Annotated in this window: 62 protein-coding genes and 1 riboswitch (1 of these 63 cut by a window edge); of the genes, 7 read left to right on the top strand and 55 right to left on the bottom strand. The window is 37.0% G+C overall.

Annotated elements, in window-relative coordinates; genetic code table 11:
* From ACF3N8_RS05485 to ACF3N8_RS05470, 4 genes are all read right to left on the bottom strand, one after another.
* Positions 1 to 159 carry the start of a PH domain-containing protein gene (locus tag ACF3N8_RS05485; RefSeq protein ID WP_392450390.1) on the bottom strand. Its footprint begins 309 nt before the window's first position, so 159 of the gene's 468 nt are visible here — the first part of the coding sequence; the start codon lies at positions 157 to 159; its stop codon lies off the left edge, out of view.
* A gap of 187 nt (positions 160 to 346) precedes the next feature.
* The gene (gene cshA / locus ACF3N8_RS05480; RefSeq protein WP_238102158.1) at positions 347 to 1,834 is read right to left on the bottom strand and encodes a degradosome RNA helicase CshA; all 1,488 of its coding nucleotides are present in this window, start codon (positions 1,832 to 1,834) and stop codon (positions 347 to 349) included.
* A gap of 266 nt (positions 1,835 to 2,100) precedes the next feature.
* The gene (gene murF, locus ACF3N8_RS05475; RefSeq protein WP_392450387.1) at positions 2,101 to 3,456 is read right to left on the bottom strand and encodes a UDP-N-acetylmuramoyl-tripeptide--D-alanyl-D-alanine ligase; all 1,356 of its coding nucleotides are present in this window, start codon (positions 3,454 to 3,456) and stop codon (positions 2,101 to 2,103) included.
* A gap of 9 nt (positions 3,457 to 3,465) precedes the next feature.
* A complete protein-coding gene (locus ACF3N8_RS05470) occupies positions 3,466 to 4,536 on the bottom strand; it encodes a D-alanine--D-alanine ligase (protein WP_238101091.1) in 1,071 nt (356 codons plus the stop codon).
* 171 nt (positions 4,537 to 4,707) lie between these two features.
* Between ACF3N8_RS05470 and ACF3N8_RS05465 the strand changes: the two genes are divergently transcribed.
* On the top strand, positions 4,708 to 5,913 hold the full coding sequence (locus ACF3N8_RS05465) for an FtsW/RodA/SpoVE family cell cycle protein (RefSeq protein WP_238102156.1): 1,206 nt from the start codon (positions 4,708 to 4,710) through the stop codon (positions 5,911 to 5,913).
* 116 nt (positions 5,914 to 6,029) lie between these two features.
* Here ACF3N8_RS05465 and ACF3N8_RS05460 read toward each other — a convergent pair whose 3' ends face one another.
* The 4 genes from ACF3N8_RS05460 to csoR all read right to left on the bottom strand — a co-directional run bounded on the left by ACF3N8_RS05460 (position 6,030) and on the right by csoR (position 7,086).
* Positions 6,030 to 6,164, bottom strand: a complete 135-nt coding sequence (locus tag ACF3N8_RS05460) for an Lmo0850 family protein (protein ID WP_009383904.1) — start codon at positions 6,162 to 6,164, stop codon at positions 6,030 to 6,032.
* A gap of 202 nt (positions 6,165 to 6,366) precedes the next feature.
* The gene (locus ACF3N8_RS05455; protein WP_009383905.1) at positions 6,367 to 6,570 is read right to left on the bottom strand and encodes a copper ion binding protein; all 204 of its coding nucleotides are present in this window, start codon (positions 6,568 to 6,570) and stop codon (positions 6,367 to 6,369) included.
* Between the two features lie 11 nt (positions 6,571 to 6,581).
* Positions 6,582 to 6,782, bottom strand: a complete 201-nt coding sequence (gene csoZ / locus ACF3N8_RS05450) for a putative copper chaperone CsoZ (protein ID WP_009383906.1) — start codon at positions 6,780 to 6,782, stop codon at positions 6,582 to 6,584.
* 10 nt (positions 6,783 to 6,792) lie between these two features.
* Positions 6,793 to 7,086, bottom strand: coding sequence for a copper-sensing transcriptional repressor CsoR (gene csoR / locus ACF3N8_RS05445; protein ID WP_009383907.1), 294 nt, complete (start codon positions 7,084 to 7,086; stop codon positions 6,793 to 6,795).
* Positions 7,087 to 7,290: 204 nt separating this feature from the next.
* Between csoR and cls the strand changes: the two genes are divergently transcribed.
* Complete coding sequence (gene cls / locus ACF3N8_RS05440) at positions 7,291 to 8,775, top strand: cardiolipin synthase (RefSeq protein WP_238101093.1); 1,485 nt, start codon at positions 7,291 to 7,293, stop codon at positions 8,773 to 8,775.
* Positions 8,776 to 8,818: 43 nt separating this feature from the next.
* On the opposite strand, the gene yidC is transcribed toward cls, so the two are convergent.
* From yidC to ACF3N8_RS05400, 8 genes are all read right to left on the bottom strand, one after another.
* Positions 8,819 to 9,694 carry a membrane protein insertase YidC gene (gene yidC, locus ACF3N8_RS05435; RefSeq protein ID WP_009383909.1) on the bottom strand — a complete coding sequence of 292 codons (876 nt, stop codon included), beginning with the start codon at positions 9,692 to 9,694 and terminating at the stop codon, positions 8,819 to 8,821.
* Positions 9,695 to 9,779: 85 nt separating this feature from the next.
* A complete protein-coding gene (gene thiE / locus ACF3N8_RS05430) occupies positions 9,780 to 10,418 on the bottom strand; it encodes a thiamine phosphate synthase (protein ID WP_238094261.1) in 639 nt (212 codons plus the stop codon).
* A 3-nt stretch (positions 10,419 to 10,421) separates the two neighbouring features.
* Positions 10,422 to 11,210, bottom strand: a complete 789-nt coding sequence (gene thiM / locus ACF3N8_RS05425) for a hydroxyethylthiazole kinase (RefSeq protein ID WP_392450382.1) — start codon at positions 11,208 to 11,210, stop codon at positions 10,422 to 10,424.
* Positions 11,203 to 12,015 carry a bifunctional hydroxymethylpyrimidine kinase/phosphomethylpyrimidine kinase gene (gene thiD, locus ACF3N8_RS05420; protein WP_009383912.1) on the bottom strand — a complete coding sequence of 271 codons (813 nt, stop codon included), beginning with the start codon at positions 12,013 to 12,015 and terminating at the stop codon, positions 11,203 to 11,205. The genes thiM and thiD overlap by 8 nt, the downstream gene beginning before the upstream one ends.
* Before the next feature lie 3 nt (positions 12,016 to 12,018).
* Positions 12,019 to 12,696 carry a thiaminase II gene (tenA, locus tag ACF3N8_RS05415; protein ID WP_238101094.1) on the bottom strand — a complete coding sequence of 226 codons (678 nt, stop codon included), beginning with the start codon at positions 12,694 to 12,696 and terminating at the stop codon, positions 12,019 to 12,021.
* Between the two features lie 89 nt (positions 12,697 to 12,785).
* Positions 12,786 to 12,885, bottom strand: a riboswitch (TPP riboswitch).
* A gap of 149 nt (positions 12,886 to 13,034) precedes the next feature.
* The gene (locus ACF3N8_RS05410; protein WP_238094263.1) at positions 13,035 to 13,757 is read right to left on the bottom strand and encodes a SceA protein; all 723 of its coding nucleotides are present in this window, start codon (positions 13,755 to 13,757) and stop codon (positions 13,035 to 13,037) included.
* Between the two features lie 329 nt (positions 13,758 to 14,086).
* On the bottom strand, positions 14,087 to 14,920 hold the full coding sequence (locus tag ACF3N8_RS05405; RefSeq protein ID WP_017176879.1) for a transglycosylase family protein: 834 nt from the start codon (positions 14,918 to 14,920) through the stop codon (positions 14,087 to 14,089).
* A gap of 252 nt (positions 14,921 to 15,172) precedes the next feature.
* Positions 15,173 to 15,562, bottom strand: a complete 390-nt coding sequence (locus ACF3N8_RS05400) for a single-stranded DNA-binding protein (protein WP_009383916.1) — start codon at positions 15,560 to 15,562, stop codon at positions 15,173 to 15,175.
* Between the two features lie 189 nt (positions 15,563 to 15,751).
* Here ACF3N8_RS05400 and ACF3N8_RS05395 point away from each other — a divergent pair, with 189 nt between their 5' ends.
* Positions 15,752 to 16,186: a YwpF-like family protein gene (locus tag ACF3N8_RS05395; RefSeq protein ID WP_009383917.1), complete on the top strand. Its 435-nt coding sequence runs from the start codon at positions 15,752 to 15,754 to the stop codon at positions 16,184 to 16,186.
* A 37-nt stretch (positions 16,187 to 16,223) separates the two neighbouring features.
* On the opposite strand, the gene fabZ is transcribed toward ACF3N8_RS05395, so the two are convergent.
* The 29 genes from fabZ to fdaB form a co-directional block, all read right to left on the bottom strand.
* Positions 16,224 to 16,661, bottom strand: coding sequence for a 3-hydroxyacyl-ACP dehydratase FabZ (gene fabZ / locus ACF3N8_RS05390; protein ID WP_009383918.1), 438 nt, complete (start codon positions 16,659 to 16,661; stop codon positions 16,224 to 16,226).
* A gap of 17 nt (positions 16,662 to 16,678) precedes the next feature.
* On the bottom strand, positions 16,679 to 16,858 hold the full coding sequence (locus tag ACF3N8_RS05385) for a DNA-directed RNA polymerase subunit beta (RefSeq protein WP_009383919.1): 180 nt from the start codon (positions 16,856 to 16,858) through the stop codon (positions 16,679 to 16,681).
* 18 nt (positions 16,859 to 16,876) lie between these two features.
* Complete coding sequence (murA, locus tag ACF3N8_RS05380; protein ID WP_009383920.1) at positions 16,877 to 18,142, bottom strand: UDP-N-acetylglucosamine 1-carboxyvinyltransferase; 1,266 nt, start codon at positions 18,140 to 18,142, stop codon at positions 16,877 to 16,879.
* Positions 18,143 to 18,250: 108 nt separating this feature from the next.
* On the bottom strand, positions 18,251 to 18,481 hold the full coding sequence (locus ACF3N8_RS05375; RefSeq protein ID WP_009383921.1) for a DUF1146 family protein: 231 nt from the start codon (positions 18,479 to 18,481) through the stop codon (positions 18,251 to 18,253).
* Positions 18,482 to 18,671: 190 nt separating this feature from the next.
* On the bottom strand, positions 18,672 to 19,076 hold the full coding sequence (locus ACF3N8_RS05370; protein ID WP_009383922.1) for a F0F1 ATP synthase subunit epsilon: 405 nt from the start codon (positions 19,074 to 19,076) through the stop codon (positions 18,672 to 18,674).
* A 20-nt stretch (positions 19,077 to 19,096) separates the two neighbouring features.
* On the bottom strand, positions 19,097 to 20,512 hold the full coding sequence (atpD, locus tag ACF3N8_RS05365) for a F0F1 ATP synthase subunit beta (protein WP_009383923.1): 1,416 nt from the start codon (positions 20,510 to 20,512) through the stop codon (positions 19,097 to 19,099).
* A 22-nt stretch (positions 20,513 to 20,534) separates the two neighbouring features.
* Positions 20,535 to 21,401 (bottom strand): ATP synthase F1 subunit gamma, encoded by an 867-nt coding sequence (atpG, locus tag ACF3N8_RS05360; RefSeq protein ID WP_009383924.1) that lies wholly within the window; start codon positions 21,399 to 21,401, stop codon positions 20,535 to 20,537.
* Between the two features lie 30 nt (positions 21,402 to 21,431).
* Positions 21,432 to 22,940, bottom strand: a complete 1,509-nt coding sequence (gene atpA / locus ACF3N8_RS05355) for a F0F1 ATP synthase subunit alpha (protein ID WP_009383925.1) — start codon at positions 22,938 to 22,940, stop codon at positions 21,432 to 21,434.
* 21 nt (positions 22,941 to 22,961) lie between these two features.
* Positions 22,962 to 23,501, bottom strand: coding sequence for a F0F1 ATP synthase subunit delta (locus tag ACF3N8_RS05350; RefSeq protein WP_009383926.1), 540 nt, complete (start codon positions 23,499 to 23,501; stop codon positions 22,962 to 22,964).
* On the bottom strand, positions 23,501 to 24,019 hold the full coding sequence (locus ACF3N8_RS05345; protein WP_009383927.1) for a F0F1 ATP synthase subunit B: 519 nt from the start codon (positions 24,017 to 24,019) through the stop codon (positions 23,501 to 23,503). The genes ACF3N8_RS05350 and ACF3N8_RS05345 overlap by 1 nt, the downstream gene beginning before the upstream one ends.
* Before the next feature lie 96 nt (positions 24,020 to 24,115).
* The gene (atpE, locus tag ACF3N8_RS05340) at positions 24,116 to 24,331 is read right to left on the bottom strand and encodes a F0F1 ATP synthase subunit C (protein WP_009383928.1); all 216 of its coding nucleotides are present in this window, start codon (positions 24,329 to 24,331) and stop codon (positions 24,116 to 24,118) included.
* Positions 24,332 to 24,381: 50 nt separating this feature from the next.
* Positions 24,382 to 25,107, bottom strand: a complete 726-nt coding sequence (gene atpB / locus ACF3N8_RS05335) for a F0F1 ATP synthase subunit A (protein ID WP_009383929.1) — start codon at positions 25,105 to 25,107, stop codon at positions 24,382 to 24,384.
* Between the two features lie 22 nt (positions 25,108 to 25,129).
* On the bottom strand, positions 25,130 to 25,360 hold the full coding sequence (locus ACF3N8_RS05330) for a hypothetical protein (protein ID WP_235044508.1): 231 nt from the start codon (positions 25,358 to 25,360) through the stop codon (positions 25,130 to 25,132).
* A 290-nt stretch (positions 25,361 to 25,650) separates the two neighbouring features.
* The gene (gene wecB, locus ACF3N8_RS05325) at positions 25,651 to 26,787 is read right to left on the bottom strand and encodes a non-hydrolyzing UDP-N-acetylglucosamine 2-epimerase (RefSeq protein ID WP_009383931.1); all 1,137 of its coding nucleotides are present in this window, start codon (positions 26,785 to 26,787) and stop codon (positions 25,651 to 25,653) included.
* Positions 26,788 to 26,809: 22 nt separating this feature from the next.
* Positions 26,810 to 27,439, bottom strand: coding sequence for a uracil phosphoribosyltransferase (gene upp / locus ACF3N8_RS05320; RefSeq protein ID WP_009383932.1), 630 nt, complete (start codon positions 27,437 to 27,439; stop codon positions 26,810 to 26,812).
* 15 nt (positions 27,440 to 27,454) lie between these two features.
* On the bottom strand, positions 27,455 to 28,696 hold the full coding sequence (gene glyA, locus ACF3N8_RS05315) for a serine hydroxymethyltransferase (RefSeq protein WP_009383933.1): 1,242 nt from the start codon (positions 28,694 to 28,696) through the stop codon (positions 27,455 to 27,457).
* A gap of 21 nt (positions 28,697 to 28,717) precedes the next feature.
* Positions 28,718 to 29,242, bottom strand: coding sequence for a TIGR01440 family protein (locus ACF3N8_RS05310; protein ID WP_009383934.1), 525 nt, complete (start codon positions 29,240 to 29,242; stop codon positions 28,718 to 28,720).
* A 114-nt stretch (positions 29,243 to 29,356) separates the two neighbouring features.
* Complete coding sequence (locus ACF3N8_RS05305) at positions 29,357 to 29,791, bottom strand: protein-tyrosine-phosphatase (RefSeq protein ID WP_009383935.1); 435 nt, start codon at positions 29,789 to 29,791, stop codon at positions 29,357 to 29,359.
* Position 29,792: 1 nt separating this feature from the next.
* The gene (locus ACF3N8_RS05300) at positions 29,793 to 30,833 is read right to left on the bottom strand and encodes an L-threonylcarbamoyladenylate synthase (RefSeq protein WP_009383936.1); all 1,041 of its coding nucleotides are present in this window, start codon (positions 30,831 to 30,833) and stop codon (positions 29,793 to 29,795) included.
* A gap of 78 nt (positions 30,834 to 30,911) precedes the next feature.
* The gene (gene prmC, locus ACF3N8_RS05295) at positions 30,912 to 31,748 is read right to left on the bottom strand and encodes a peptide chain release factor N(5)-glutamine methyltransferase (protein WP_238094265.1); all 837 of its coding nucleotides are present in this window, start codon (positions 31,746 to 31,748) and stop codon (positions 30,912 to 30,914) included.
* Positions 31,735 to 32,814 carry a peptide chain release factor 1 gene (gene prfA, locus ACF3N8_RS05290; protein ID WP_238101098.1) on the bottom strand — a complete coding sequence of 360 codons (1,080 nt, stop codon included), beginning with the start codon at positions 32,812 to 32,814 and terminating at the stop codon, positions 31,735 to 31,737. Before prfA ends, prmC begins: the two co-directional genes overlap by 14 nt.
* Positions 32,814 to 33,413 carry a thymidine kinase gene (locus ACF3N8_RS05285; protein ID WP_009383939.1) on the bottom strand — a complete coding sequence of 200 codons (600 nt, stop codon included), beginning with the start codon at positions 33,411 to 33,413 and terminating at the stop codon, positions 32,814 to 32,816. Before ACF3N8_RS05285 ends, prfA begins: the two co-directional genes overlap by 1 nt.
* Positions 33,414 to 33,590: 177 nt before the next feature.
* Complete coding sequence (locus ACF3N8_RS05280; RefSeq protein ID WP_009383940.1) at positions 33,591 to 33,848, bottom strand: type B 50S ribosomal protein L31; 258 nt, start codon at positions 33,846 to 33,848, stop codon at positions 33,591 to 33,593.
* A gap of 129 nt (positions 33,849 to 33,977) precedes the next feature.
* A complete protein-coding gene (gene rho / locus ACF3N8_RS05275; protein WP_009383941.1) occupies positions 33,978 to 35,294 on the bottom strand; it encodes a transcription termination factor Rho in 1,317 nt (438 codons plus the stop codon).
* A gap of 884 nt (positions 35,295 to 36,178) precedes the next feature.
* Positions 36,179 to 37,606: an aldehyde dehydrogenase family protein gene (locus ACF3N8_RS05270; protein ID WP_009383942.1), complete on the bottom strand. Its 1,428-nt coding sequence runs from the start codon at positions 37,604 to 37,606 to the stop codon at positions 36,179 to 36,181.
* Between the two features lie 537 nt (positions 37,607 to 38,143).
* Positions 38,144 to 38,476 carry a helix-turn-helix domain-containing protein gene (locus ACF3N8_RS05265; RefSeq protein WP_009383943.1) on the bottom strand — a complete coding sequence of 111 codons (333 nt, stop codon included), beginning with the start codon at positions 38,474 to 38,476 and terminating at the stop codon, positions 38,144 to 38,146.
* Positions 38,477 to 38,527: 51 nt separating this feature from the next.
* On the bottom strand, positions 38,528 to 39,787 hold the full coding sequence (locus ACF3N8_RS05260; protein ID WP_238101099.1) for a UDP-N-acetylglucosamine 1-carboxyvinyltransferase: 1,260 nt from the start codon (positions 39,785 to 39,787) through the stop codon (positions 38,528 to 38,530).
* Between the two features lie 304 nt (positions 39,788 to 40,091).
* Positions 40,092 to 41,426 (bottom strand): IS1182 family transposase, encoded by a 1,335-nt coding sequence (locus ACF3N8_RS05255; RefSeq protein ID WP_103370597.1) that lies wholly within the window; start codon positions 41,424 to 41,426, stop codon positions 40,092 to 40,094.
* A 174-nt stretch (positions 41,427 to 41,600) separates the two neighbouring features.
* Positions 41,601 to 42,461 carry a class IIb fructose-bisphosphate aldolase FdaB gene (fdaB, locus tag ACF3N8_RS05250; RefSeq protein ID WP_017176875.1) on the bottom strand — a complete coding sequence of 287 codons (861 nt, stop codon included), beginning with the start codon at positions 42,459 to 42,461 and terminating at the stop codon, positions 41,601 to 41,603.
* Positions 42,462 to 42,684: 223 nt separating this feature from the next.
* Here fdaB and ACF3N8_RS05245 point away from each other — a divergent pair, with 223 nt between their 5' ends.
* Positions 42,685 to 43,206, top strand: coding sequence for a DUF2529 family protein (locus ACF3N8_RS05245; protein ID WP_009383946.1), 522 nt, complete (start codon positions 42,685 to 42,687; stop codon positions 43,204 to 43,206).
* 48 nt (positions 43,207 to 43,254) lie between these two features.
* On the opposite strand, the gene ACF3N8_RS05240 is transcribed toward ACF3N8_RS05245, so the two are convergent.
* From ACF3N8_RS05240 to ACF3N8_RS05230, 3 genes are all read right to left on the bottom strand, one after another.
* Positions 43,255 to 44,862 carry a CTP synthase gene (locus ACF3N8_RS05240; protein WP_009383947.1) on the bottom strand — a complete coding sequence of 536 codons (1,608 nt, stop codon included), beginning with the start codon at positions 44,860 to 44,862 and terminating at the stop codon, positions 43,255 to 43,257.
* Positions 44,863 to 45,040: 178 nt separating this feature from the next.
* Positions 45,041 to 45,571 carry a DNA-directed RNA polymerase subunit delta gene (rpoE, locus tag ACF3N8_RS05235; protein ID WP_009383948.1) on the bottom strand — a complete coding sequence of 177 codons (531 nt, stop codon included), beginning with the start codon at positions 45,569 to 45,571 and terminating at the stop codon, positions 45,041 to 45,043.
* Between the two features lie 93 nt (positions 45,572 to 45,664).
* Positions 45,665 to 46,525 carry a GNAT family N-acetyltransferase gene (locus tag ACF3N8_RS05230; protein ID WP_238094266.1) on the bottom strand — a complete coding sequence of 287 codons (861 nt, stop codon included), beginning with the start codon at positions 46,523 to 46,525 and terminating at the stop codon, positions 45,665 to 45,667.
* A gap of 121 nt (positions 46,526 to 46,646) precedes the next feature.
* Here ACF3N8_RS05230 and ACF3N8_RS05225 point away from each other — a divergent pair, with 121 nt between their 5' ends.
* Positions 46,647 to 48,239 carry a BCCT family transporter gene (locus ACF3N8_RS05225; RefSeq protein WP_017176874.1) on the top strand — a complete coding sequence of 531 codons (1,593 nt, stop codon included), beginning with the start codon at positions 46,647 to 46,649 and terminating at the stop codon, positions 48,237 to 48,239.
* A gap of 49 nt (positions 48,240 to 48,288) precedes the next feature.
* Here the strand turns inward: ACF3N8_RS05225 and ACF3N8_RS05220 are convergent, their stop codons facing one another.
* Positions 48,289 to 48,657, bottom strand: a complete 369-nt coding sequence (locus tag ACF3N8_RS05220; RefSeq protein WP_009383951.1) for a glyoxalase/bleomycin resistance/extradiol dioxygenase family protein — start codon at positions 48,655 to 48,657, stop codon at positions 48,289 to 48,291.
* 90 nt (positions 48,658 to 48,747) lie between these two features.
* Here ACF3N8_RS05220 and coaW point away from each other — a divergent pair, with 90 nt between their 5' ends.
* Positions 48,748 to 49,548, top strand: coding sequence for a type II pantothenate kinase (gene coaW / locus ACF3N8_RS05215; protein ID WP_009383952.1), 801 nt, complete (start codon positions 48,748 to 48,750; stop codon positions 49,546 to 49,548).
* A 55-nt stretch (positions 49,549 to 49,603) separates the two neighbouring features.
* Here coaW and ACF3N8_RS05210 read toward each other — a convergent pair whose 3' ends face one another.
* From ACF3N8_RS05210 to deoC, 6 genes are all read right to left on the bottom strand, one after another.
* Positions 49,604 to 50,266 carry a DUF2750 domain-containing protein gene (locus tag ACF3N8_RS05210; protein WP_009383953.1) on the bottom strand — a complete coding sequence of 221 codons (663 nt, stop codon included), beginning with the start codon at positions 50,264 to 50,266 and terminating at the stop codon, positions 49,604 to 49,606.
* 156 nt (positions 50,267 to 50,422) lie between these two features.
* Entirely contained in the window at positions 50,423 to 51,598 is a 1,176-nt protein-coding gene (locus ACF3N8_RS05205) for a hypothetical protein (RefSeq protein WP_009383954.1), read from the bottom strand.
* Positions 51,595 to 52,782, bottom strand: a complete 1,188-nt coding sequence (locus ACF3N8_RS05200; protein ID WP_238094268.1) for a M20 family metallopeptidase — start codon at positions 52,780 to 52,782, stop codon at positions 51,595 to 51,597. Before ACF3N8_RS05200 ends, ACF3N8_RS05205 begins: the two co-directional genes overlap by 4 nt.
* 303 nt (positions 52,783 to 53,085) lie before the next feature.
* The gene (gene deoB / locus ACF3N8_RS05195) at positions 53,086 to 54,273 is read right to left on the bottom strand and encodes a phosphopentomutase (protein ID WP_009383956.1); all 1,188 of its coding nucleotides are present in this window, start codon (positions 54,271 to 54,273) and stop codon (positions 53,086 to 53,088) included.
* Between the two features lie 12 nt (positions 54,274 to 54,285).
* Entirely contained in the window at positions 54,286 to 55,587 is a 1,302-nt protein-coding gene (locus ACF3N8_RS05190; protein ID WP_009383957.1) for a pyrimidine-nucleoside phosphorylase, read from the bottom strand.
* Positions 55,588 to 55,626: 39 nt separating this feature from the next.
* Positions 55,627 to 56,289 carry a deoxyribose-phosphate aldolase gene (gene deoC / locus ACF3N8_RS05185; RefSeq protein WP_009383958.1) on the bottom strand — a complete coding sequence of 221 codons (663 nt, stop codon included), beginning with the start codon at positions 56,287 to 56,289 and terminating at the stop codon, positions 55,627 to 55,629.
* A 145-nt stretch (positions 56,290 to 56,434) separates the two neighbouring features.
* On the opposite strand from deoC, the gene deoD reads away from it, so the two are divergent.
* Complete coding sequence (gene deoD, locus ACF3N8_RS05180; RefSeq protein WP_392450368.1) at positions 56,435 to 57,145, top strand: purine-nucleoside phosphorylase; 711 nt, start codon at positions 56,435 to 56,437, stop codon at positions 57,143 to 57,145.
* Positions 57,146 to 57,671 lie beyond the last annotated feature (526 nt).

Here is a 57,671-nt window from a genome sequence, read left to right as displayed (position 1 = left end):
TAATAAAGCAGTCGCAACGTAAAAGACATACTCAGGCCACTCTAGTTGATGCTTCAGGAATATAACACCTAAGTAAATCAACACACCGAGTAAGAAATATAAGAATGATTTGATCACATAGTATGACTTAGCTACACGTGGACTTCTTTGAAATGTCATAAACAAGCTCCTTGTACTGAGATGGTTATATTATAACATGTATCTCATATATTTTAGTTTCTGAATTTAATTTCGTGACTCTTTATATAAATCTTTCAACAAAAAAGACGCAAGATAACTTGATACATTATCTCACGTCTAAATAATTGAAAAATATTCTATATGATTAACACATTACGTGCTGCATTTATTTCTTATGGTCTGCGAATGTACGACCTTTTAAACGTTTACTTTCACGCTTCTCTTTTTTAGCTGGCTTTTTGTTAAAAGGCTTGTTAGATGGACGACGTTTCTTATCGAACTTATTATTACGTTTACCACCACGACGTGCGTTCTTCTGATGACGGCTCTTACGCGCAAGTGGCTTTTCAAATGTTAATTGAACTTCAACTTCGTCATTAGACTCAACTAACTCTTGAAGTAATGACGTTACAAGGTTTTCATGATCATATTGATCTAATAATTGTGACGCAATTTGTTCTAAACGTGGTTCGTTCTCTTTGTCAATCCAAGTTTGTACTTTGTTCTTGATGTCGTCTTCACGTGCTTTTAATACTTCCTTACGGTGTGGCGGACGAAGCGCACGCATTTGACGTTTATTTACCGTTTCAATTTGGCGAATGTAATCCATTTCGATTGGGTTAACGAATGTTACCGCGCTACCCTCTTTACCAGCACGACCTGTACGACCGATACGGTGCGTATAACTTTCTGAGTCTTGAGGAATGTCGAAATTGTATACGTGACTCACACCTGAAATATCTAATCCACGTGCAGCAACGTCCGTAGCAACTAAAATATCAATTTGGTCGTTCTTAAATTTCTTTAACACTTCTAAACGCTTAGCTTGTGTGATATCACCGTGTAAACCTTCAGCTTTATAGCCTTTAGATAATAATGCACTTGTTAATTCATCAACACGGCGTTTTGTACGACCGAACACAATCGCTAATTCAGGTTGATGTACATCTAAGAAATTAGTAAATGTTTCGAACTTCTCAAGTTCTTTAACAATTGTATAATATTCATCGATCTGAGGATCTGACATTTCATTATTCATCGTCTTAATGATTTTAGGTGATTTCATGAACTTCTGAACAAGCTCTTGAATCGCTTTAGGCATTGTCGCAGAGAACAACATCGTTTGACGTTGTTCTTTAGGTAATTTACTCATAATATAACGCATATCATCAATGAAGCCCATGTTCATCATTTCGTCTGCTTCATCTAGGATTAACGTATGGATATCATTCGTTTTTAACGTACGGCGATCTAAATGATCAATAACACGGCCTGGTGTACCTACAACAATTTTAGGACGACGTTTCAGCGTTTTAATTTGGCGATCGATTGGCATACCACCGAATACTGTCGCAACTTGAACATTTTGTCCTTTACTAAATTCACGAATCTGTTCTGCAACTTGCATCGCAAGCTCTCTTGTAGGGGCTAGAATTAATGCTTGAATACCCTCTTTATCGACTACTTTCTCAATTAATGGAATCCCAAACGCACCTGTTTTTCCTGTACCTGTTTGGGCTTGACCTAATATATCTACACCTTCAAGTGCATAAGGTATACTGTCATTTTGGATGGGCGTCGGTTCTTTAAAGCCCATAGCTTCTAGGGTTCCAGCCGTCTTGTCTGAAATCCCTAATTCTTTAAAATTTTGCAAGATAATTCTCCTTTTTCTCCGTTCTATAATTAACGTGTTTCGTATATATAAAATTTCTTCAACTTCTATATAGTACCACCTTAGATTTAATATCGCAATCAACGATGACCTTAGTCGGAATAATTTTCCCCCTTGAAAAGCCCTATCCAATTACGACGCGACTCTAACGCTTATAAACAAGCCTTAGCTATAACAACAAATAAAAGCCTGGGACATCGTTAAATCATCCCAGACTTATGATTAAATGAACTTATCGTACTAAAAATTTATTTCAAAGCTTCCACTACTTCTTCAAGTTTCATGCCGCGTGACCCTTTGACTAAAATGACATCTTCAGACGATAGTTGCGCTTTCAATGTTTCAATGAGCTCTGTTTTATCCGTAAAATGCGCACATTGATTCACATGGGCTTTTCCTGAATGAGAAATGGATTGAGAGGCATCACCAAACGTATATAAGACGTCAATTCCCTTGCCATCAAGATACGTACCCACGGAGGCATGCATCGCTTGACTATCAGATCCTAGTTCAAGCACATCGCCAAGAATCAAGATACGGTTACCTTTCATATTCGCCAATGTATCTATCGCTGCTTTCATGCTCGTAGGACTCGCATTATATGCATCATTAATCACTTTCGCACCGTTATCAAGCGTTGATTGTTCCATACGCATGCCAGTCAATTGAAGCTTACTTAAGTTAGTTTGAACGGCTTCTTGAGGTACGTTAAAGAACTCTGAAATGACGATAGCATAAGTCGCATTCTTCATATTGTGCGCGCCAAGAATTGGTAAGTCATACGCCGTCTTGTCATTAACCTCAAATGTGATACCTGACTCGTGCACTTGAGCGATACGGCATTGAACCTTATTGTCTGATTCAATACCAACACTCACTTTATGAAAGCCATCCGCTTCACGCACAAGTGGTTCTAATAGCGGTTCATCACCATCGTATACAAGTAAACCATCAGATTTCAGTCCAGATACGATTTCGAACTTAGCTTTCGCAATGCCTTCTCTAGAACCAAGGTCTTGCATATGTGATTCACCGATATTCGTTATAACGGCAACGTCCGGTTTTGCAATGTCAGATAATAATTCAATCTCGTTAAAACCTGACATACCCATTTCTAGAATTGACACTTCCGTATCTTGGTCTAAATCAAGAATTGTTAACGGCATACCGATTTCATTATTGTAGTTACCTTGCGTTTTCTTAACTTTGAATGTAGAAGCTAAGACATTCTCGATAATATCTTTCGTCGTTGTTTTACCATTAGAACCTGTCACCGCAACAACTTTAGGGTTAACATGCTTTAAGTATGCTTTAGCAAGTTGTTGTAAAGCTGTAAGCGTGTCTTCAACATAAATGACTGGCTTATCCTTTGGTACTTCGTATGTAGAGCCCTTTTCATAAAAGGAAGCGCCCGCACCATCTCCAAAGGCTTGTTGAATGAATCGATGTCCATCCACATTCTCCCCTTTAAAAGGAATAAACAGCATACCTTTTTCAATTTGGCGCGAATCAATCGTCACGCCTTCAATACTTTGATCTAAAAACTGTGCTTCAATGTCACAATCTATCCATGCTTTAATATCGCTTAAAGTAACTTGAATCATGTTTTAACCTCAATCAATTTTGTATTTGTTTTGTTGTTTATCTTCGTAACGTGCTTTAGCAAGTTCAATTAAACGTGTAATTAAATCTTGATAACTTAAGCCCATGTTCTCCCATAAGCTAGGGTACATACTGTAAGCTGTGAAGCCAGGCATCGCATTCGTTTCGTTAATGAAGATTTGTTGGTCTTCTGTAACGAAGAAATCAGCACGTAATAAACCTGAACAATCCGTTGCTTTGAATGCTTCTACAGCCATATTACGAAGTGTCATTTTAGTATCTTCGTCAAGATCTGCAGGAATTGATAGTTCAACTTTGCCGTCTTTATATTTAGATTTATAATCATAAAATTGAACGTCTTTAACAACTTCACCAGGCCAAGTTGTTTCAGGATAGTCGTTACCTAATACCGCTACTTCAATTTCGCGTGCGTCAATCCCTTGTTCAATCACAAGTTTACGGTCAAATTGAAATGCTTCGATAATACCTGCTTTTAATTCATCTTCATTTGTACACTTACTAATACCTACACTTGAACCTAAGTTAGCCGGCTTAACGAATACAGGAAATTCTAATTTATCATGTACTAATTTAATAATATTATCTTGGTACTTTTCATACTCGCTACGTAAGAAACTCACATATGGTAATTGAGGTAATCCACGATGTGCAAATAATTGCTTCATCACAAGTTTATCCATAGAACTTGATGCAGATAATACACCATTACCTACGTACGGGATATCAAGCACTTCGAACAGACCTTGAATCGTGCCGTCTTCACCATTAGGTCCATGAAGTAATGGAAATACTGCGTCATATTTTTTGCCTTCACTGCTTTTCAGTAAAAGTTCAGAGATGGCACCTTCTTCAACATCGTTTAATTTTAATGTCTCAATATCTTTGATTTCATCAGTGATATTTTCTTTCTTTTTCCATTCACCATCATTCATGATGAAAATAATATCTACCATATATTTAGATTTATCAATCGCATTTAAAACGTTTTGTGCTGTAAAAATAGAAACCTCATGTTCAGCACTTTTTCCTCCGTAGATGATACAAATATTTTCTTTACTCATCCGACTTCCTCCATAATATTAAGCTTAAATTATATTTTAGCATGATTATGAGGTGATATGCATGTAAGAAATATTCTTATTTTAGTAATTCTCTTTATAGCAAATTACTGTGTTCTACTGTACAATCATATTATAATTATTAAAGAGAAATCGTTTTTAAAGGAGTTCCTTATGAAGTCTATTAAAAAGTTAGCGAATAAGAGTATTTTCAAACGTATTGATTGGGTGCTCATTGGCCTGTTAACAACGCTCTGTGTGATCAGCGTCATTATCATTAATTCAGCCATGAGCGGCGGACAATATAGTTCAGACTTCGGAGTTAGACAGATTCTTTATTACATACTCGGTGGCCTCATCGCTTATGCGATTATGATGGTATCACCGAAACGACTCAAAGGTATGACTTACATACTATACGGAATCTTGATGATTCTACTTTTAGGTTTACTCATTTTACCGAGTACACCACTTACCCCGACTATTAATGGTGCTAAAAGTTGGTATAAACTAGGACCCATAAGTGTACAACCATCAGAATTCATGAAGATCGTTTTAATACTAGCTTTAGCTAAAGTCGTCTCACAACATAATAAATTCACATTTAATCGCTCACTTGAGACAGATGTTAAATTGATTCTTAAGATATTAGCTGTCGCAGTACCACCAATGTTATTCATTCTCCTACAGAATGACTTAGGTACAACACTAGTTATTTGTGCGATCTTAGCTGGAATCTTTATCGTTAGTGGTATTTCCTGGAAGATACTCGGACCGATATTTATCACAGCGATTGTTATCGGTGCTTCGTTAATCTTATCCATCATTTTCAAACCGAGTCTTCTTGAAAATATTTCAGGTATTAAAACTTACCAACTAGGACGTATTAATTCTTGGCTTGATCCTTATACATTTAGCTCAGGCGACGGTTATCACTTAACCGAATCTTTAAAAGCCATAGGTTCAGGACAACTTGTCGGTAAAGGTATCAATTCTGGTGAAGTTTACATTCCAGAGAACCATACCGATTTCATCTTCTCGGTTATAGGTGAAGAGCTTGGCTTTATTGGATCAGTTCTAATATTACTCGTTTTCTTAGGTTTGCTGTTACACCTTGTAAGATTAGCTTTAAAGAATAACTCAGCGTTCAATAAAACATTCATTATTGGTTATACTGCTTTGTTACTTTTCCATATCCTTCAAAATGTGGGTATGACGTTACAACTACTACCGATTACGGGTATTCCATTACCTTTCGTTAGTTATGGTGGTAGTGCTCTATGGAGTTTAATGACCGGCATCGGTGTTATCCTATCGATTTACTACCATGAGTCAAAACCATATGAACCTAACAAAGCATTTTCAAGATTAAAGAAATAGACATTAGAAAAAGGTGCATCATACATAATAGACCATGTACGGTGCACCTTATTTTTGTAATGAAATAACGTCATTCCATTTCTTAGAACGCCTTGTACCTTCAAAAAGACCTACAATTATTTTAATTGATTCGTTGAAGTACTTGGTAAGGTTCTCATAATCTCTAGTCGTGATTTTGTCTTTTTGATATTAACGCCTAATGATGATAAAAGTTTCACTACATTTTGAACTTTATCTTTATTTTTGCTCATATCAACACCTCAAATTCGCTCCAGATTATCTTTATTCTACCCTAATTTGCGTCATATAACTACCCAATTTCAAAATTTTCATACTTTATTAACAAATTATTGAACAAGAATTTAACTTTTTGCAGAAACTAACAGATATGTAACCATATTAAAAAGGTCTGTGACCTTAATGAATTACGCGTCACAGACCTCATTGAATCGATTAAACAACTTCGTATCCTGCGTCTTCAATAGCACCTTTAATACCATTAATTGAAGCTGGATCTTCAAAAGATACAACTACTTCATCTTTTTCAGGTGTTGCTGTTACTTTCTTAACGCCTTGTAAAGCACCTACTGATTGCTCTACCGCTTGTTTACAATGTGCACAGCTCATGCCATCTACTCTTAAAACTTCTTCGTTCATGATATTCACTCCTAAGATATAATATTATAACCTAAATCATAGACTTCTTTTTCTAAAGTATTGAGATTAGCAGGTGTTTCAAATGAGATATCAATTGAAGTCTCATTCACATTAATCTCTTTAACACCAATTAACGCCTTTAAATGAGAAATAATTTGTGCTTCATCGTCGTGCGTTAACGTGTTTGAAACTTTAATCGTTGCTTGTTGCATAAGGTTCACCCTAATCTTTCATTAACTTATTAAAAGTTACAAGTAATTCTTCCATAGCCTCGTTTTGTTGACCATCTTCAATCTTATGAAGGATGCAACTTTTCATGTGATGATCTAACAATTTAGTTGCTACACTATTGAGCGCTGAACGTGTTGCTCTAATTTGTGTGAGCACATCGTCACAATAAACATCCTCATCAATCATTCGATTTATCGCACGCACTTGACCTTCGATACGATTCAATCTTGATTTAAGATTAGCTTTAACTTCTTCAGAATGTTGAGCTTTATCTATATTTGACATGATTGCACCCCTACTCATCGTTTATAAATTAATTTTATCCTTGTAGTAGCAGGTGGTCAAGTGCTTGAACATGCGATTCATGGTACAATATTTTCATTAGAGGCGTTTGATTTGTGATAAAACACTTCTATTTAAGATATACCCCATTACACTATTTTAAAATGTCTTCCAAAGAAATTTGTAAAAACAATCAGGAGGTCAGACATGGTAGACTTATACGGCTTATCTGTGTCTCATACAAATTTGGTGTTTAATATCATCTTGATATGCGCCTTTATTTTAAACTTAGCCTTTGCTTTTACGATTATTTTTATGGAACGTAAAAGTGCTGGATCAATATGGGCTTGGTTATTAGTTCTTGTTTTATTTCCAATCATTGGATTTATTCTTTATTTGCTTTTCGGCAGACAAATCCAAAATCGAGACACATTTAAGGTTAATGAAGAAGATAAAATTGGTTTAGAAGATATCGTAAATGAACAATTAGAAGCATTAATGAACAACGCTTATACGCAACGCGAGAAACATCTTGTTCACTATCGCGACATGATTCAAATGTTGTTATTTAATAACTCTGCGTTCTTTACAACATCTAATGAAGTTCAAATATTTACGAATGGTAATGATAAATTTGAAGCGCTTTTAAAGGATATTAAAAATGCGAAAACATATATCCATATACAGTATTATATCTTTAGAAATGATTCGTTAGGTAATCGTATCATCGAGGCTTTAACAGAAAAATTGGAAGAAGGTTTGGAAGTTAAAATGCTTTATGATGATATGGGTTCACGTGTACTGACGATGCGTGACTTTATGAAATTTAAGGCTAAAGGCGGTAAAGTAGCTGCTTTCTTCCCATCAAAATTACCGCTCATTAATTTGCGCATGAACAACCGTAACCACCGCAAAATAGTAACAATAGATGGTGAAATTGGATACGTTGGCGGGTTTAATGTAGGTAATGAATACCTCGGTTTATCTAAGAAATTTGGTAATTGGCGTGACACACACCTTAGAATACATGGTGATGCGGTTAACGCGCTTGAATTACGTTTTATAACGGATTGGAACTCTCAATCATCACGTGACAGCATTAATTACGACGATAAATATTTCCCTGATGTCGATGTGCATACTACAACAGGCATTCAAATCGCTTCAAGTGGACCTGATGAATCTTGGGAACAAATTAAATATGGTTACATGAAGATGATATCTATGGCTAAATCATCTATCTATATTCAAACACCATATTTCATCCCAGACCAATCGTTCATGGATGCGATTAAGATTGCTGCACTTGGCGGCGTTGATGTTAAAGTGATGATACCATGTAAACCTGATCACCCCTTTGTTTATTGGGCAACGTATCAAAACGTCGCTGATTTATTAGATGCAGGCGTTAAGGTATATACCTATGAAGATGGTTTCCTACATTCAAAGGTTGTACTCATTGATGATGAGATAGCAAGTGTTGGTACAGCAAATATGGATCATCGTAGTTTCACTCTTAACTTTGAGGTTAATGCCTTTCTTTATAGTGAATCGATAACCCAACAACTTCGTGAAGCATTTGAAAAGGACCTTGAAGTATCAAAACCTCTTACTCAAGAACGCTACGAACAACGTGGCACTATAATCAAAATCAAAGAAGCTATGAGTAAACTTATATCTCCAATATTATAGAAAAAGACGCGACTATCGAAGTCGCGTCTAATTATTGTGCTTATTATTTTTTCTTCTTAGATTTATTTTTTGAAACTACTTTCGTATTCTTGCCTGTTTTCTTAGCATCTTTCTTCTCACGTTCAAACTTCTCAATCATAGGTGCAACTTCTTCTTTAGCTTTCTTACCATAGTATTGGTTAGCTAAGTAAGTTTGAAGTACTAAGAATGCCGCACTGACTGACCAATATAAACCTAATGCCGCTGCAGAAGTAAATGAAATCCAAATGATCATGATTGGTGAAATAATCATCATCATATAACCCATTTGCTTTTGCTCTTGAGGCATAGATAAACTTGATACATAAGCTTGGATGAAGTAAAGAACACCCGCGATAATTGTAATCGCGATATCAGGTTCTGTTAATTTAAACCATAAGAAATCAGGGAATTCTTTAATACCGCCGTCTGATGGGAATTTAAGTACGAAATATAAGCCCATTACAACAGGCATTTGAATAAGAATTGGTAAACAACCCATCATGCTTTGAACAGGGTTCATATCATATTTCTTATAAACCTTCATCATTTCTTGGTTTGCGGCCATTTTTTCTTCTTGTGTACGCGCGCGCTTAACCTTCTCTTGAACTTCGTTCATTTCAGGTTTCGCAATCTTCATTTTCTCGCGCATCATATGAGAATTCTTATAAGTTGATAACATAAAAGGTAATAAGATTAAACGAATTGCTAATACAAGTAAAACAATTGCTAAACCATAGTTGTTACCAAGCATACCACCAAGCCAGTGGATTAAGTTATCCATAGGCTGAACAAACGTGTTAAAAAAGAATCCGTCTCTATTCTCAGGCTTCGAGTAGTCACAACCTGCTAAAAGAACCACTACACCTAACAACATAGGTAGTAACGCTTTTTTCTTCATTTTTCCACCTCAATTGTATTAATCACATAGAAATAATTCTATCATACAAATGTTGAGTGTGAAACAAAAATTAACATTTTGCTAATCATTTCATTTGTTCGAGATATCTTTGAACTGTTTCTTTAATGTTTTGGCTTTTCGTAATGGAAGAAATCGTCGCTACACCATCGGCACCTTGTTGTATAATAGGTGCAATGTTCTCTTCATGAATACCCCCTATTGCTACAATAGGAATTTCCGTATCATACTCTCTCATTTTACGAATTCGTGTAACGCCACCTGGCATCTTCGCATCAGGCTTTGAAAATGTTGTATAAACAGGCCCAACACCAATATAGTTAACATGCGTTAAGTCAGATTGATCATACTCCTCAAAGTTACCAACGCTAAGACCAACAATTTTATCCTCAAAGTCACGGTAAAATGCGCTGACATCCTCGTCATCTTGACCTACATGAATACCGTCCGCATCAATATCCTGAGCGAGTTTTACATCATCGTTAACAATGAAAGGTACTTGATAATCTTGGCATAATGATTGTAGTTCGAGAGCGAGTTCACGTTTAACGTCACCTGTTAACGCGCCCTCACCTTTTTCACGAAATTGAAACATCGTGATGCCCGCTTCTAGTGCTTCCTTTAATATATCTTGAATGGTAGCACCAGACTTAACATCTTGTGTTCCACAAATAAAATATAATTTAAGTTGTTCTCTATGAAACATGAGTCACACTTCTTTCTCTATAAGCCCCATTTTATAAGTCTCTTCGCCTAAACGGTTGAGTTCGTCAATTAAAGCTACTTGAAATGTACCAGGAAGCGTGGCACCTTCAGTCATCTCAGCTTGTTCTGCTGCGATGTTAAATACAGATACCGCTTCTTTTAACGCATCAAGTTTCGGGTGTGTTTCTCGAAGTAAAAAGCTTGCGACTACAGCACCTAATAAGCAACCTGCACCTGTAACTTTAGTTAACATTTCAGAACCGTTTTTAAGCACAATCGTTTTTCCGTCTTGGACAATAACATCTTCCTTACCAGTTAAAACGATAGCCGTATTATACTGCTTATAGGCTTCTTGTGCAATTTTAACGCTATCTAAATCCTGACTACTATCTGTACCTTTCATCGTAGTCGTTTCATCAATTAGTGTCAGAATTTCTGAAGCATTCCCTTTAATGACACTCACATCAACGTCATCTAAGAATTTACGCACAAAGGATTTCCTAAATGATGATGCACCAACCGCTACTGGATCAAAGACAACAGGTACGCCTACACGATTTGCGATTTTACCGAGTTCTAACATGACGTTACTTTTATCTTTTGTCATCGTACCAATATTAATGAGCAAAGCATCTGCCACTTTGTAAAAGTCCTCAGCTTCCTCTACTGCTTCACTCATAGCAGGACTGGCACCTAAACTTAATAGACCATTGGCAGTAAAGTTTTTAACAACGTCGTTTGTGTAACAAACTACGAGTGGTGCCTTTTCACGAAGTTCAAGTAATTTATTCATCATCTAACCCCTTTAATTTCTGATAAGCAAAATGATTAACAGGGCCACGACCTTGGCCAATTTCAGGTGTGTATTTAATAGCTAGTGAGATGAAGGATTTCGCTTTCTTAACCGCTTCATACATCGTTTTACCTTTAGCAAGCTCAGCTGTTATCACACTTGAAAATGTACAACCTGTACCATGAGTATGCTTGGTATCATAACGTTCTTGTTCGAACGTATAAGATTGATCTTTCGTAAATAGGTAGTCCGTTGCATTACCTTCTAAATGACCACCTTTGATAATAACGCCTTTAGAACCAATATCTTCAATGAATACTTTGCCTGCTTGATGAATTTTTTCTTCACTATCAAGCTTAAAACCAACGATTTCTTCAGCTTCTGGTATATTAGGCGTCACTACGTCTGCAAGCGGTAATAAAATATTTTGAAGTTCAGATTTACCTTTATCGTCCATGAGTGAATCGCCACTTTTAGCAATCATGACTGGGTCGATTACATACGGAATTTGATAATTCTTAACGTAAGAAGCGATTACTTCCATCATTTCTTTCGTTGGAATCATGCCCGTCTTCATCGCGTGCGGTACCTCGTCTGTGAAGACACTTTCAAGTTGTTCTTCTAACCAGTCTACCTCTAAGTTATGAATATGTTGAACACCTTTAGAATTTTGAGCTAAGACACTTGTAAAGGCTGCCATACCATAGACACCGCAAGCATGGAATGACTTTAAGTCTGCCATCGCACCAGCGCCGCCAGTCGGATCTGTACCTGCAATCGTTAAAGCTATTTTAGGTTTTCTCATCATTTAACCTCCATAGTTCCATTCTTCTTTATTGTATGCCATGTTGAAGAAGCGTCTTTCATGATTCGCACTTTGTAAGAAATTCTTTTCAAGAACTTGCTTCTCTTCGTCAGTCATATTTTGAGTACGTTCGTCTAACCATGAATCAATTTGTTCGATAAGCGGATCCATCTCAGTATCATAGAATTCAAACCATTTCTTAAATGGATTATCATCACTAAATTGATGGTCTTTCATCGCACGTTTACCTACTTGTTGATATACATATGGGCATGGCGCCATTGCAGTAATTGTGTACGCCACATTATCAAAAGCATAAGCGTTGTAATACATATGCTTAATATAGTGGTCTGCTGCTGGGAACCATTCCCCTTTTTCAATGATGCTTTCATATGATTCGCCTACATATTCAGCTAACGTGATGTGCGCATCAACTTCGCCTGAGCTCGCAAAATTAATTTGTTCTGTTAAAAATTGAATTTCTTCTTTTGAATCAACCTTAGGAATCAATAATGCATAAATCTTTGCAAATTCGTTTAAATAACGTGAATCTGCTTGAAGGTAATGTTTAACTGCTTCTTTATCAAGCTCGCCTTCAATCATCTTTTGAATAAACGGATCTTTGTAAATTGCCTCTACAATTGGTTCTGCTTTCTCTTTAAGTTCTTTTGCAAATGACATGATTATGCATCCTTTCTATTTGTATATTAAAAAGGACTGCTCTTTAAAAGCAGTCTAACGCATTGTCATTTGTTATTCTTTCCGACTCATGAATACGTTGACTACTTTCCTACGTTGGTATAAACCAAATCAGGTTCGAAAGGGTTTAGTAAAACTATCTCAGCCTATTCGGCACCCCTAGCAGTCTTTTATTGTCTTCAATTTAAAGTTAACAGACATTGTTGTCCGATTCAAATTATCAATCTTTAAAAAGGCTTGATTGACGTATTTTTACAATAGGTAGCTTATTTGCTCATAAAAAAAAGACCCGGAATAAATCCAGATCTTTTATAGTCGGCTTACCACCAATTGTTAGCTAAACGGAAGTTAACAGCGTTTTCTACTGAACCGTAACGTTGTACAGCGTAGTTAAGCATACCTTGAGTTTGGTAAGCTACTGAACCTGTACCCCAGTGTTCTTTAGTTTGACCTAAACCACGGTAACCATACGGGCTTACGATATTAGGATTACCACCAGATTCAGGTAATACGATATTTCTCCACATAGAATCAGTACCACCAGCAGCGATGAATTGATCATATACTGAACCGCCAGTTGAAACAGCTTGTGTTTGAACTTGTCTTTGAACTGGTGCTTGAGTAACTTGTGGTGCTTGGTAAGTAGTTGTAGATGTTGTTACATTTGAAGTCGTATTACTTACTTGATTGTATGATTGTGTATGAGTAGTTTTTGGCGCTTCATAAGAAACTGCAGATGTTTTAACGTCTGCTTTGTATCCTGGTAATAATTTTGAAGCGTCTTGTTCACCTGCACCATAGCTCCATGCCCAGTAAGTACCGTCAGATACGAAGCTATAGTTTAATCCGTTGCAGTTAAAGTTAATATTGTATGCACCTTCTTGAACTGGTGCGTTATTTAATTGGTCTTGGTGATATAAAGCTAAGTTAACTAATTTGTCTTGGTTTACAGTGTATTCGCTTGCTTCAGCTGTTTGACCAGCAGTTACGCCAGTAACACCTAAAGTTAAAGCTAAAGTTGATGATGCGATAAACTTTTTCATAATTTAAGGTTTCCTCCCATAAAGTAATGATTTTAGCCTTTAAATTTATTACTGCATTTAATTTAACACATTATTTTTTCAAACATATTACAGACACATAAAAGATAAAAGTCTTTTTTTACATATGTATTACACCGGAAATTATTTTATAGTTTAAACTAAAAATTGTATTTATTATTTATTAGAGTTTCTAAATATTGGACTTTTCTAAAGAAATCGCACTCGATACTTTCACCTTTATTAAGGGGTTTATAGCGATGACATTCTATAAAAGAACGCAAAAAAGCACGAGACATTGATTTGTCCCGTGCCTGAAAATACGATATATATTATGCAGTTACCCAGTGATGTGCACCTTGACCATTGTTATATAATTTTACTGCTGTTGCATCTTGAACGTGTTCTGGTACTTGTGCTGGAGAAACACCAACGTATTCAGCTGGTGCTACTGAGTCCCAAGTAGATTGTAAGAATTGATATTTACCTGCTGCACCTGATGTAGGGTTAATAGCTGTTGGGTCACCGTTTGATTCACGTTGCGCGATAGTTTGTAAGTGTGCAGGAATTTGAACGTTTTGAGTAGCTGCTTGTTGTTGTGCTACTGCTTGTTGTTCTGCCGCTGCTTGTTGCTCTGCTGCTTGTTGTTCTGCTGCCGCTTGTTGTTCTGCCGCTTGTTGTTCTGCTGCTTGTTGTTCTGCTGCTTGTTGTTGTGCTACTGCTTGTTGTTCTGCTGCCGCTTGTTGTTCTGCTGCCGCTTGTTGTTCTGCCGCTGCTTGTTGCTCTGCTGCTTGTTGTTCTGCTACTGCTTGTTGCTCTGCTACTGCTTGTTGTTGTGCAGCTTGTTGATTCGCTACTGCAACTTCTTCTTGTTCATGATTTGTTTGTGCTGCAACGTTTTCATCAACGATTAAGTCATCGCCAGCATAGATTAAATCTGATGATAATTCGTTCCAATCCATTAATTCTTGAACTGATGCATTGTATTCAACACCTAATTCACTTAAAGTGTCTCCCCATACTAATTTGTGTACACCATCGTTTTGAACGTCTGTGTTAGCTTCTTGTCCTGAATTTGTTCCACCTGCGTGTGCCTCTTCATTAACTCCGATACCAGCTGCTAATAGTGCTGCTGTCGCTGTTGAAGCTACAAATAATTTTTTCATCAAAAAATCCTCCCACATAGGTTTTATTCAATGACTTATTTTGCTACATTCATCGTATCAAAAGATTATTGATTTGAAGTTACAAGTAAATAACGAAATCTATTTTGAGTTAATACTAATTATAAAAAATTATTAGTTTCTTAATACGATATTTTTCGCTGAATTCCATCATGCAACGCTATATCGTTAAAGTTTTTATATTATAGAAACAATTTTTGTAATTATATTGTAATAATATACATCATCATTAAGTTAATTTGTTGAAACCGTTGAAAGAATTTGTTCCAGATCATCTGTTTCTTTTTTCGGTTTCTGATCTTTTTTGGGATTTAATGGTGACATAAATTTAATCGTATCAACTACCAGTTCAGTACTATAATGTTTTTTATCATCCTTCTCATATTGTCTAGTTTGCATTTGCCCAGTAACGCCTACGATAGAACCTTGTTTCGTATACTTTTTAATATTTGTTGCTGTCTTACCGAAAGCTTTACATAAATGAAAATCATAAATCATTTCATCATCTTCATTTTTATAATTTCGTTCAGTTGCTACACAAAACGAAACTACGCGTTTATCCTCCTTTTCAAAAAGCTGTGGATCCTTAGTTATACGGCCTACGATTACAATTTTATTAATCATTGAGGCACCTCCTTTTCGATATTATGTAAGATTTATGTATAAGCCGTCAAAGTGCAAAAAATCCATTTTCGGACTTAAATTCACTCAAAATCAGGGAAAATTTGAGTTTTCAGACAAAAAATGCGTTATAATGGTTACAGAATCTAATTTTTCGTAAACTTTTAACTTTTGTTATGGGAAGTGATTAACATGAAAACCTTCAAAGCAGTAAGATTTCAAATTATTACAGATGATGAAAGAATAAATGAATATGAAATTAAAGATGGCGTCATTATAAATAAAGAGAATAGTGGAACAGGATGGTTACTTGAAATCGTTCTTTCTGACATTCATTATGAAACAATGAAAGCGTATATGGATGATGAAACGTTATTAGATATCAGGGTAGTTATCACTAGACCTTCAAACGATCCAGCATTATTTGATGCGACGATTAAACATATTACAAAGCTAGAAGATACGATATCAGTGGTTTTTGAGTGTCATATCTATACATTACGACAAGTTTATGCGGAAAATTTATTAGAGCAACTCGTTGATGAAGGTAAAGACGGTGAAGAACTTGTGACGACCTTTAAACGCATGATGCAATCTAAACCAAGACTTAAAGATGAACGTGTATAAAAAAAGTGGTTAGGACGAATATCCTAACCACTTTTTATTATGCATCTTGTAATGCGAACGTAATTTCACATGAACAAGCTAATTGGCCATCTACAGTAGCTTTAGCACTACCTTTTCCGATAGGCCCTTTCATTTTAGTGATTTCAACTTCTAATTCAAGTGTATCACCAGGAACAACTTGTTTCTTAAAGCGACATTTATCGATGCCTGCAAATAATGCAATTTTACCTTTGTTTTGTTCATTGTTTAAAAGTGCTACCGCACCTGTCTGAGCTAATGCTTCAGTGATTAATACACCAGGCATAACAGCGTAATCAGGAAAGTGACCTTGGAAGAAAGGTTCGTTACCAGATACTTGTTTAATCGCTACACACTTTTGACCTTCTTCAAAACCTACAACTTTGTCGATTAATAAGAATGGTTGACGGTGTGGGATAATGTTTTTAATTTCATTATAATCGAAAATTGTTTCCATAATAGAGACCTCCGAAATTACTTAAATAGAATTTCTATTAAATAATGCCATGTTTCAAAATTAAATATATCAGAAATACTTTGGTGATTGATAATAAAACCTATTGCAATTCCTACAATAAATAAAAGTACCATAAGAATTACAATAATGAGTAGTTTAAAAGATGCATATGACCATAATAACTTGAACTGTTTCATTATCAATCAACCCTTTAATTAATCGTTTACACGTTTAATATTAGCACCTAAGTCTCTAAGCTTACCATGTAAGTTAACATAGCCACGGTCTAAATGTTTTAATTGCGTCACTTCAGTTACGCCATCAGCAACTAACCCAGCTAAAATAAGTGCTGCCGCCGCTCTTAGATCGGTTGCTTTCACTTTAGCACCTTGTAATTCACTTCGTCCTTCAATTTTAGCACTACGACCTTCTACGGAAATGCGTGCGTTCATACGTTGGAATTCTCCAACATGCATAAATCTGTTCTCAAATACAGTTTCAGTAATAATTTTATGACCTTCTGCAGTTAATAATAATGCCATCATTTGAGATTGCATATCTGTAGGGAAGCCAGGGTGCGGTAACGTCTTAATGTCAACTGGTTGTAATGTATCTTGAGCTCGAACACGGATACCTTCATCTAAGAAGTCTAATTCAACGCCCATTTCTTCTAATTTATAAACTAGGCTTGTCATGTGCTCTCTAATCGCGCCTTGTACGAGTACATCTCCTCGTGTGATCGCTGCAGCAATCATGAGCGTACCAGCTTCAATACGGTCAGGAATGATAGAGTGTGTAACGCCTGTTAATTCTTCAACGCCGTTAATAATAATCGTATTCGTGCCTGCTCCAGATATATTACCTCCCATTTCGTTAATATAATTAGCTAAGTCAACAATTTCTGGCTCACGAGCAGCGTTTTCAAGAACTGTTTTGCCTTTTGCTAAAGAAGCAGCCATAATAATGTTTTGTGTCGCGCCTACACTTGGGAAGTCAAAGTGAATGTCAGTTCCGATTAGACCGTCCTTCGCTTCAGCAAAGATGAAGCCGCCTTCTTGATGAATATCAGCACCTAGCGCTTCAAATCCCTTAATATGTTGTTCAATTGGGCGTGTACCGATTGCACAACCACCTGGTAATGCTACTTTCGCATATCCTAAACGCGCTAATAAAGGACCCATAACTAGGATACTTGCACGCATTTTACTTACATATTCATAAGGTGCTTCTTCATTAAGTTTATGCGTAGCATCTACTTCTACTGATTTATTCTTCACATCATAATATACTGATGCATTTAACGTTTTAAGTACGTTATTGATCGTCGTAACGTCGCTAAGCTCAGGTACATTTAGTAACTTACTTTCACCTTTGCTCGCTAATAATGAGGCAGTTAGAACAGGTAGTACGGCATTCTTAGCGCCCTCTACTTTAACACTACCTTCTAATTTATTTCCGCCTTTAATAACTATTCTATCCATATTTATGCCTCCACTTATTACTTCTCATTCGTTTTTCTATATCTGTTAAAGAAATAAGTATGTTCTAAATTTATGTAAATTTCATTTATTCTTCATTTCAAAAGCCACTTAAAAAAGGTGCTGTATTTGAGATGAATACTTGAGTAAATCCACTATAAAATTACTTACACTAGTACCTAGTAGTATTGCTATAAATATCATACATACTTGAATCTGTGCATTGTAACCTTTTTTAAACCATTGGTCAAGCCTAATCGCATGCAGTGCCCAATACGCTATACATATACAAATGACATGCATTACTAAACTGATTAATGCATATTGCCCTAAATACGCCATATTTTGCACTCCTTAACAGATTTTCTGTTTCTCATTTTACACGATTATAGCGCTAAATGATATATTTTATGCTTCAAAATTAAAAATATTACTGTTTAAATGACATTTCGCCTTATCTTTAATAAACGATTATGAAAATAACTCAAAAAAAGGTTTGGATGAGTTACATCCAAACCTTTTTAATAGTCAATTATTTAAATTTAGCAACTTCAATACGATTATTCGCACGTTCTAAAGCACGTTGAGCACGGTTAATATCCGTATCGGCTTTATCACCGTCTAAATAGAATGTTGCACGTTGTTTAGCTGACTTAGCGCGTTCAACATCAATTTCATCAGCAGTTTCAGCTGTTTGAACAAGGATGTTGACTTTATCGCGTCTAATTTCGGCAAAGCCTTCTGTGACAGCTATAAAGTCCGAATCGTTATCAAAGTTAACTTTAATGTGACCTACCCTAAGCGGTGTCACTGTTGGAATATGTCCATGCATGACACCCATCTCGCCTGCAGTCGTTTGAAGTACTGCAAGTTCAACATTTTCTTTTTGATAAACCGATCCATTAGGAGTTACGATTTCAAGGGTTAATGTATTCATTATCCATGCCTCCTAATTGTTTATACTTCCACACCCATGTCTTTCGCTTTAGCTAATACATCATTAATGCCACCAGCTAAACGGAAAGCATCTTCTGGAATATGGTCATATTTACCTTCTAAGATTTCTTTAAAGTCATTAACAGTATCTTTAACTGGTACATAAGAACCTTTTTGACCAGTGAATTGTTCAGCTACGTGGAAGTTTTGTGATAAGAAGAATTGAATACGTCTTGCACGCTCAACCGTCTTCTTATCTTCTTCAGATAATTCATCCATACCTAAGATAGCGATGATATCTTGTAATTCTCTATACTTTTGTAATGTTGATTGAACACGACGTGCTACGTCATAGTGTTCTTCACCAACAACAGCTGGTTCTAATGCTCTTGAAGTAGATGCTAATGGGTCAACGGCTGGGTAGATACCCATTTCACTTAATTTACGTTCTAAGTTAGTTGTTGCATCTAAGTGAGCGAACGCTGTAGCAGGTGCAGGGTCAGTATAGTCATCGGCAGGTACGAATACCGCTTGGATAGATGTTACAGAACCTTTGTTAGTTGAAGTGATACGTTCTTGTAATTGACCCATCTCAGTAGCAAGTGTTGGTTGGTAACCAACGGCTGAAGGCATACGTCCAAGTAACGCTGATACCTCAGAACCTGCTTGCGTAAATCTGAAGATGTTATCGATGAATAAAAGTACGTCTTGACCTTTTTCATCACGGAAATATTCAGCCATTGTTAAGCCTGATAAAGCTACACGCATACGAGCACCAGGTGGCTCGTTCATTTGACCAAATACCATGGCAGTTTTTTCGATAACGCCACTGTCTTTCATTTCAAAGTATAAGTCGTTACCTTCACGAGTACGTTCACCAACACCAGCGAATACTGAAATACCACCATGTTCTTGGGCGATATTGTTGATTAATTCTTGGATTAAAACGGTTTTACCTACACCGGCACCACCGAATAAACCAATTTTACCACCTTTAATGTAAGGTGCTAATAAGTCTACTACCTTAATACCTGTTTCTAAAATTTCAACTTCAGTTGAAAGTTGATCGAATTGAGGTGCTTCTCTGTGAATTGGGTCTCTACGTTCTGAGTCACCAATTTTTTCATCTAAATCAATCGTGTCACCTAAAACGTTAAATACACGACCTAAAGTGTTATCACCAACTGGTACACTGATTGGTTTACCTGTGTCTTTTACTTCTGCACCACGTTTAACACCGTCACTTGAGTCCATTGCAATTGTTCTTACAACATCATCACCAAGTTGAAGTGCAACTTCTAATGTTAAAAGTGACGTTTGTCCGTCTTCCTGAGGAACTTCTAATGTTAAAGCATTATTAATCGCTGGTATTTCTTTATGTCCGAAACGAACATCTACTACAGGACCCATAACTTGAGTTACACGGCCTACTCCCATGTTATTTGCCTCCTTTAAATTATTATTCTAACGCTGCAGAACCACCAACAATTTCAGTAATTTGTTGTGTGATAGCTGCTTGACGTGCTCGGTTATATTCTAATGATAAATCATCAATTAAGTCAGTTGCATTATCCGTTGCATTCTTCATTGCAGTCATTCGTGAGGCATGCTCACTTGCTTTAGCATCTAAGATCGTACCATAGATAAGGCTTTCGATATATTGAGGTAAAATTACCTTTAAGATACTTTCTTTGTCAGGTTCAAATTCATATGAAGACATTTGACCATGACCTTGACTAGAATCTTCCGGAGATAATGGTAATACTTTCTTACTAACCGGTTTATTTTCAAGTACACTTACATAATGACTGTAATAAATAGATAATTCATCTATTTTCTCTTCACTATATAAATCAATAGCTTTTTCAGCTAGTGCTTGAATGGATTTAAATGAAGGTTGATCAGGAATCTCAGTCATTGATGATTCAATCTCAAAACCTCTATTCTTAAGGAACGTTACGCCATTCTCACCTAATACAAGTAGTGTGTATTCTTCTTTACTGTTATGTTTCTTCTCAATATCTTGTACAAGTTTTTTAATAACGTTTGCACTATAAGCACCCGCTAAACCTTTATCACTTGTGATTACGATGTAACCACTTCGCTTAACAGGACGCTCGTTTAACATAGGATGTGAAGAAGTTTGATTAGCACCAGCAATGGCAGTTATAGCATCTTGTAACTTCTCCATGTATGGCGTGAACGTTTTAGTATTACGTTCAGCTTTACGAAGTTTAGAGTTAGATACCATGTTCATTGCACTTGTAATTTGCTTCATTTTCTTGGTTGATTTTATACGTGAATCAATATCTTTAAGTGAAGCCATTATCTCACCACCTTTTTATTAAACTAAGATTTATTCAGTGACTTTGAAACTTTTCTTGAATTCAGTAATTGCTTTGTCGAATTTATCTGCGTCTGGTAATTTACCAGTATCTTTAATTTCTGAAAGTAAGTCGCTAGCGTTAACTTTAGCCCACTCAGTAATTTCTTCTTCAAAACGAGTGATATCTTCAACCGGAATATCATCTAAGTAACCTTTTGTTAAAGCGAAGATGATTAGTACTTGGTATTCAACCGGTACTGGACGGTTTTGAGGTTGTTTTAAGATTTCTACAGTACGTTTACCACGTTCTAATTTGCTTGCTGTAGCTTCATCTAAGTCAGAACCAAATTGTGCGAATGACTCTAACTCTCTGAATGATGCTAAGTCAAGACGTAGTGTACCAGCTACCTTTTTCATCGCTTTGATTTGCGCAGAACCACCTACACGTGATACTGAGAAACCTGCATTGATCGCTGGACGTACACCTGAGAAGAATAAATCAGATTGTAAGAAAATTTGACCGTCAGTGATTGAGATAACGTTTGTTGGAACGTATGCTGAGATGTCCCCTGCTTGTGTTTCGATGATAGGTAGTGCAGTAATCGAACCGCCACCTAATTCATCATTTAACTTCGCAGCTCTTTCTAGTAATCTACTATGTAAGTAGAACACGTCACCTGGGTATGCTTCACGGCCTGGTGGACGACGTAATAATAATGAAAGTTCACGGTAAGCCGCAGCTTGTTTTGTTAAGTCATCATAAATGATTAAAACTTGTTTACCGTTGAACATGAATTCTTCACCCATAGTTACACCTGCATATGGCGCAATGTAAAGTAATGGTGAAGGTTGTGCAGCTGATGCTGATACAACGATTGTGTAATCTAAAGCACCTGCTTGACGTAATTTCTCAACGTTAGCACGAACTGTTGATTCCTTTTGACCAATAGCTACGTAGATACAAATCATATCTTGGTCTTTTTGGTTAAGGATTGTATCAATAGCGATTGTCGTTTTACCTGTTTGACGGTCACCAATGATTAACTCACGTTGACCACGACCGATAGGTACTAACGCATCGATTGCTTTGATACCAGTTTGTAATGGTTCATCAACTGATTTTCTGTCCATTACACCTGTTGCTTTTTTCTCGATAGGTCTTGTTTTAGAAGTTTTAACTGGACCTTGACCGTCGATTGGTTGACCTAATGGGTTAACAACACGTCCGATTAAGTCTTCCCCTACTGGAACTTCCATGATTCTTCCAGTTCTTTTAACTTCATCGCCTTCTTTAATGTCTGTGTAAGGACCTAAGATAACGATACCAACACTAGATTCTTCAAGGTTTTGAGCTAAACCTAGAACACCGTTATGGAACTCTACAAGTTCACCAGCCATAACATCATTTAATCCGTGAACTAATGCAATACCGTCACCAATTTGGATAACTGTTCCTACATCAGTAACAGACATTTCTGACTCATAATTTTCAATTTGTGAGCGCAGTAATGCACTAATTTCTTCAGCTTTGATGGCCATCTATGTCACTCCTCTTTATTCTTAATTGGCTCTATTAATTGATTTTTCTAAATTTGCTAAGTCATTTTGAACTGTACCGTCAAAGACTTTTGTTCCAATCTTAACTCGAACACCACCGATTAATGATGGGTTAACATCGTTGCTTAAGATAAGTTTCTTTAAACCAGTACGAACGAGTAATGCTTTACCGATTTCATCGATTTCGTCATCAGATAAAGGATACACAGATTCAATCACTGCACGTTCTTGCTGATGAGCTGCATTGTATTCTTGTTCGAAAGCTACATAAATATCTGGAATTAATGCCAGATGACGATGATTTGAAACAACCATTAACATATTATGTACATATACATTAACGTCTTTAAAAATTTCATTGATCATCTTTTGTCTATCACTTGCTGTTAATTTTGGTTCTAAATCAATCTTTCTAAAGAAAGAGATATCGTCATGAGTACCTCTGTAAACTTCTCTAAACGCTTCGTACACTTCGTCAATAGCATCGTTCTTTTCTGCTACCTCAAAAAGTGCTTGAGCATATTTCTGAGCAACCTTGGCCATTACTTATCGCCTACCTCTTTAATATACTTCTCAACTAACGCTTTTTGATCTTTTTCTGAAATTTCTTTATGAAGAACTTTAGAAGCTATTAAAACAGATAGCTCAGATACTTGGTTGTTAATATCAGATAATGCACGTTCTTTTTGCATGTTGATTTCACTTTGAGCAGTTTCAATCATGCCGTTAGCTCGAACATTTGCTTCATGAATAATGTCCTCTTGTTGTTTACGAGCTTGTTGTTTCGCGTCTTCTAAGATTCTGTGAACCTCATCTTGTGTCTTTTTAAGTGTTTCTTTGTTTTCTTCTTCTAATTTTTGCGCATTAATTTTTGCTTGTTCAGCATCGTCAATATCTTTATTAATTGAACGCTCACGTTCATCCATTACACTTTTTAATGGTCCCCATGCATACTTTTTAAGAAGTAAAAGTAAGATGATAAATGTTATGAGCGTAACTAAAGCTGTTCCGAATGGTACCCCACCTTGTGCTGCACCAAGAACGAATAAATTGGCATTCACTGTTTATGTACACTCCTTTCATCAAATTGTATCAATCTACATAAAATGAACGGCGAAAGCCCTTTTGAAGACTTCGCCTTTAAAGTCAAACTACTATTACTTCATGAACATTACGATGAATGAGATAACAACACCGATGATTGGAAGTGCCTCAACTAAACCGATACCAATGAACATAATTGACATTAATTGTTGACGTGCTTCTGGTTGACGTGCAACACCTTCTACTGTTCTAGAAACGATTAAACCGTTACCAATACCTGCCCCTAATGCTGATAAACCAATTGCAATTGCTGCTGCGATTAAATTCATGTTTTAAATCCTCCTAAATTATTTATATATTATTAATCAAATTTTTATAATTAATGGTCTTCTGCCACTTTGTGTGCCATATATACCATTGATAACATAATGAAAATATAGGCCTGGATAGAACCTACGAAAATTGAGAAACCTTGCCAAATAATAAGGCCTGGAATACTTACAATTAAACCTAGTCCCATACCTACGAATGCAAGCTTAGCTAATAGGCCTAGTAAAATCTCACCGGCATAAATATTACCGTAAAGACGTAGACCTAATGTTAATGTTGATGCAAATTCTTCAAAGATGTTAATTGGTAATAACATAGCGAAAGGTGAAACAAACCCTTTAGCATAGCCTTTTGCACCTTTAAGTTTAATACCATAATAATGTGTTAAAAGCACCATTAATGTAGCTAATGTAAGTGTTACCGTGGCATCAGCTGTAGGTGATTTCCACCAAAGCGTATGTCCATTAATAATTTGGAAAGGTAACCCAAGCATGTTTGCTACAAAAATAAAGAGGATTAATGTAACAGCTAGGAAATGAAACTGTCCTCCTCTTGACCAAGCAAGGTTACTTTCGATAATGCCGCGAACAAAATCGAATATCCATTCGATAAAGTTTTGCTTACCTGTTGGTCGTTTCTGTAAATTGCGGGTACATAAAATCGCAATAAGGAATACAACTGCTGCTGTAATGATAACCATCATGATGGATGATAGGTTAAATGTGATGTTAATTCCAAACACATCCCAACTAACAATTGGATCTTCGTGCTGCATGTCTTCACCTCTTTTCAAATATTCAATTCTTATTCATGTTGTTAAATACTGGTCGCATAACGATTAAAATGTAAGCGATTAAAATGCCAAATAAAATACCTATGATACTTACAAATTGTTCTGTACCAATAACCCATACTAAACACGCTAAAATCACGACTAAATAGCGCCAAACACTACCTGTTGAAACCCTACTTGTGTCGTTTTTCGTTGCTCGACTAAGATAAATCTCAAATATATATGTATTAATCAAAGAAGCAATTGTTCCAACAATGAGGCCTAAAACAAGATTGTGAAGCGTGAAAATATAGATTATTGTAAGCGTTACCACTAAACAAATATAAAAAAATATATATCGTTTAAATACCGAATCGAAGGATTTCATAAGCGCCTCTTTTCTCATGCTAGACAAATTTATGAAAGCCGTTCCATTCATACAATTTTCATAATAATATAGGGTATAAATTGTGTCAATTCAATCAAGAAAACGGTTAACGAATCGCAATCTTTCGTTCACAAAATTGACACAATTATACCTTCGAGCTATTCTGCCTTGAATGGTGCTGGCTTTTCAGAAATTAGATTGTAATAAAACTTAATATTTTCACAAATTCGTTCTGATGCTTTTCCGTCACCATATGGATTTTGTGCAATACTCATACGTTTATATAACTCTTGATCGTTTAAGAGTTCTTTCGTAAGTCGATACACATCCTCTTCATCGGTACCAGCAAGCTTCAATGTCCCAGCTTCTACACCTTCAGGGCGCTCTGTAGTATCACGAAGTACTAAAACAGGCTTACCTAAAGAAGGCGCTTCTTCTTGAACACCACCAGAATCTGTAAGAATAAGGTGTGCTTGATGTGCGAAGTTATGGAAGTCAATAACTTCTAGCGGTTCGATAAGTTCGATACGATCGTGATCATCTAAATGACGTTTCGCAATCTCACGTACTTTAGGATTTTTATGCATAGGATAAACGACTACAGTATCCTCTTCTTCTTCAACGATGCGTCTAACCGCTTTAAAAATATTTTCCATAGGTTCACCAAGGTTTTCACGACGATGCGCTGTTAACAAGATGATACGTTTATCTTCATGTTTATCGATGATTTCTGACTTGTATGAGTCTCTAACAGTTGTATTCATCGCATCAATTGCTGTGTTACCTGTAATCACTACAGATTCCTGAGGTTTGTTTTCATTTAGTAAGTTTTGTTCTGATTTATCTGTAGGTGCGAAATGTAAATCCGCCATAATACCTGTCATTTGACGGTTCATTTCTTCTGGGAATGGTGAATATTTATTCCATGTTCTTAAACCAGCTTCAACGTGACCGATACTTACTTCGTTATAAAAAGCAGCTAAGCCGCCAGCAAAAGTAGTTGTCGTATCACCATGAACAAGAATCATGTCTGGTTTAGCTTCTTGAATGACTTCTTCTAAACCATTCAATACTTTTGATGTAACTTGAGATAACGTTTGACCTGGTTGCATAACATCTAAGTCATAATCAGGTGTGATATCAAAAGTTTCAAGTACTGAATCTAACATTTCACGATGCTGTGCTGTCACAACAACGATAGGCTCTAATTGTTCATCTTTTTTTAGTTGTAAAACAAGTGGTGCCATTTTGATCGCTTCAGGTCTTGTCCCAAAGATAGTCATTATTTTCTTCATAACATAGGCTCCTTAATTAACTTTATTTTGTTCCAAATAAACGATCTCCTGCATCACCTAAACCAGGTGTGATATAAGCATGATCGTCTAATTTTTCATCAAGTGCCGCAATGTAAATATCCACATCTTCATGTGCTTGTTTCATTTTTTCAACGCCTTCTGGAGCAGCAATCAGACACATGAATCGAATGTGTTTAGCACCTCGTTTTTTAAGCGAATTAATTGCTTCGATTGCTGAGGCACCTGTTGCAAGCATAGGGTCTACTACAATGATTTCACGTTCTTCGATGTCTTGTGGTAATTTCACAAAGTATTCGACAGCTTGTAAAGTTTTAGGATCTCTATATAAACCTACATGTCCAATACGCGCTGCTGGCACAAGGTTTAAGATACCTTGAGTCATACCAAGCCCAGCTCTTAGAATTGGTACGAAAGCAAGCTTTTTACCTGATAAACGTTTAGCTGTCATTTTAGTTACAGGTGTTTCAATTTCAACATCTTGTAATTCTAAATCACGTGTAACTTCATAGGCCATGAGCATGCCTACTTCATCAACAAGCTCTCTGAACTCTTTCGTACCTGTACTTACATCTCTAATGTAACTTAATTTGTGTTGAATTAATGGATGGTCAAATACATGAACTTTTCCCATAATGATGCCTCCGGATTATTTTGTGTATAGAGGGAATTTTTGCGTAAGTTTTCTTACACGTTCTTCGCCTTCTTTAAGTTTTGCTTCATCTTCATGATTTTTTAATACAAGGCTCATGATTTTAGCAACTTCTCTGAATGCTTCCTCATCAAATCCTCTAGTTGTAGCAGCTGGTGTACCTAGACGGATACCGCTTGTAACGAATGGTTTTTCTTGGTCGAAAGGAATGGCATTCTTGTTACAAGTAATACCGATTTCATCTAAAGTCTCTTCAGCAACTTTACCAGTTAAACCTACAGAGCCTTTAACATCAACTGCAACTAAGTGGTTATCTGTGCCGCCAGATACGATTCGGAAACCTTCCTCAGCTAGCGTTTCAGCTAATGCCTTAGCATTTTTGATAACTTGTTCTTGGTAATCTTTAAATTCAGGTTTTAAAGCTTCACCAAATGCGATTGCTTTAGCAGCAATTACATGCTCTAAAGGTCCACCTTGGATACCTGGGAAGATTGTTTTATCAATTTGCTTTTTATATTCTTCTTTACATAAAATCATACCGCCACGAGGACCGCGTAAAGTTTTATGTGTAGTAGTTGTAACGAAGTCTGCATATTCTACTGGATTTTGGTGTAAACCTGCAGCAATTAAACCAGCGATGTGTGCCATGTCTACCATGAATTTAGCGCCAACTTCATCCGCGATTTCTTTAAATTTCTTGAAGTCAATTTCACGTGGGTAAGCTGAAGCACCTGCTACAATTAGTTTAGGTTGTTCTTCTTTAGCTACACGTAACACTTCATCGTAGTCGATTCTTTCACCTTCTTTATCAACACCGTACTCTACGAAGTTGAACATTTTACCACTGAAGTTCACTTTAGCGCCGTGTGTTAAGTGACCACCATGGCTTAGGTTCATACCTAATACCGTGTCACCTTGTTCTAGAGCAGTTAAATATACAGCCATGTTCGCTTGAGAACCTGAATGTGGTTGTACGTTAGCATGTTCTGCACCGAATAATTCTTTAGCACGGTCAATCGCTAATTGTTCTGTAACGTCAACAAATTCACAACCACCATAGTAACGACGTTTAGGATAACCTTCTGCGTACTTGTTTGTCATTACTGAACCTTGTGCTTCCATTACTGCTTCTGATACAAAGTTTTCTGATGCGATTAATTCAATGTTATTGTTTTGGCGATTAAACTCGTCTTGAATAGCGTCGTATACTGCCTTATCTTGTTTTTCAATAAATGACATATATAAACTCCTCACTTAAATTTATTGGTATTGCGCACGTTCTCCACCTATTTTCTTAGGACGTGATGATGCTATGGATACAATTGCGTCTCCGATGTACTTAACCGACGTACGTACGGGAATCGCAACATGATGAATGTGCATACCGATTAAAGTTTGCCCTATATCAATACCCTTTGGCACTTTAATGTACTCAACAACCACAGGTTCGTCCATGTGCTGATAGGCATATGTAGATAAACTACCGCCAGCATGACGCGCTGGAACAACATCTACAATCTCCATTGTATAAGGGTCATAATCACGTCGTTCAATTGTCACTGCGCGGTTTATATGTTCGCAGCCTTGAAAGGCAAAGTGAACACCTGTATCTCTTTCAACAGCTTTGAACGTATTAAATAACGTCTCTGCCACTTCCATAGAACTATTCGTACCTATCTTAGAGCCTGTAATCTCTGATGTAGAACATCCAATAATGCACATTTCACCCTCTTTGAAAAAGCCCTGTGCGTTCAGTTCCTCAATTAATTGATCTAAAGCTTCCATACATCCACCTCCATCATCCGCGTATCCTAATGATAAGTTTTAGAATATGCTTTATAGCTACATTATAACTTATTTTAAGTTCAACTTATACTAATTCATGAAGTTTTAAGGATTTCAAGCCTTGTCGTTAGCTAGTTTAGTTTTCATTTTCATGATGTAGGATTCAAGTTGCTTGAATGTGCGTTCGTATGTTTCAAATGAACCACCGTACGGATCTTGCACTTCGTATGGCTCTTCTATGAATACATTAAGGACATGTATATTGCTATGAGGACCATAGAGATGTTCAAGTTGTTCTTTATGCGCATGTGTCATGACTAAAATTAAATCTGCCTCTAAATCTACCTTTTTAAAGGAAGCGGACTTCGTTGGATCAGGATATGAATTCGCCTCTAACAACTCATAAACAGATTCACTCGTTGATGCCCCTTCCATCGCCATCACGCCACGTGAAACAACTTCTACAGACGCTGGTAATACTTTCTTACTAATACTTTCAGCCATCGGACTACGGCATGTATTACCTGTACAAACAAATACGATTTTCACATTACTCCCCCCTTATAATGTTATAATTTGCTGCTTTTTCCATGCGGTTCATGATTGCCTCATTATCTTCATTTCCGTCAAATCCATAGATAAACGCTTGTTCAATGGATGGTAATGCGTCAAGTTGATGTAAGGATGCATAGAGATTTCGATTAGCACCTGTAATATCAGTTTCATCCTTACATAGTGGAATGAAAATCGCATCTTGAGGTAGCGTATCTCGTAAGCGCTCTGGATAAATGAACGCAACCTTCTGCCAATCATTCATTTCAAAAGGTAGCTTTGAACCCGCATTAAGCAATATCGTTAACGGTACATCAGGCGCGTAATGCTTATATTTCATGCCTGGCGCAATGGGCTTTTCAAGGGAGAGCGGTTCATTAATATCGACACATCCTGACACAATTGAATTAAGCATGTGCTTGGTGATGACTCCAGGTCGTGCGATCTTAAATGGGAATGTGCGACAATCAACGACTGTACTTTCGAGTCCAGCTTCACTTTGTATGGAACGGATGATGCCATCTACGCGACCGTCCATGTCGTGATAAACGTGTTCAAATGTGGTTGGTGAAGGTCTGCCACTAATATTAGCGCTTGGTGCTGCAATTGGTAAATCTACGGCTTTCAATATTTGACGACATACGTCATCACTCGGCATACGAACGGCGATTGAATCGAGCCCTCTTGAGACACCTTCGCTTAAAACGCCTTGCTTTAATGGCACAATAAATGAAATAGGACCCGGCCATAGGTGTTTCATTAAAGTTCGAGCCTCAGGATGGATGCTTGTCGTAAATGCATCTAATTGGCTCAAGTCGTGAATATGAACGATGAGTGGGTTGTCTTGAGGACGCCCTTTCGCTTTAAATACGTTTGTAATCGCTTCGTCATCGTAAGCATTTGCGCCGAGTCCATAAACTGTTTCTGTCGGGATACATACGAGACCTCCGTTATTAAAGCATTGAATGATTTCTTCTAATTGTGGATAGTCCTGGACATTGGATTGATAGTCGCTTAAATCCCAAATACGTGTCTCCATGAATTATCCCTCCTTTATGTTTTATCTTATCGTATAAGAAAAAGTTATGTATAGCATAAAACTACACATAACTTTTAATTACCATTTAAATTTAATGATGCGATCATTTTGATTCATATCTTTTAGCACTTGAACGTGAGTAGACGGATACATGTTCTGAATCATAGCTTTCAGACGTTCACCTTGTAGATAGCCGATTTCGAATACGACAACGGCACCTTTTTTCAACACTTGTGGTAAATCCTGAAGTATACGTTCATAGATGAGTAAGCCATCATTTGCTGCGAATAATGCGCTTTCTGGTTCATATTCAAGTACCGATGACGACATGACTTCGACTTCGTCTCGTGAAATGTATGGCGGATTTGAAATTAGACCGTCCAATTTCACGCCTTGGTTAATCAGTGGTTTTAAGACGTCTCCTTGATAGAACGTGATATCCGCTTCGAGTCGTTTAGCGTTGTCTTCAGCTACTTTGAGCGCTCGTTCACAAATATCCGTTGCGATAACATTCAAGTCAGGCTTTAACCGTTTAAGCGTAATCGCGATAGCACCACTGCCTGTTCCGATGTCTGCGACGGTATCCCCGTCACGCACTGATTCAAGGAAACTTAACGTAACCTCTTCAGTTTCAGGTCGTGGTATTAAGCAGTCTTTCGACACGACAAAGCGTTCACCATAGAATTCTTGAAATCCCACGATATACTGTACTGGCTCGCCTTTTACCAATCGAGCAAAAGCCACTTCAAACCGATGTGCGTCTTCAGCAGGTACGTCTTCACTTTGATGCATTAAGTAATCGATGGATTTCCAGTTCATTAAATCAAGTAGTAATGTTTCGACACTGTGCGTATCGACCTGATGTTCTATAGCGATTGCTTGGTGCTTTTCCAAAAGAGACTTAAAGTTGACCATCATTCAATTCTTTCAATTTCTCAGTTTGCTCATGCATTGTCAGTGCATCAATAATTTCGTCTAACTTACCTTCCATAATTTGATCTAACTTCTGAATCGTTAAACCAATGCGGTGGTCCGTTACACGTGATTGTGGATAGTTATACGTACGAATACGTTCTGAACGGTCACCTGTACCAACAGCTGACTTACGTTCTGATGCGTATTTAGCTTCTTCTTCTTTAACTTTCATATCATGAACACGCGCTTTTAATACTTTCATCGCTTTTTCTCTGTTCTTAATTTGAGACTTCTCGTCTTGTGACGTTACAACCGTTCCAGTTGGTAAGTGCGTAATACGTACAGCTGAATCTGTTGTATTTACGTGCTGACCACCTGCACCACTTGAACGGTACGTATCGATTTTAATATCTTCGTTACGAATTTCGACTTCAATATCTTCTGCTTCAGGTAATACGGCAACTGTTGAAGTAGATGTATGAATACGACCACCTGACTCTGTCTCAGGTACACGTTGCACGCGGTGTGCACCATTTTCATACTTAAGTTTTGAGTAAGCACCTTGACCTTGGATCATAAAGCTGATTTCTTTATAACCACCGTGGTCACTTGCGTTCATTTCAACGACGTCTGTTTTATAACCGATAGACTCACTATAACGTGTATACATACGGAATAAGTCCCCTGCGAAAATTGCAGCCTCGTCACCGCCTGCTGCCGCACGGATTTCCATGATAACGTTTTTATCATCGTTAGGGTCTTTCGGAATAAGTAAGAATTTAAGCTCTTCTTCAAGTTGAGGTACTTGAGGTTTAAGATCGCTTAGCTCTTCTTTAAGCATATCAACTTCATCTTTGTCTTTAGTCTCACCTAACATGATTTCGATCTCAGAAATATCTTCTTTAACTTGTTTGTAGTGACGATAGACCTCTACCGTTTTTTGTAAGTCAGCTTGTTCTTTAGAATACGCTCTTAACTTATCTGAATCATTAACAACGTCAGGGTCACTTAATAACTCATTCAATTGTTCATATCTTTCTTCTACTATATCTAATTGATCAAACATTAATTTTCCTCCTTACAAGATTCCTCTTTAATCACGACATGATGTGCGCGACATCTCGGTTCATAACTCTCATTAGCACCAACTAAAATGATTGGTTCATCATATCTCGCGGGTTTACCGTCGATGAGTCGTTGTGTACGACTTGAAGAAGCACCACATACAGAACAAACAGCTTGTAGCTTTGTTACGTGTTCGCTCACTGCCATCATTTTAGGAACTGGGTCAAATGGCTCACCTCTAAAGTCCATATCTAACCCTGCTACAATAACGCGATGACCGCGCTCAGCTAGTTTCTCTGCAATATGTACAATTTCCTCTTCGAAAAATTGAATTTCATCTATCCCTATAATATCAACACTTTCTAAATCTTGTAACAATATATCTCTCGCAGATGAAATATTGATTGCTTCGATTGCATTGCCATTATGGGAAACAACTTTCTCGTCGTGATATCTATTATCGATAGCTGGTTTAAATACGACGACCTTTTGTTTAGCGTATACACCGCGTCTTAAGCGTCGAATTAATTCTTCAGACTTTCCGCTAAACATACTACCAGTAATACATTCTATCCAACCAGAATGGTATGCCTCATACATGATTGTTTCCACCTTTACCAAAAACATAATCGCTTTATTATAACATAATATATTCAATTCTAAATTTTAATCTAATGCCCTTATGTAAAAAAATAAGCCGAATCAAAAATGTTAAGACATTCTTGTTCGGCTTAATTGCACCATATTCAACATGCTTCTTTTTCAAACCTAAACAAATTAGTTGTTTTTTGATTTGAAACCAAATTTCTTGTTGAAACGTTCCACACGACCATCCGCAGCAGCGAATTTTTGACGTCCTGTGTAGAAAGGATGAGAATCAGAAGATACGTCTAAACGTACTACTGGGTATTCGTTACCGTCTTCCCATTCCATAGTTTCATCAGAAATTTTTGTAGAACCACTTAAGAATTTGTAGTTTGTAGTTGTATCTAAGAAGATTACTTTACGGTATTCTGGATGGATTCCTTGTTTCATTTCTATTCAGCTCCTTTGCCCTGAACCATCTGGAACAGAGTTATTTGTGAGTTTTTTACCCAATACTTAGGTATTATATCGGTTTACCTTTTAAAAAGCAACCCCATATGGAAATCCTTTTCAAAGAGATTAAATTATAGGCTTGCCTGTCTTCGTACTGTCTTTAGCCGCTTCTTGAAGTTGATTAAAGAAATCTTTATTATCTTTAGAACGCTTAAGTCGACGTAAGAAACGTTCTGTAAAGTCTTGAGAATCTGTAAACATGTTACGCAGTTGCCATAACGTATCGAGCTCTGATTTCGAAATCAATAATTCTTCTTTACGCGTAGAACTACGACCGATGTCAATTGCTGGGAAGATACGTCTTTCAGATAAACGACGGTCAAGGTGTAACTCCATATTACCTGTACCTTTGAATTCTTCGTAAATCATGTCGTCCATGCGTGAACCTGTTTCAACTAAAGCTGTAGCTAAGATTGTTAAACTACCACCTGCTTCAATATTACGCGCAGCACCAAAGAAATGCTTAGGCTTATGAAGTGAAGCTGGATCTAAACCACCTGATAACGTACGTCCACTTGGCGGGATAACTAAGTTATAGGCACGCGCAAGACGCGTAATTGAGTCCATTAATACGATGACATCTTCACCTATTTCTACTAAGCGCTTAGTACGCTCGAGCAGTAATTCGGCTACTTTAACGTGATGAATAGGTGGTTCATCAAATGTTGAATGTACGACTTCAGCATCTTCAACTGAACGTTCAATGTCCGTTACCTCTTCCGGACGTTCACCTACTAATAAGATGAATAGCTTAGCGTTAGGTTTATTTACACTAATCGCATTTGCGATTTCTTTTAATAATGACGTTTTACCAGCTTTAGGAGGTGCAACGATTAAACCACGTTGTCCAAGACCAATCGGCGTGATTAAGTCCATAATTCGAGTAGAGTAATTCTTAGTAGTTGTTTCTAAAAGGATGCGTTCTTCAGGATAAAGTGGTGTTAAAGCTTGGAAGTGAGGTCGTTGTTTGACTTCTTCGGCATTGTGATCATTTACGAAGTCAACTTGAAGTAAACCGTAATACTTTTCATTGTCCTTGGGTTTTCTAACTTTACCAGTTACTTTGTCGCCGCGTTTAATTTCGAATCTGCGAATTTGACTCGCAGATATATAGATATCTTTTTCACCTTTGGAATAGTTTACCGTTCTTAAAAAGCCATATCCATCAGGTTGAATATCATCTAAGATACCTTCCATATAATAATTTCCGTCTTGTTCCATTTGGGCTTCCATGATAGCGAGAACAAGCTCTTTTTTATTTAATTTACTATAATTAACTAATTTTAATAATTTTGCCTTCTTTGTTAGTTCTTTCGTAGTATAATTTTTATACAACTCGTGAAAAGATTCATACTGAGGTGACGTTCGTTCTTTTTGAGGCATCTATTTTACACCCATTTCATCTAAAAAGTTTTAGTGGCGAGTTGAATAATCTCTCTACCAACATGATAACTATAGCAAATTTTCGATTTGAAGACAAAAGGATTTTGTGTTTTGTACATACATAATCTTTTTAAAAATTTACTATGACTAGTCTTAAATAGACCTATAAAAATATTGCGTGGTGTAGGTGTAGATTTAGTGGTAATTTGGAGGAATTTTGGTTTTTTGAGAGTTTTATGTGAGGGGGGATCGGAGGGAAAATTTAAGGGATTTTCCTGGGGGAGATACGGAGTAGATTTTAAGGGTTTGTTGTAGGGAATCGCCCTTGTTACATTGTTTGCCTCAGTCTTTGTAACATGGCTTCTTTGTTACATTGTTTGCTTTAGTCTTTGTAACATGGCGTCCTTGTTACATTGTTTACGTCAGTCTTTGTAACAAGTGGGCCATGTTACATTGTTTGCCTCAGTCTTTGTAACAAGGCGTCCTTATTACATTGTTTGCGTCAGTCTTTGTAACATGGCTTCCTTGTTACATTGTTCGTCTCAGTCTTTGTAGCATGGCTTCCTTGCTACATTGTTTGCCTCAGTCTTTGTAATAAGGTAAATTTTCGTAATCGAAAATTTTTCGATATTTTTATTCACCCAAATAATTCTTTATAGATGACGATATCGGCGGCATCGTTATGCGATTGTTTTTATTTTCTTTCGCGTAACGACGCCGTTATGCGATTGTTTCAATTTTCTTTCGCGTAACGACACCCTTATGCGATTGTTTTATTTTTCTTTCGCATAACGGACTCAACCTCCATCCCCCAACCTAAAAATGGCCGAGCCCACCCGTGGACTCGGCCAATACCTATACCTAAACCTAATCAATCTCTAGCCTTATTTAAAGTAACCTGAAATTGATTTAATTTCTAAGAACTCTTCAATACCATAGTCGCCCCATTCACGACCTAAACCTGATTGTTTATAGCCGCCGAATGGTAAGTCTGCAGCACGACCTGCTTCATTAATTTCAACCATACCTGCTTCGATTGAACGGGCAACATGACGTAAGTTATCTCTATTTTCACCAAGGACATAACCAGCAAGTCCATACTTCGTATCGTTCGCAATTTCAATCGCGTGGTCTAAATCTTTATACGTGATTACTGACATCACAGGACCAAAGATTTCTTCTTGCGCGATCGTCATCTTGTTATCTACATCCGTAAAAACTGTTGGTTTCACGAAATAACCTGTTTCTAAGCCTTCAGGTTTACCTTCGCCACCATAGAATAACGTAGCACCTTCGTCGATACCCTTCTTGATATAATCTTGAACTTGATCAAATTGTTTCTTACTAATAATAGGACCAACTTCAATGCCTTCTTCGCGTGGGTCACCAACTTTAACATTTTCCATTTCACGTTTAACCGCTTCTAAGAATTCATCCTTAAGAGATTCAGGAATTAACGTACGCGTACCTGCCGTACAAACTTGACCCGTATTATTCACAACTTTACTTACAGCAGCTTTACTAGCAAATTCAATATCTGCGTCATCAAGCACGATTAACGGTGATTTACCACCTAACTCAAGAGAAAATTTCTTGAAGTCCTTACTAGCCTTTTCCATAATTTTAGAACCAGTAGGACCAGAGCCAGTAAATGACATCATGCGCACTTTAGGGTGTTCGCTTAACGGATTACCTACACCTTCACCGTCACCATTAACTAAGTTAAATACACCTTTAGGTACGCCAACTTTATCAAAGATTTCAGCTAAGATAATTGCAGCATACGGTGTTTCTTCAGAAGGTTTTAAGACAACCGGGCAACCTGCCGCAAATGCTGCCGCTAATTTTAATGAAGTTTGGTTCGTAGGGAAGTTCCAAGGCGTTACTAAGCCTGCAACACCAATCGCTTCTTTAACGATTAAGTTATCTTCACGTTGTTCTTCAAATTCAAACGTATCTAAAGCTTCACGCGCAGCTTTAAAGTGTTTTAAGCCCGCTTCATAGTGAACATCCTCAGACTTTTGTAACGGTGAACCTAATTCATCCGTCATCGCTTCAATTAAATCATCTTTGCGGTTTTCATATTCTTTCACAATTTTATCTAATAACGCTTTACGGTCTTCTACACTTGAATTGCGGAATTCTAAATATACATTGTGAGCAGCCTCTACTGCTTTATTCACGTCTTCTTCGTTACCATTCGCTACCTCGCCTAACACTTCTTCAGTAGCTGGATTGATTACTTTAATTGTTTGACCACTTGCACTTTCAACCCACTCGCCATTGATATATTGCTTTGTTTGGTTTCTCATTAATGGTCACTCCTTTATTCATCTGATACTTTCATTTTAAGACGATTCCCTCGAAAGTTTAAATCATCTGCTTTAACTTACTTTCCCTCTTTGAAAAGTCCTATGCTTATAAAGACGTTAAGTCTCCTAATTTCTCCTCAACATCACTCTTACTTTTTGAAAAGTCCTACACTTATAAATATGCTCAGGAACCTTATTTCTCCTCAACATCACTCTTACTTTTTGAAAAGTCCTACGCTTATAAAGACGTTCAGACTCCTAATTTCTCCTCAACATCACTTTATCTTTTTTTAAAAGCCCCAACCTCTTAAAGTTCTGTTACAGACCTATAATTTTCACTAAGCCAATTCAACCCTTTCTTGAAAAGCCCTACCTTGCTAAAATTCCTAAATTGACCTTAAAACGTTCCTAAGCCACATTCGATCCTTTCGAGAAACCAAAAAACGCAGGACCCGTATACATTTCGTATCACGATGACAAAGTATCACTTTACCTATCGTGTAAACGAAACGAGGCGTCCTGCGCTCATCATTCGTATCATTTACTTGTTTTTGATTCGAGTTCAATATATTCTTGAGCCCACTCTTCTACTGGTAAGAGGGCTTTTGCTAAGGCTAAACCTTTATCAGTAAGGCAATATCGAACTGAATGAGGCGCGTTGGAAATGACTTCTTTCTTAACAAGCCCCCACTCGGCTAAATCAGTCAATTTGATTGATAAGGCTCTCGGTGTAATCGGCTTTAAATCACGCTTCATGTCAGAGAAATGTGCTGCATGATTATGACATCTGGATAAATAATTAACGATTAAGCCATTCCAACTGCGTCCTAGAATCTTAAACGTTTCTTCTAAGTATGGACATATTTCCATGTGTATCCACCTCTGTTATGACATTGCACGTTCGTGTTTAAAATAAAGGTTTTATACTTCTTCCGTCCACACATCGGCACCGAGTTCACGAAGTTTTTCAACGATGCCGCTATAACCACGGTAGATGTGTCTTACATTGTGAATTGTTGTCACACCTTCAGCAAGTAATGCAGCTACGATTAAGCATGCGCCAGCACGTAGGTCACTTGCATATACTTCAGCACCTTTAAGTTTAGATGGTTTGATTGTAGCTGTACCTTGATCAACAGAAATATCAGCACCCATCTTTCTTAGCTCATCCACGTGTTTAAAACGCTTTGGATAAATTGTATCTTTAACAAAGCTTGGTCCTTCAGCTAAGAATAATAAAGGCGTAATCGGTTGTTGAAGGTCAGTTGCGAATCCAGGGTATACAAGTGTCTTAATATGAACACTTTGATATGGTTCAGAACTTGAAATACGTACGCTATCTTCATCGATATCTACATCGATACCTAATTCGCGTAATTTAACTGTAAGTGGGTCGATATGCTTAGCAATAATATTGTTAAGCTCGATGTTATCACCACATGCAGCCGCAATACACATATACGTGCCCGCTTCGATTCTGTCTGGAATCACACTGTGACGGCTGCCGCCTAATTCAGGCACACCTGTAATCTTTAAAGAACTAGTACCAGCTCCTGATACTTTAGCACCTAAACTATTAAGGAAGTTCGCGACATCTACAACTTCAGGTTCTTTAGCTACGTTCTCGATTACTGTTTGGCCTTGTGCGCGAACGGCTGCAAGCATAATATTAATCGTCGCTCCTACACTTACGACATCTAAATAAATGTTCGCACCCTTTAATTCTTCAGCTTCAATCTTCATTGAAGACGTACTAGATTCATCAATTTTAGCACCTAAAGCTTTGAAACCTTTAATGTGCTGATCAATTGGACGAGGTCCTAATGGGCAACCTCCTGGTAAACCGATAACACATTTTTTAAAACGACCAAGCATTGCGCCCATCATATAATAAGACGCTCTTAAAGATTCAACTTTATTATTAGGAAGTGGCACATTCTCTATTTCTTTAGGGTTAACTTCTAGTGTGTCCCCTTTAAGAGATGTTTTGATATTTAAGTCACCAAGAAGACTTACGAGCGTTTCTACATCTGAAATCTCAGGTAAGCCATCAATTGTAACTTGTTGTTCAGCTAAAATTGTTGCGGGAATAATAGCGACGGCACTGTTCTTAGCCCCACTAATTTGAACTTTACCATTTAAACGTTGGCCGCCTTTTATTTTGATAACTTCTTCAGCCATGCTTGAGTTCTCCTTTTATATACGTTCTTAATAAACTTTTATCACTTCATAAAAAGCGCATCTTAGTTTAATCATTTTGAAATTGCAAAATAACTTTCAGTCATTATATACCCAAAATAATCTAATAATATTTACGTAAATTTTACTTAAATATATGTAAAAAGTCACTATACAATCGTATAGTGACTCAGACTGTAGACAAACTATCGTTATAGCATATAAAAAGTGTAACGGTAGTTTGTTTTTTTATGATTTTTTCGAAAATATGTATAAAATTCTTTAAAATAGAAGTCCTCACGGACTCTTATGTAAGCCACGTAGCTACTTTTTTCAAATTCATCGCAGCACAAGTAAACATCGTATCCATTGTCACCTTTCCTAAACCTCGAAAACGTGTCCATCTCATACCATGTTGCTCTTTAGCATCACCAAATCGTCTTTCTATTGTTTGGCTTCTCATTTTATATATTTTTTTAATTGAATCCATAAACCTTAAGTCTTCAACTATATCCAAATCATCTTGCCATACATGCCTTTGGATTTGTTTTTGAAACTGTTTATTTTCGGTACATTTACTCAATAATGGGCATTCACGACATGTGTCAGAACTTGACATATATAGTCTGTGTCCAGTGGGCATAGTTCTTTTGTAAGTTAAAAACTCATCATTAGGACAAATATAACTATCATAATATTCATCGTAGATGAAATCGCGATTTTTGAAGAAACCTTCTTTTCCTTTTGGCCGAGTATACGGCATCACGGGTATCATTAATTTTTCAATAAGATAGTGTGCGTTAGCTGGAGTCTTATAACCAGAATCAACTGCTACATATCTCGCCTTTAAACCTAATTTCTCCATTCTTTCTATCATAGGTTTCAATTGTGTACTATCATGGACATTTCCTGGAGTGACATGTGAATCTAAAATGAAGCCGTGTCTATCGACACATGCATGTAGCGAATAGGCAAATTGCTTTTCTCTCTCGCTCTTCACATAATAACCAGACTCTGGATCAGTTTTACTTTCTTTTATATATTTAGTTTTCACTTCCTTTTTCTTTTTTATAGGCTTTTTTCCATCGGCTTTTCTTAGAAGATTTACTTCATCATCCAATTCTTTTTGGTATGCTTTGGCTTCAATTTGAACAACTTTCTTAATATATTTATTTTTATTGGCATTGGCTTTAATATGAGTTGAATCGATAAAAATTTGCTCGGTATTAATAAGATCATTTTCAAAAGCAATTTCTAAGATGTGTTGGAAGATTTCTTCAAATACCTTATTATCATAAAATCGGCGGGTATAGTTTTTGCTAAAAGTACCGAAATGAGGGACTTTATCAAAGAATCCATAACCTAAGTACCATCGGTACGCTACATTAGTGTGAATTTCTTTTATAGTTTGTCTCATAGATTTAATACCGAATAATTTTTGAATTAGAAGGATTTTTACTAGAATTACAGGGTCTATAGAAGGTCTGCCATTATCTAAGCAGTATTTATCTTTCACTAAATCATAAACAAAGTTAAGATCTAAGACTTTTTCAACTTTACGTAACAAGTGATCATCAGGAACTAACTGAGATATTGAAATCATTTCAAATTGTTCTCTGTTATTGGAAGATTTATTTAGCATACTATCACCTCAATATCTTATTACTATTATTATACTAGAAATGGGCAAACAGGTTGTTATGTAAAATATTGAAAAATAAAAAATGCCGACAAGTCCGTAGGACTTTGTCGACAGTCTGAGTCACTATACAATCGTATAGTGACTGTTGATATAATTATTATAGCATTTCAAACATTATTTTGCTCGATTAGTCGTCCCAAACATTTCAATTTTTTCTTTAACAGTTTCGATAATTGCTTCACGTGCAGGACCTAAGTATTTACGTGGATCATACATATCTTGATCCTTTTCAAGCGTTTCACGAACGGCTTTTGCTGAAGAAATCTGATTCTCAGTGTTCACGTTAATCTTAGCAGTGCCAAACGAAATCGCCTTCTGAATATCATGTGTAGGGATACCAGTTCCGCCGTGTAGAACTAGTGGAAGTCCAGTTGAAGCTCCAATTTCTTCCATCTCTTTAAAGCCTAGGTTTGGTTCACCTTTATAAGGACCGTGTACAGAACCTAACGCTGGTGCAAGCGTGTCGATACCCGTACGTTCAACAAGCTCTTGGCATTCTTTAGGATCAGCGTAAATAACCCCATCTGCTACAACGTCATCTTCTTGGCCACCAACCGTACCAAGTTCCGCTTCAACAGATACGCCTCTGTCGTGCGCATAATCAACTACTTTCTTCGTGATTTCGATGTTCTCTTCAAATGGCGCATGTGACGCATCAATCATGACTGACGTGAAACCTGCATCAATCGCTTCTTTACACTTTTCAAAGCTTGAACCATGATCTAAATGAATTGCTACAGGTACCGTGATGTTGTAATCATGTAATAAACCTTCTACCATTTTAACGACTGTGTAGAAACCACCCATGTAGCGCGCTGCACCTTCAGAAACACCTAATATAACTGGCGCTTGCTTTTCTTCAGAAGCCTTTAATATGGCTTGTGTGAATTCTAAGTTATTTAAATTATATTGTCCTACCGCATAACCTTCTTCTTTTGCTTTAATAAGCATGTCTGTCATTGAAACTAAAGGCATGACCGTTCCTCCTCGCGTGCATATTTTGCACAATGTATTCTCAATTAATTATACCTAATTTTGAAATGAAATGGTACTTTAAATCGCTCAATGACAGTATTTATATGCGCAGGTGTTAAACAAATTTACCATTTTCGCCACTTTTTTTGAAAAGCCCTCCCATATTGCAATTACAAATGCCATCGCTTACAATTTGAGACGTACAGAAGAACGGAGGTTTATCATGTCTAAAATACTCAATACTCAAATAAACGGTGTATTTAACCGTATCGAAAACCAAGATTTAGACATTCAAATGGCAAGTCAGTGCTTAATTCAAGCAATCGGCGGCGAAGGTCATGTTTATGTAAAAGGCTATGATGATTTAAAATGTTTTGAAAGCTATGTTACATCAAGCAGTGAAAAATTAGAATCAAGTAAACTACTAAGTTCATTAAATAGCCTTGATGAACTAGACACTACAGATCGTGTATTCTTATTTAGTCCATTTTACACAGAAGACATGCAAGCTGATGTTAAAGCTTTAATCGATAAAGATGTAGATTTTGTTGTTGTGTGTAATAAACCTAAAGAAACGACAATGCCAGATCATCTCATGCACTTTATCGACTTAAGTACGCCACGTCCAATCGTATTTACTGAGGATTATGATAAAGTCGTGACACCTCACCCGATTGCGTTTAGTTATATTTATTATGAAATTTACACACAAATGGTAGAAATGATTCGCGATTTAGATTTATAAATCTATGTAAAAAGCCCAAGTTACGCATCATGTAACTTGGGCTAAATTTTAGTTTTCGCGGTGATTAATTGCCGCTTCAATAAATGCTTTAAAGATTGGTTGAGGACGGTTTGGACGTGATAAGAACTCTGGGTGGAACTGACAAGCTACGAAGAAATCATTTTCTTTAAGCTCAATCATTTCAACTAAACGTCCATCCGGACTTGTACCTGAGAAGATCATACCATTTTCCTCTAAACGCTCTCTGAAGTCGTTGTTAAATTCATAACGATGACGGTGACGTTCTTCAATTAATGAATCTGTATAAATTTCACTAGCTTTAGTGCCTGCTTTAATTTTACATGGATATAAACCTAGTCGTAATGTGCCACCTAAATCTTCGATGTCTTTTTGTTCAGGTAATAAGTCAATGATTGGATAAGGCGTACTCGGATTTAACTCTGCTGAATGTGCACCCTCTAAACCTACGACGTTTCGCGCAAATTCAACAGTTGCAAGTTGCATACCTAAGCAAATACCAAAGAATGGTACATTGTTTTCACGCGCATAACGAATCGCAGAAATTTTACCTTCACTCGCACGGAATCCGAAGCCACCAGGTACTAAGATACCATCTACATCTTCTAAGTATTCTTTAGCATTAGAATCATTCACTTCGCTAGAGTCAATCCATTTAATTTCAATATCTTTATGGAATGGATAACCAGCGTGCTTAAGAGATTCAGCAACTGAAAGGTACGCATCTTGAAGACTTACATATTTACCTACTAAAGCAATTTTCACACTACCATTAAGGTTATTAACCGTATTTAATAATTGATTCCAAGCGTCAAGTTGTGTGTCATATTTAACGTCAAGATCTAAACGTTCAATTACGATATCATCCATATCTTGTTTACTTAATTGTAATGGAATTTCGTATAACGATTCCGCGTCACGACACTCAATAACACTTTCTTTATCAATGTCACAGAATAAAGCAATTTTATCTTTTAATTCTTGACCCATTTCGTATTCAGTACGCACTACGATTAAGTCTGGTTGAATACCTAAGCCACGAAGTTCTTTAACACTATGTTGTGTTGGCTTCGTTTTCATTTCGCCTGCTGCTTTAATGTAAGGTAATAACGTACAATGAACATACATTACATTGTCGCGACCTAAATCACTTCTAATTTGGCGAATTGCTTCAATAAATGGTAATGACTCAATATCACCAGTCGTACCACCGATTTCAGTAATCACCACGTCGGCATTTGTACTTTCACCAGCTAAAAGTAAACGTGATTTAATTTCGTTAGTAATGTGTGGAATAACTTGAACTGTACCACCTAAGTAATCACCACGACGTTCTTTTTTAAGAACTTGTGAGTATACTTTACCAGCTGTCACGTTTGAATATTTATTTAAATTAATATCGATGAAACGCTCATAATGTCCTAAGTCAAGGTCAGTTTCAGCGCCATCATCTGTAACGAATACCTCACCGTGTTGATAAGGACTCATAGTACCTGGGTCAACGTTTAAGTATGGATCAAACTTTTGAATCGTTACATTTAATCCTCTATCTTTTAAAAGTCTACCTAATGACGCAGCTGTAATACCTTTTCCTAATGAAGAAACAACGCCACCGGTAACAAAAATAAATTTTGTCATTTGTTCTCCTCCTCATGAAATCGAGCCATCTATCTATTCATTCTTAAAATAAAAAAATCGCTCCCTCTCACATGTTTGTAAGGGGAGCGTATATTAGTTTATACACATCGTCCTATTAAAAGGAGCCCAAATAAAATTTTATCACGTTCGAAGAAAAAGTCAATTAAATTTCTATGACTTACTCTTCTTCGTCTTCAGTTTCTGTTTCGTCGTCTTCTTCTTCGATATCTTCGTCATCTTCTTCATCAACAACAAGATCTGATTCATCAATTTCTTCTTCAACAGGTTCGTCTTCAGGATCTTCAATTTCGTTTGATTCATTGTTATTACTTTGAGATGATTCGCCCTCTTCTTTATCATCTTCACCTAGCAACGTTAAATTTTTATCTTCTTCATCGTCTTCATCTAAGATATCAAACTTTTGGATTGTTGGCGCAATCTTCTCTTCAATGTCATCAACTGAATACCAATCTCTAAGTCCCCAAATATTATCGCCAACACTTAAGAAACGACCATCTGTATTTAAGTCTGTATAGAATTGAACAACACGATTTTCAATTTCGCTATCATTATAGCCACCGATTTTTTTAAATTCGTCAATCATGTCATATAAATTCATCGTTGAACCTTTTTCATTTAATAACGTATACGCCATATCGATAAATGATTTTTCATTTACCATCTCTTTTGTGTAATCCTTTAATTTCATTTACGCATTCTTCCTTTCAAAGGCATTATCCAATATCTTTTCATATCTTAACAAAAATAAATTATAAATGACAAGAACGGATTTATCAATCAACTAATAATTAATATATTTCTCAAACATCGTGAAATCATCGTTTGCATCAACGGTAACGAAGTTACTTTTTTCAAGAAGAGGCCTGAACTGATTACGAATACCAAATAAGGTACATTCGATTACCGAAGTTTTATCAAATGTCTTACGTACGAACGTAGCAAGTTGACGTAAAGCATTCTCAGCAATACCTGAGTCACGTCTATCACTTTCAACTTCAATCGCACGAATAATAATGCGATCACGATTCGTTTCGAGTGCGATAAAGCCTACTTTCTCTTGATCGAGCATTAAGTCAATAATCGTTAAATGATCACGGCTTGTCGATTGGTTAACTTGTAAGCGTAACGAAGATACGTATTTAGTATCTAAGTCTAAGTAATACAGACGTTCCTTACCTATAGGGCCTGATTCTTTCGTCGCTGCATGCATGAAACCTGAGCGCTCATATAAATTCCATGCCCCTTCATTCTCAGCGTCTACGACTAAATATAAATGATTAAATTCAGGATAAACATCTTTAACATAGTTCGGTAAGTTCATCATAATTTTAGTGCCATAACCCTTACCTTGGTATGCTTCGTTAATCGATAATGAACGAATGTATATGACTTCATGCGGTGTTTCATAACCCTCGTGCTGATAAAACTGATGTAACACAAAAAAGCCAATCACTTCACCTTGTTCGTTAATCGCGATGTTAGCAATACGATTTTCGTCATTTAACGCTTCATCTAGCACTTCTTTAGGAAGCGATGAATAAACGCGTTGACGTTCACTTAGTTCAAAAGCCTCTAATGCTTCTCTATAATCTTCACTAAATGTTCGAATCGTAATATTTTCAAATTGTTTTTGATAATTCATTAATTACATCCTCTAAGTATATTTTACTTAAATTATACACGTATTCTTAAAAATTGAAACTTGAATGTACAATATAAATTATGTAAGATAATTAATTGTAAAGGAAATGAAAGGGGATTTTATGGAAACTGAACATCAAACTAAGAGAAGACACAGAAATATCGTCTATGGGGTTTCACTGACGATACTATTGATTTTGACATTGATTGCTGCTATTTTCCCTAAAATTTTCGGAAAATACGCACAATTTGTTTACGATTCACTCTCACAGGGGTTTGGGTGGTTATTTCTAATCATCGTATTTGTACTCGACATCTTTCTCATAGGATTAGCGATGTCACGTTATGGAAGATTTAAACTTGGTAAGGATAACTCAGAACCTGAATTTTCCTTCCTATCATGGATAGGTATGCTATTCTCAGCCGGTCTTGGCGTGGGGATCGTATTCTGGGGTGTTGCCGAACCATTGACACACTTCTTACACTCACCTTCTCCCGATATTGCTAAAGATGCGACACAAGAATCTGCACGTGTCGCAATGGGATACACATTCTTCCACTGGGGTATCTCACAATGGTCTATCTTTGCAATAAGCGGGCTAATCGTTGCCTATTTTCAATTTAGAAAAGACCGTGACGGTCTCATCTCAACTGCTATGGAACCTGTCCTCGGTGAAACGTATGGCAGACCATGGCGTAATATTATCGATATATTAGCTGTTATCGCTACCGTAATGGGTATCGCAACTTCTATTGGTTTAGGTATTATGCAAATTGGTGGTGGCTTAAACCATGTATACGATTTACCAAATGCGAATCCAACTAAAATAATCATTACTGTAGTGATGACATTGATCTTCTTAGGATCAGCATTAACTGGTTTAGACCGCGGTGTTAAATGGTTAAGTAATTTAAATATATTTGTAGGTGCAATATTATTAGTATTTGTACTTATATTTGGAGATATTCTATTTGTTGTTAAATCTTTCACATTAGCTATAGGCGATTACTTAAGACATTTCGTCGAATATAGCTTACGCATCAATCCGTACAAAGGGAATGATGGTTGGACGCAACAATGGACTATTTTCTATTGGGCCTGGGTTATTTCATGGTCACCTTTTATTGGCGGATTTGTGGCACGTGTCTCAAAAGGACGTACGATTCGCGAATTCGTCATTGGTGTACTCATTATTCCACCAATAATCTCATTTACTTGGATAGCTGGCTTTGGTGGTACTGCTTTAAAATACGTGTTAGAACACGGCAAAGGAATGGCTACAATCGTTGATAAAGATTATAGTGTTGCTTTATTCGAACTACTATCTAAATTTCCTTTATACGAAGTCACAAGCGCACTCGCAATTGTCTTAATTTTCACATTCCTTGTTACAAGCGCTGACTCTACAACACATATCGTTTCAGGTATGGCAACTGGCGGCGTTAAGAATCCTAAACGTAAACATAAATTAATTTGGGGTATTTTAATAGGAGCTATTTCTGTAGCAATGACGATAGCGGGTGGTTTAACAAGTTTACAAACTGCAGCTGTCGTAACGGGCCTACCATTTTCGATTATATTACTACTTATGATTATTTCATTAATGCGAGCTTTAAAACGTGAAGATATCAAACACTTCAAGATGAAGCACATTGATGATGACAAAGATTTCTCACTTACATTAGAAGAACGTGAAGATGAAGCTAAAGATTAACTTTAATAAGGATGAGACCTTGAAAAGTCTCATCCTTTTATTATGCGTTCTATTGTATAAAGCTGTTCATTAACCAATTAACTTTGTATTTATCTTTAACTTGCCCATGCATCGCGTTGAAGAACGTACGTTCAATCGGCATGTGTGGATTCCCTTCTTCAGCTAGCGTGTCATAAGCCTTTCGCTCTGCTTCAACTTCATCAAACGTTAAAATAATATTCGAATTATCATTTGTCGTCTCTTGACCATAGTCAGAAGAAATGTGCAAAATCACGCATTGATTGACGTGTAATTCCGCGTGTAAAATGTCATCCTTTTTCTTATTTAAAATTTTAACTTCCCCACCAAAAGCCTCTTGATATAATTCTATTGCATCTGAAACGTTATCAACGATAATGTACGGGCTTAGAGAAACCATTTGTCCATCTCCTTAAAATTTATGGTTGTTTTTGTGGCTTATTCATATACTATAAGAGTAACGGAAATTTTTTTAGAGGTGAAATAAAAAATGAAAATCGGCATAGATGCTGGCGGTACACTAACAAAAATTGTGATAGAAAAAGAAGGAGAACGTTCGTATCAATCCCGTTTAACTACGGAACTTGATGATATTGCAGTTTGGCTAAATCAACAAGACTGTGATTGTATTCATTTAACAGGTGGTAACTCTAAAGAATTAGCTAAACGTCTTAATTGTGAGACTGTATCTTTTGTAGAATTTGATGCGGCGCATAAAGGATTAGAAATCCTTTTAAAAGAGCAGGATATCAAACTTGATACATACATATTTACGAATGTAGGTACTGGAACTTCGATCCATTTAGCCAATACGCATGAGCAAAAGCGTGTCGGAGGTATCGGTACTGGTGGCGGTATGATTCAAGGTCTTGGTTATTTACTTACTCATATTAAAGACTACCAGAAGTTAACAGACCTTGCACAACAAGGTGATCGTGAATGTATTGATTTAAAGGTTAAACATATTTATAAGAACAGTAAACCACCGATTTCAGGTGAATTAACTGCGGCAAACTTTGGTCACGTGTTACACAATTTAGACTGTGACTTTAGTGATGCGGATAAGCTTGCATCTATGGTTGGCGTTGTCGGTGAAAGTATTACAACTGTGTCTATTCATAATGCCCGAGAATTTAAAACTGAAGATGTGGTTTACATCGGTTCGTCTTTTTATAACAACCCACTGTTACGCGAAGTTATTGAAAACTATACACGCTTACGTGGTTTCAATCCACACTATGTTGAAAATGGTGCCTACTCAGGTGCACTCGGTTCAATCTATCTATCATAAAAAAAACGCTTAAGTCATTACATGTTATGTGTAAGACTTAAGCGTTTTAATTTTTTTAAAATGTAAGTTCGTTAGCTAAACGTTGTGCTGAAACGATTGTTCCTACGACACCAGGCTTTAAATCAATCGCGACATATTTATCGTCGTCACGTAAACCGTCTAACCATTCACTAAAGACTTCGCCTTCAACATCGATTAAGTCACATTCTTCAAAGTCAGCGTCTTTAACAGCTTCGGCTCTCTTACTTAAACTCCATACTGGAATAAAATCTACATTATAATCACTTTCTGTAACCGTGATAAAGTTGCGCGTTTCTTTATTCGTTAAACCAATCACGCGGTCCGTATTCGCAACGTCTTGTGTGAATTCGCGTAGTCGAATATCATTTAACACTGTTACAATCTCATCTGTTGCTTCTACAACGTTAATAAAGTGACCTTCAAGCGTATTCGTTACGTTTACTAAGATTTCGTCTTCTTCATCGAAAATATTACGACGTTCATAAGTTGTAAACGCATCAATATCTTTAGGCACGACTTTATCAGCCTCGATATTATAATGGTCTAAATATTTATGAACAAGTGCTTCTTCAGTCCAAATCACAAATACTTCTTCACCATTATATTGATGTTTAACGAACTTTTTATCTTTAATAGCAACATAAAATGTTTCATGTTCCACGATATCTTTGAAAAATTTCTCTTCGCGTAAATTCAAAACATTCACCCACTCTTTCTAACATATCAATATTTTAATTACCCTTGAATTTCATTTAATACGCATCCTTATATCAAGTACACCATTTAATTAAAATATTAAAACATGTAATGTAAAGCGTCAATCAAATCATTTTTCCAAAAGATTGCCTACGCTTTATTCTATGGCTTTTAAAAAAGCGGCCTCATGCGCATCCACTGCCTCTTCAGTTTCTGCATGCCAAATACAGGCGAATCGTGAATTTACGTGGCGATCTTGGTACCAATCCCCGTCGTAATAGGATAGCGGATACAGTACACCCTTCTTAATAAACGTTTGAATCGCTTTAAAGAATTTCGTATTATCGCCCTTCGCGATGTAGCTATAAAATTTGTGATAACCCTTAGTTAGATAAGGCTCTAGCAATAACATGCTCGTTGATCCGTTCTGGCGGAAGTTTAAATCAATCGCGAAGACATCACCGTTATGATCTTCGAGTAAATCGAATCCTGCTACGCCGTAGAAACCTTTCTCGACACCGATCTCCATAATCTTTCGGCCCGCCTCAACCACTTTCTCAGGCACATTTATCGCGTTCACGTTTCCATTGTAAAAGCCATACGCATTGGTAAGTTGTTTCGCTGAGCCTATATACGTAACGCCTAAAGATTCGGAATAAGCAAACTGAACACAGTAGTTCTCTTTAGCTTCAATCATCTGTTCGATGATTATCGTATCCGTTTCATCTTCTGCGGCGTGGATACGCTTGATAGCCTTGTCTAAGTCCTCATCGTTATAGCAAATCATAACGCCATAACCACCAGCTGTCGGTAGGTCATCGCCTGGTTTCAATACGAATGGAAAGTCCCATTCCTTCACGCGGGCATCAACGTCCGCAATTTCTACAATTTCACGCTCAGGCATAAAGTTGCCGTCTGTCCATTCCTCAATACGTGATTTATTATTAAGTGCGATGAAAATATCTTTGTCTAACGCATAATGCATCGGGCTTAGTACATCATCTCCATGAACGTATTGGAAATAAATCTTCTTATCTTCCTGACGCGCTAGTCTTTGAATTAAGGATTCATACGTCTCTTTACTGTTGAAGCGGTAAAGATTATCAGGCACTTTTTGATCGACGAGACTAAATAATGTTTCAAGCTTATCTGTAACGCTAGCATCATGTACGATTACTGGCATGTCCGCAATCAAGAGTTCGCGACCAGTTAGAAAGTTTGATTGATGTTCATCAGGCTCTAACCAAGGATTAGATGTGTATGAAGTTCTTGAGCTATATACCGTAGAAGGTGTATAGAGTTGACCTAGTGTTAGTTTGGCTGCCTTTTTCATTTCTTGGACTCCTTAATCATTTTGTGTTGCTTAATGATTGCTTGACGCAAGTCGTGATCTTGAATGAATGCTAGACCCATACAAGATAGAATTTTAGCCCCTTTAATTACCGCTTCATCTCCCATACGGCTAGCTGCTGCCTCACGGAAACGATGTGTGTGACCGACTAAATGACTTGGACCGATTTTTAGATGTGGGTGGATGGTCGGTACGATGTGACTCACGTTACCTGTATCTGTAGAACCAAACCCAAAGTCACCTTCTCGCACATCCTCATCCATTTCTTTCGCATACTTAACAAACAATTCATCTAATTTAGGTGTAATCACGAATTCATTGACGCCATTTTGAATCGGTTCGAATTCATAATCACAACCTGTTTGAATAGCTGCACCTCTCGCTATTTCACGTACGCGGTGTGTGAGTATGTCTAATTTCTTTCGCGTGAGCGCTCTTGTGTAGAAACGCGCATGCGTATAATCAGGAATAATATTCGCCGCCTTACCGCCATCTAATATGACGCCATGAACACGTTCATCCCTTTGAATGTGCTGGCGCAACTGCGCGACACCGTTGAAATAACTTAACATCGCGTCTAGCGCGTTCTTAGCTTCGTAGGCATTTTCAGAAGCGTGGGCACTCTTACCAAAAAATTTAATATCTAATACGTCAACGGCTAAGGTTGGAATCGTCGTATATGTGTCGTGCCCTGGATGTACCATTAAGGCTACATCCAGCTTGTCGATATAACCTGCTTTAACATAAGACGCTTTCGCACTACCATTCTCCCCGCCTTCTTCAGCCGGACAACCGAGCACTTTCACAACGCCCCCTACTTCATCTACAACTTGCTTCAGTGCCATACCCGCACCTACACTTGCTGTTCCAATGATATTATGACCACAAGCATGTCCTAATCCTGGTAATGCATCATATTCTGCTAAAAAACCAATGGTAGGACCTTCCTTATTAGAATCATACGTCGCAATAAAGCCTGTAGAGTGACCTGCAATATCTTTCTCAATGTCAAAGCCTTCTGAATCAAGTAATTCACGCAATACACGTGAAGCAAAAATTTCTTCGTTACCAAGTTCTGGTCGTCGGTGTATATGTTGACTCGTTTCAATAAGTTTCAAACGATGGTTATCGATGTAATCTTTAAGTCGTTGTTTTATATGTGTCATGAATACGCCCCTTTGATTCCATTCATTGTTTCGAATAGTAAATATGATGTTAACGATTATACGCAATATTCGGAATATTCACGTTACGTTTACCCATCCAATAAATTATTATTCATTTTATCGGAATTAAGGACAAATGTCATTATTATTTAGTAAATTTCTTCTGAAAATTAAAATAAATTTTTAAACGAGTGTAGGGCGTTACGGGGAGGATGAGATTAGAGCGTCGGTACATTGCGGTTTTGCTTTATTTTATGAAAAAGAGTTGGAGCGCGAGGCGCCCCCAACTCTATAAGTTATTGTTTACTTTTTAATATCCATTTCTTTAAGGTAACTTCTACCATACTCCGGTAAGTCAACTCCGAAGTTATCAGCAATTGTAGCACCTATTGAACTAAATGTTGAGTCCGACGATAACTCATGATATTGATCAATCTTCTTACTGTACATCAGTAATGGAACGTATTCACGCGTATGGTCTGTACCATCTGCAGTAGGGTCATTACCGTGGTCAGCTGTGATAATAACTAAGTCGTCTTCATCTAAAGCTTCATATAACTCTGGTAAACGATTATCAAAGTCTTTTAGTGCTTGTTGATAGCCTGGTTTGTCACGACGGTGACCATATAAGGCATCAAAGTCTACTAAGTTTAAGAAACTCATACCATTAAAGTCAGATTTTACAACGTCGATTAATTGGTCCATGCCATCCATATTGTTTTTAGTTCTGATTGCTTTTGTAACACCTTCACCGTCATATATGTCATTAATTTTACCAATCGCAATGACATCATAGTCTGCATCTTTTAACGTATTCATGACTGTCTTACCAAACGGTTTTAAAGCATAGTCATGACGGTTTGACGTACGTGTGAAGTTTCCTGGCTCACCGACATATGGTCTAGCGATGATACGACCGATTAAATACTTAGGATCCTTCGTAAGCTCACGTACCTTTTCACAAATGTCATAAAGCTCTTCAAGTGGAATTACATCTTCATGCGCAGCGATTTGTAACACTGGGTCTGCAGACGTGTAGACGATTAAGTCACCCGTCTTCATTTGATGTTCGCCCCACTCATCAATGATTTGAGTACCTGAAGCGGGTCTATTTGCAACGACTTTACGACCTGTCATACGCTCGATTTCATCAACTAATTCTTGAGGGAAGCCATCTGGATAGACTTTGAATGGTTGCATAATATTTAAGCCCATAATTTCCCAATGTCCAGTCATCGTGTCTTTTCCTACAGAAGCTTCACTTAACTTTGTATAGAATGCTTGAGGTGCTTTCGTTTCATTCACAACTGGTAACGGCGCAATATTTCCGAGACCAAGTGCTTCTAAATTTGGTAAAGTGCCTTCATAGCCTTCTAACGTATGGCCAAGTGTATGCGAACCTTGGTCGTTAAAGGCCTTTGCATCGGGGCCTTCACCAATACCGACTGAATCCATTACAATAAGATGAACTCTTTTAAATGGTGTAGTCATATACATTCACTCCTATTTCGTAATCACTTTATGAATAAGGTCTGGTTTCGTACCTTCTTGTTCAATCTTAATATTGTCATAAAGCTTCGTTTTAACTGCTTCTATATCTGTTTGATTACAGTGAATCGTTAATAGAGATTCGCCTTCTTTCACAGTGTCGCCCACTTTCTTGTTTAACACAAGTCCAACGCTTAAATCGATTTCATCATCCTTCGTCTTACGGCCGGCACCCAACATCATCGAAGCAACGCCGATTTCGTTCGCAATCATTTCTGTAATGACCCCTTCAGAACGTGAAGGTAACTCTACTTTATGCTTTGCTTCTGGTAGCAGATGAGGATGGTCAACAACGTCACCATTACCACCTTGATTTGATAAGAACGTTCTAAATTTCTCTAAAGCTTTACCATTCTGCATGACTTCCATTAATTTCTCTCGAGCTTCTTCTAATGATTTAGCTTTCTTTGCTAAAAAGACCATTTGAGCACCTAATGTAAGTACGAGTTCGGTTAAATCTTCAGGGCCTTCGCCTTTTAACGTGTCAATCGCTTCTTTAAGTTCAAGACTATTACCGATTGCACGTCCTAATGGCTGGCTCATATCTGAGATAATCGCCATTGTTTGACGACCGACATTGTTCCCGATTTGAACCATAGCATGTGCAAGTTCTTCTGCATCTTCTAACGATTTCATAAATGCACCATTACCTGTTTTAACATCTAGTACGATGGCATCAGCACCCGCTGCAATTTTCTTACTCATAATTGAAGATGCGATTAACGGAATTGAGTTAACAGTACCCGTTACGTCACGTAATGCATATAATTTTTTATCGGCTGGCGTTAGGTTACCCGTTTGACCAATAACAGCAATCTTGTCTTTATTTACAAGTTCTACAAACTCTGACTCTGAAATCTCAACGTGGAAACCTTCTACAGATTCGAGTTTATCGATTGTACCGCCTGTATGTCCTAAGCCACGTCCACTCATTTTTGCTACCGGGATATCAAGCGCGGCAACTAATGGCGCGAGTACTAACGTCGTTGTATCTCCGACACCGCCAGTTGAATGTTTATCAACCTTGATGCCTTCAATTTCTGATAAATCAATAACGTCGCCTGAACTTACCATAGCCATCGTTAAATTCGCACGTTCTTCTTCGTTCATGTCTTGGAAGAATGTTGCCATCGCAAAACTAGAAGCTTGGTAATCTGGAATATCGCCATTTGTATACCCTTCGATAAAGAAGTCGATTTCTTCTTTCGTTAATACTTTACCGTCACGTTTCTTTTCAATGATGTCTACCATTCTCATAGTTATTCGCCTCATTTCACTTTATATCAGCATGCAGAATTAATAGTCAGAATCAGAAGTTAAGCCTTCCATAATTTGAACGCCAGCACTTGCGCCGATACGTGAAGCACCGTGATCAATCATCGTTTTGAAGTCTTCTAAGTTACGTACGCCACCAGATGCTTTAACTTTTAACGTATCGCCTACTGTGTCATGCATTAGCTTAACGTCTTCTTTAGTAGCACCGCCTCCAGCAAAGCCTGTTGATGTCTTAACAAACGTCGCACCTGCTTCTTTACTTAATTCGCATGCTTTAACTTTTTCGTCATCAGATAATAATACTGTTTCGATAATGACTTTCGTTGTTTTACCATTAGCTGCTTCAACAACTGCTTTAATGTCTTCTAAAACTTCGTCATAGCGACCGTCTTTTAAAGCACCGATATTGATAACCATATCAATTTCATCAGCACCATTTTGAATCGCGTTCTCTGTTTCAAAAGCTTTTACTTTAGAAGTAGTCGCGCCTAAAGGGAAACCAATTACAGTACAAACTAGTACATTACTATCTTGTAATTGTTCACTCGCGTATTTAACATGTGTAGGATTTAAACAAACTGATTTAAAGCCATATTGCTTAGCTTCTTCAATAATTTGGTCGATTTGAGCTCGTGTTGACTCCGGCTTTAATAATGTGTGATCTATATATTTTGCATAATTCATGTAAAATCCTCCTAAATTTATATCTTCCACAGTTTATGTTGACTGTGAATTATATTTACACTCACTTATATATTACAAAAATTCGCAATAATAATAAACTAATGTTATCTTAAAAGGGATAACGATAGTAAAAGGAGACGATTTTATGTCAAAAGGAACACCGCATATTCAACCAAAAGAAACTAAAATTGCTAAAACAGTTTTAATGCCTGGCGATCCACTTCGTGCAAAATATATCGCTGATAACTATTTAGAAAATGTAGAACAATTTAACGAAGTACGTAACATGTTTGGTTACACTGGTACGTATAAAGGAAAAGAAATTTCTGTAATGGGTTCAGGCATGGGTATCCCAAGCATCGGTATTTACTCATATGAACTTTATAATTTCTTCGACGTTGATACGATCATCCGCGTCGGTTCATGTGGCGCTTTACAAGAAGACGTTAACGTATACGATGTTATTATTGCGCAAGGTGCATCTACGAACTCAAACTACGTTGACCAATACAACATTCCAGGTCACTTCGCGCCATTAGCTGACTTTGATTTAATGGTTAAGGTTAAAGAAAAAGCAGATGAACTTGGTGCTACAAGCCACGTAGGTAACGTATTATCATCTGACACGTTCTACAATGCAGACGAAACATTTAACGACAAATGGATTGAAATGGGTGTACTTGGTGTAGAAATGGAATCAGCAGGTTTATACTTAAACGCAATTAAAGCTAAGAAAAAAGCATTAGGTATCTTCACTGTAAGTGACCATATTCTACGTGACGAAGCGACTACACCAGAAGAAAGACAAAATTCATTTACTCAAATGATGGAAATCGCTTTAGAAATCGCTGAATAAATTGATTCATTAAGTGGAGGGCTCCCTTTAGTGGGAGCCTTTTTATAGTGGGTAAGATATGAGTGAATATGTTCTTTATGAATTTTTGAGGGAGTTTGAAATGATCGTTTGATTTACACGTTTTTGAAGTCTTGTAAATTTAGAGGCTGTTGATTTACACGTTTTCGATTTCTTGTAATTTTGAACGGCCTTGGTTTACACGTTTTTGAAGTCTTGTAAATTTGAAGGCTGTTGATTTACACGTTTCTGATTTCTTGTAAATCTAGAGGTTGTTGATTTACACGTTTCTGATTTCTTGTAAATCTAGAGGTTGTTGATTTACACGTTTCTTAAGTCTTGTAAATTTAGAGGCTGTTGATTTACACGTTTTCGTTTTCTTGTAATTTTGAAGAGCCTTGGTTTACACGTTTTCGTTTTCTTGTAATTTTGAACGGCCTTGGTTTACAAGTTTTTGAAGTCTTGTAAATTTGAAGGCTGTTGATTTACACGTTTCTGCAGTCTTGTAAATTTGGAGGGCCTTGGTTTA

The sequence above is a fragment of the Staphylococcus massiliensis genome, assembly GCF_043186315.1.
Classification (GTDB): Bacteria; Bacillota; Bacilli; order Staphylococcales; family Staphylococcaceae; genus Staphylococcus; species Staphylococcus massiliensis.
This window is presented reverse-complemented; position numbering and strand designations above follow the sequence as displayed.

Coding starts and splice junctions, on each gene's coding strand:
- atpA (WP_009383925.1), bottom strand. CDS start 22,940: ATGGCCATCAAAGCTGAAGAAATTAGTGCATTACTGCGCTCACAAATT.
- ACF3N8_RS05400 (WP_009383916.1), bottom strand. CDS start 15,562: ATGATTAATAAAATTGTAATCGTAGGCCGTATAACTAAGGATCCACAG.
- ACF3N8_RS05270 (WP_009383942.1), bottom strand. CDS start 37,606: ATGAGAAACCAAACAAAGCAATATATCAATGGCGAGTGGGTTGAAAGT.
- ACF3N8_RS05225 (WP_017176874.1), top strand. CDS start 46,647: ATGGAAACTGAACATCAAACTAAGAGAAGACACAGAAATATCGTCTAT.
- thiE (WP_238094261.1), bottom strand. CDS start 10,418: ATGTTTCATAGAGAACAACTTAAATTATATTTTATTTGTGGAACACAA.
- ACF3N8_RS05460 (WP_009383904.1), bottom strand. CDS start 6,164: ATGAGCAAAAATAAAGATAAAGTTCAAAATGTAGTGAAACTTTTATCA.
- atpE (WP_009383928.1), bottom strand. CDS start 24,331: ATGAATTTAATCGCAGCAGCAATTGCAATTGGTTTATCAGCATTAGGG.
- fdaB (WP_017176875.1), bottom strand. CDS start 42,461: ATGCCTTTAGTTTCAATGACAGACATGCTTATTAAAGCAAAAGAAGAA.
- ACF3N8_RS05470 (WP_238101091.1), bottom strand. CDS start 4,536: ATGAGTAAAGAAAATATTTGTATCATCTACGGAGGAAAAAGTGCTGAA.
- ACF3N8_RS05265 (WP_009383943.1), bottom strand. CDS start 38,476: ATGGAAATATGTCCATACTTAGAAGAAACGTTTAAGATTCTAGGACGC.
- ACF3N8_RS05300 (WP_009383936.1), bottom strand. CDS start 30,833: ATGGAGACACGTATTTGGGATTTAAGCGACTATCAATCCAATGTCCAG.
- ACF3N8_RS05410 (WP_238094263.1), bottom strand. CDS start 13,757: ATGAAAAAGTTTATCGCATCATCAACTTTAGCTTTAACTTTAGGTGTT.
- ACF3N8_RS05205 (WP_009383954.1), bottom strand. CDS start 51,598: ATGAAAAAGGCAGCCAAACTAACACTAGGTCAACTCTATACACCTTCT.
- ACF3N8_RS05245 (WP_009383946.1), top strand. CDS start 42,685: ATGTCTAAAATACTCAATACTCAAATAAACGGTGTATTTAACCGTATC.
- atpG (WP_009383924.1), bottom strand. CDS start 21,401: ATGGCTTCACTTAAAGATATTGATTCACGTATAAAATCAACCAAGAAA.
- ACF3N8_RS05405 (WP_017176879.1), bottom strand. CDS start 14,920: ATGAAAAAATTATTTGTAGCTTCAACAGCGACAGCAGCACTATTAGCA.
- fabZ (WP_009383918.1), bottom strand. CDS start 16,661: ATGGAAACAATTTTCGATTATAATGAAATTAAAAACATTATCCCACAC.
- wecB (WP_009383931.1), bottom strand. CDS start 26,787: ATGAAGAAAATAATGACTATCTTTGGGACAAGACCTGAAGCGATCAAA.
- glyA (WP_009383933.1), bottom strand. CDS start 28,696: ATGTCATTTATTGAAAAACAAGATAAGGCAGTATACGACGCTATTCAA.
- ACF3N8_RS05200 (WP_238094268.1), bottom strand. CDS start 52,782: ATGACACATATAAAACAACGACTTAAAGATTACATCGATAACCATCGT.
- rpoE (WP_009383948.1), bottom strand. CDS start 45,571: ATGAAATTAAAGGATTACACAAAAGAGATGGTAAATGAAAAATCATTT.
- ACF3N8_RS05190 (WP_009383957.1), bottom strand. CDS start 55,587: ATGAGAATGGTAGACATCATTGAAAAGAAACGTGACGGTAAAGTATTA.
- atpD (WP_009383923.1), bottom strand. CDS start 20,512: ATGGGAGTAGGCCGTGTAACTCAAGTTATGGGTCCTGTAGTAGATGTT.
- ACF3N8_RS05310 (WP_009383934.1), bottom strand. CDS start 29,242: ATGGAAGCTTTAGATCAATTAATTGAGGAACTGAACGCACAGGGCTTT.
- upp (WP_009383932.1), bottom strand. CDS start 27,439: ATGGGAAAAGTTCATGTATTTGACCATCCATTAATTCAACACAAATTA.
- ACF3N8_RS05350 (WP_009383926.1), bottom strand. CDS start 23,501: ATGGCCAAGGTTGCTCAGAAATATGCTCAAGCACTTTTTGAGGTAGCA.
- ACF3N8_RS05375 (WP_009383921.1), bottom strand. CDS start 18,481: ATGGCGTATTTAGGGCAATATGCATTAATCAGTTTAGTAATGCATGTC.
- ACF3N8_RS05220 (WP_009383951.1), bottom strand. CDS start 48,657: ATGGTTTCTCTAAGCCCGTACATTATCGTTGATAACGTTTCAGATGCA.
- murA (WP_009383920.1), bottom strand. CDS start 18,142: ATGGATAGAATAGTTATTAAAGGCGGAAATAAATTAGAAGGTAGTGTT.
- murF (WP_392450387.1), bottom strand. CDS start 3,456: ATGATTCAAGTTACTTTAAGCGATATTAAAGCATGGATAGATTGTGAC.
- ACF3N8_RS05455 (WP_009383905.1), bottom strand. CDS start 6,570: ATGAACGAAGAAGTTTTAAGAGTAGATGGCATGAGCTGTGCACATTGT.
- csoZ (WP_009383906.1), bottom strand. CDS start 6,782: ATGCAACAAGCAACGATTAAAGTTTCAAACACGTTAACGCACGACGAT.
- ACF3N8_RS05385 (WP_009383919.1), bottom strand. CDS start 16,858: ATGAAACAGTTCAAGTTATTATGGTCATATGCATCTTTTAAACTACTC.
- prfA (WP_238101098.1), bottom strand. CDS start 32,814: ATGTTTGATCAATTAGATATAGTAGAAGAAAGATATGAACAATTGAAT.
- atpB (WP_009383929.1), bottom strand. CDS start 25,107: ATGCAGCACGAAGATCCAATTGTTAGTTGGGATGTGTTTGGAATTAAC.
- deoD (WP_392450368.1), top strand. CDS start 56,435: ATGTCAAAAGGAACACCGCATATTCAACCAAAAGAAACTAAAATTGCT.
- deoC (WP_009383958.1), bottom strand. CDS start 56,289: ATGAATTATGCAAAATATATAGATCACACATTATTAAAGCCGGAGTCA.
- ACF3N8_RS05280 (WP_009383940.1), bottom strand. CDS start 33,848: ATGAAACAAGGAATCCATCCAGAATACCGTAAAGTAATCTTCTTAGAT.
- ACF3N8_RS05285 (WP_009383939.1), bottom strand. CDS start 33,413: ATGTATGAGGCATACCATTCTGGTTGGATAGAATGTATTACTGGTAGT.
- prmC (WP_238094265.1), bottom strand. CDS start 31,748: ATGGTCAACTTTAAGTCTCTTTTGGAAAAGCACCAAGCAATCGCTATA.
- cls (WP_238101093.1), top strand. CDS start 7,291: ATGGTAGACTTATACGGCTTATCTGTGTCTCATACAAATTTGGTGTTT.
- tenA (WP_238101094.1), bottom strand. CDS start 12,696: ATGTCATTTGCAAAAGAACTTAAAGAGAAAGCAGAACCAATTGTAGAG.
- csoR (WP_009383907.1), bottom strand. CDS start 7,086: ATGTCAAATATAGATAAAGCTCAACATTCTGAAGAAGTTAAAGCTAAT.
- ACF3N8_RS05465 (WP_238102156.1), top strand. CDS start 4,708: ATGAAGTCTATTAAAAAGTTAGCGAATAAGAGTATTTTCAAACGTATT.
- ACF3N8_RS05230 (WP_238094266.1), bottom strand. CDS start 46,525: ATGAATTATCAAAAACAATTTGAAAATATTACGATTCGAACATTTAGT.
- coaW (WP_009383952.1), top strand. CDS start 48,748: ATGAAAATCGGCATAGATGCTGGCGGTACACTAACAAAAATTGTGATA.
- ACF3N8_RS05255 (WP_103370597.1), bottom strand. CDS start 41,426: ATGCTAAATAAATCTTCCAATAACAGAGAACAATTTGAAATGATTTCA.
- ACF3N8_RS05240 (WP_009383947.1), bottom strand. CDS start 44,862: ATGACAAAATTTATTTTTGTTACCGGTGGCGTTGTTTCTTCATTAGGA.
- thiM (WP_392450382.1), bottom strand. CDS start 11,210: ATGAATAAATTACTTGAACTTCGTGAAAAGGCACCACTCGTAGTTTGT.
- rho (WP_009383941.1), bottom strand. CDS start 35,294: ATGCCTCAAAAAGAACGAACGTCACCTCAGTATGAATCTTTTCACGAG.
- thiD (WP_009383912.1), bottom strand. CDS start 12,015: ATGAGAAAACCTAAAATAGCTTTAACGATTGCAGGTACAGATCCGACT.
- ACF3N8_RS05370 (WP_009383922.1), bottom strand. CDS start 19,076: ATGAATACATTAACCCTTGAAATCGTAACTCCTAATGGATCGGTTTAT.
- yidC (WP_009383909.1), bottom strand. CDS start 9,694: ATGAAGAAAAAAGCGTTACTACCTATGTTGTTAGGTGTAGTGGTTCTT.
- ACF3N8_RS05260 (WP_238101099.1), bottom strand. CDS start 39,787: ATGGCTGAAGAAGTTATCAAAATAAAAGGCGGCCAACGTTTAAATGGT.
- ACF3N8_RS05395 (WP_009383917.1), top strand. CDS start 15,752: ATGAAAACCTTCAAAGCAGTAAGATTTCAAATTATTACAGATGATGAA.
- deoB (WP_009383956.1), bottom strand. CDS start 54,273: ATGACTACACCATTTAAAAGAGTTCATCTTATTGTAATGGATTCAGTC.